Raw genomic sequence first — 57671 nt, 5'->3', positions numbered from 1 at the left:
ACATGCGGGAGGTCCTGCTGGCAGGGGCAGAAAAGGTGAGTCTCAACAGCCAGGCTGTGAAAAACCCCGATCTTCTCCGCGAAGGGGCCGCCCGGTTCGGGCGTCAGTGTATCGTGCTCGGTATGGATGCCCTGGCAGATCAGGCGATGCCCAGCGGGTATCGTGTGGTGATCAACGGGGGGCGGACTCCCACGGAGCTGGATGCTCTGGAATGGGCTCGGCGGGCTGTCTCGCTGGGGGCTGGGGAGATTGTCCTCAACAGTATCGACGCCGATGGGACCCGCCAGGGCTACGAGTGCCGGTTGACCAGGATGATCTCCGAGGCCGTCTCTGTTCCCGTTGTTGCCTCGGGGGGGGCNGGGAAACCCGAGCACCTGCTGGAGGTTTTTCGGGAGGGTGCTGCCGATGCGGCCCTGGTGGCGAGCATGGTCCATTACGGCGACTATACNGTTCCCGGTATCAAGACCTTCCTGGCTGCCCGGGGAATTCCCGTGCGGGAATCAATCGGGTAGCTCCGGGGCGCATGAGGGCCCTGGGGGGACGAGTACCCGGGGGCCAGGTGCCCGGAAGGTTCAGAACCCCAGAGCCCGGAAGCCCTGAACCCTGAAGCCTGAACCTTGAACCTTGAAGCCTGAAGCCTGAAGCCTGAAGCCCCGCCCCCCTCGAAGCCCCCCGAAAAGGGCGCTTGCCTGCCAGGTCCCGGTTCGTTATATTAAGGTATCCCCGGTTCAGATATTCACCAGCTGGTATTTCCACGTCTGGTATCACTTTGGGAGGATTCTGTATGCCAAACTATGATTATCAGTGCCGGAGTTGCGGCCACACCTTCGAGACGTTTCAGTCCATGAGTGCCGATGCCCTGGTAGACTGCCCGTCCTGCGAGAAGCCCGAGTTGCGGCGGCTCATCACGGGAGGAACAGGAGTCATCTTCAAGGGNAGCGGTTTCTACGTAACCGACAGCAAATCGAAGAGCAGCGGGGCGGGTAGTGCCACAGGCAGCACCGCCAGCACGTCCCGGAGCAGCGACTCGTCATCGTCCCCGTCGGAAACAACCGGGAAGTCCGAAANGAAAGCGGAACAGAGCGCCGCCACCTGAGTCGGTTCTCCGGGCTCCCTTGGGCCCTCCGGGCTCTCCCGAGGGCCCGGCGCGGTCCCCTGTCTCTGTGGCAGGCCCCGGGCGCCAGGATGAACTCTCCCTGGAGCAGTGCCAGGGACAGTTGAAGGCGTGGCATCGCCGGTTCCGGAATGAAGGCTTCCCGGCCTGACTGCGCGGTGCCGTTCCGCCTGACCTGTGCTGTCTTTCCTGAGAAGTAATGTCATCTTTCGTGAAGTAAAAGACTATATATTGATTTGTTTTTTCATATTTGGTAGACTGTATTCATGAGTAGCTATTCAGACAGCGGAACGGCGGGATGCTGTTCCGACGAGTCCGTGGACCGCTGTGCAGAGAAGCTCAAGGTTTGTGGACATCCCATGCGCCTGCGCTTGCTCTGCCGGATTGCACGGGGAGAGGAAGCCTGCGTATCGGAGCTCTGGACCTGCCTGGGTCAGCCCCAGCCTGTGGTCTCGCAGCACCTGGCGGCCCTGAAGCAGAAGGGCGTTGTCGAGAGCGAGGTGAGGGGAAACCGCCGCGTGTACCGAATCATCGATCCCTTCATCGAGAACCTGATCTTCGCCCTCCAGGCCGGGATCATCGCTCCGGATAAAACCCCCGGAAGCTGGCGCTCCGACCCGACAGGTTCCGATCAGTCCGGTTCCGACCAGTCCGCTTCCCATCAGTCTGATAACGATACTCCGGATTCTCTCCCGGCCGAACCCGCCCTGGCGAAGAGCTGCTGCTGATACCGTCCGGCCAGGGGATATCGGCCTGACGCAAAGAGCCCCCGTCGTGTACAATAGGCTCCATGAATATTGCTCAGCTTGAACTGGGGGGGGCTCCCTCCCGGGTCTCTCTGGTGGCGCCTGAAGAGGCCCTCCGCTGGTACGCCCCCGGGGGTGAGCCCCGGGCCTTCGAGGCGGTGATCGTCGACGAAAATACAGCCAGGCTCCTTCCCGGGAAATCTCCGGCAGAGCCCGGGGTGCCTCCCCGCCTTGTGGTGCCCGCCGGTGAAGCCTGTAAGGACCTGGCCGTCCTGAACTANCTGCTCCAGGAGTTCGCCCGCCTCGGGTTGCGCCGCGACAGCGTCATCGCCGCCCTGGGTGGCGGCGCTGTNACGGATCTGGCCGCCTTTGCCGCGAGTATCTACCTGCGGGGGATCGAGGTGGTGCTGATTCCCTCGTCGCTCCTTGCCATGGTCGATGCTGCGGTGGGTGGCAAGACGGGGATCGATCTGGAGGGCTACAAGAACATGGTGGGTACCTTTTACCCGGCCCGGGAGGTTCGCCTGGTGCCGGAGCTTCTCCNGACCCTGAGCGAGCGGGAATACCGCAGCGGTCTGGCCGAGGTGATCAAGGCGGCCCTGCTGGATGACCCGGAGCTTCTGAAGATCCTGGAAGATGAGGCTCCGGCGGTGTGNGCGCGCGATGAGTCCCTGCTCTCGGAGATAATCCGCCGGGCCGTGCTGGTGAAGTGCCGGGTGGTGGCCGAGGATTTTACCGAGCNGGGGCGTCGGGCTCACCTGAATCTGGGCCATACCTTTGGCCACGCCCTGGAGGCCTGCCTCGGCCTTGGGGCCTGGACCCACGGAGAGGCCGTGGCCTGGGGAATCGCCCGTGCCATGGACCTGGGTCGAGCCGAGGGGCTGACCGATCCGGCCTGGGCCCGGCGGGTAGAGTCGATTCTTGACCGCTACGGCTATCCCTGGAAAGAACGCCCCGCCAGGGCAGAAAATATCATCGAAGCCATGGCCCAGGACAAGAAACGCCGCCACGATGGGGTATACTTTATTGTGCAGACCGGCCCCTTTACAACGGTGCAGCATCCTGTGCCGTTGGAGCGGGTACGGTCCCTCCTGGAATAGGCCCCGCAAGCCCCCCGGAGATCCCGTTGTGAGCCAGCCCCGCCAGAGGCCGCTCCGGCAGGACCGCTTCCGGGGAGGAGTGGCCGGGGCCTCTCCCAGAGATCATATTCACGAAGAACGGTGTGCACCCGAGGTATGGTGCCCACCACGGAAAGGCAGAAACAACGATGATACGTGAAAGAAAAGCCCTGGTGCGGCTGCTCTCTGTGCTCCTGCTGATGGCGGGGGTCGGTCTTCTCCAGGTAACGGCCCAGGAAGAGCTCCTGCGGGCGTCGGGGGAGATTCTCCGCGGTTCCGTACTGGACGATTCCCGCAACATCTACCGGGTTCGGGTGGAAGAGGGGGCTCTGATCGAGGTGATCGCCGCCAGCACCGAGGTGGATACCTGGATCGATGCGGAATTACCCGACGGAACGGCGCTGAGCAACGATGATTACGACGGGCTGAANGCGGGGTTTCTGCGGGTTATGCCCGCTTCGGGGCACCTGGTGATCAGGGTCTCGGCGGCCTTCCGCGACCACGCGGGGCGGTATACCCTGACCGTGACGGCCCGCCAGAATCCCCGGGAGATTTCCCCGGGAGATATCTCCCGGGGTTCGCTCGAGAAGGGGGGGGCCGGGGGCGATCGATGGTCCAGCCTCTATCGGCTCAGGGGCAGAGGCGGCGATGAGATGACCATCGACCTCCGTTCCGATGATTTTGACGCCTTTCTGGAGGTGGTCGATCAGGAAGGACGAAGCTTCTACGACGATGACGGTGGTGAGGGGCTCAACAGCCGTCTGGTCTACCGGTTTCAGGAGGATGGAACGCTTCTGGTGATCGCCACCAGTTTTGGCGGGAGCAGCACCGGTTCCTACGAGCTGGAGGTTTCATCCCAGCGCAGGACCCTGGTGGCGCGCTACGAAGGAACCCTGCGCGAGGGTGGGCGTCGCGCCTACGACGGGCGCCTCTACAGCGTCTACGAGTACGAGGGGCGTCCCGGCCAGTCCGTTCGTATCGCCCTCGACTCCGATGATTTTGATCCCGTGCTCTACGTGAGCCACCCCGATGGCCGCCCCTTGTCCATGGACGACGACGGAGGGGGCGATGGCAACAGCCTTCTAGATATCGTGTTACCCGCCTCGGGAATATACCGGCTCTTTGTTGTTCCCTTTTACGAGGCCTACGGTCGCTACGAGTTGAGAATCTACGAGTAGGGCCTTTCCGGGGAAGGGCTTCCCCGGAAAGAGGACGCCGGGGCATGGCTTCCCCGGGGAAGCCTTCCCGGCCAAGGACTCCCCCCGATCCCTTCGGGGGGGGGGAGGTCAGATCTCGTCCAGGATCTGCGAGAGTCGCCGGTAGAGGCTGCTCACCTGCTCGATCTGCCCAGGAGGGCAGGACGCCTCCTGAAGTTCGTCGACAAGCTGTTCCAGGCTGGCCAGGCTCTCCGTGACGGCATTGAGAAAGCCCCGGTTGGGCTTGAACCAGTAATGGCTGTCCCGGGAGCAATAGAGCGCGATGAATCCCAGTTGCTGGTTTGACCTCTTCAGCGGGGCCAGGGCCAGAATCTGTTCCAGAAAACGCAGCAACTCCGGTGCCTTGTGGGGCATCTCCAGGGCCGCCTTGTCGGGCCAGGAGGTGCATATCGTCGGTGATGCCGGCAGATAGGGGGCGATCTGCAGGGCCGTAGAGAGCTTGAGCCCCTCCAGGAGGGAGCGCTTCCCCAGTTCTACCCGTACGGGGAGCTTTCCCGCTGTTCCCGCCTGTGAGGAATCGGACCCCGGGCGCCCCAGGGCGATGAGGGTGTCGTAGGGGATGCAGGCTATCTTTTTCTTGCCCTTCCAGGGTTTGAGGGGAATGGTGTGCTCACCCAGCTGGATCTGCCAGGTCGTGTCCCGCCGGGACTGGCTCTTTCCTTCCCCTGGAGGCCCTCCGGGAGCGCTCCCCTCGGAGCGGGCCTTCTTCTTGCGGCCTCCCGAGATCTCCGTACAGAGGCCCCGGTAGAGGTCCTCCGAGATTCCCCGGACCCATTCCTTCCGCAGGGGCGAGACGCTGCGCGCGTAGGTGCGGCTGGTGCGTACAATCTCCCCGGCCACGATAAAGGGAGGGGACTCCCGAAAGAGCCCCGATCCCGGGTGGATCTGGATGCGCTCCGCCGTGAGGCTCTGGTAGACGCCCCGGCCGGTGTGGATGCAGACAAACTGGATAAGTCCCCGGCCGATCGCCATGAGGTAATCCGGCCGGGGACCTCCGGCGAGGACGGGGATGCCCAGGTCGGAGACGATCTCCTTGAGCTGCTGCTGGACGTTGACGATCTCCGCCATCGTACGGGGGTCCAGGTACCGGCTCTGGCAGAAGGCCGTGGGGTTCCGGGCGTCCTGGTACCCCGCGAAGAGACGCAGGTAACTCACGAAGTCCCCGAACTCGTCGCGATACCGGTGGTGAGCCTGGCGGGCTTCTACCTCCTCGCCCGGGGGCATCACGAAGGGTGTGGCCGAGGTGAGAAAAGCTACGGCTGTGATCACCTCCTCCAGGACCTGGGGAAAGCGGTTGATTGCCTCCAGGATGATGCGGGAGTGGCGCGGCAGGAGGGGAAAGACCGCCATCATCCGGCCCGTGGGAGTGAGGTCCCGCTTGTCGTCGAGGGCGTCCAGGAGGCGCAGGGTCTCTATGGCTCCCAGGATGTTCCCCCTGCCGGGAGAGGAGATAAAATCGAAGTTCTCGAAGTCCCTGATCCCCAGCTCGGCCATTCGCAGGACAACCTCGGAGAGGTCGGTCCGGTATATTTCGTCCTCCGGGAAGAGGGGGCGATTGTCGTAGTCCTGCTTGCTGTAGAGGCGGTAGCACCGGCCCGGGCGGGTCCTGCCGGCCCGGCCCTTCCTCTGGTCGGCACCGGCCCGGGCGATGGGGCCTTCGATGAGGGCCGAGGTGTAGGTGCGGGGGTTATAGTGATTTGTCTTGGCCAGGCCGCTGTCGATGACCAGGGTTACGCCGTTGATGGTGATGCTGGTCTCGGCGATGTTGGTGGCCACCACCACCTTGGTTTTTCCCCGGGGGGGTGGCGGAAAGACCGCGTCCTGTTCCTCTTTGGAGAGGCGTCCGTAGAGGGGGAGGATTTGGAGGTCGCCCTGGAAGGGTTGGGAGTAGAGACGGGTTATGCAGTCCTTGATCATCTGCTCTCCCGGCAGGAAGATCAGGATGTCGCCCGTCGTTTCTTCTCCGTCGGCGGCGCGATCTTTCATTACGCGGGCGACGATCTCCGTTATCCGGTGTAACCGGGCCTCGGAGGAGGCCTCCCGGAGGGACCGGGGGGCTTCCCGCTCCTCCCGGAAAGACCGGTCCTGGTGAAGGTCCGCCCGGAGCGCCGGGCCCAGGGGGTCGTCGTAGATCACCTGGACGGGGTACATGGGGGTGTCGATCGACACCACCGGACAGGAGTCAAAATACTCGCTGAAGATGGCCGTATTGATTGTTGCCGACGAGACGATCACGCGGAGATCGTCCCGCAGGGTCAGGGCCCGCTTGAGGAGCCCCAGGACGAAGTCGATGTTGAGGCTCCGCTCGTGGGCCTCGTCCACCATGATCACGCTGTATTCGGAAAGGTGCTGATCTGCCTTGATCTCCTGCAGGAGAATCCCGTCGGTCATAATCTTGATGCGCGTCTCGGGAGTGGTGTGATCGTCGAAGCGCATCTTGTAGCCCACCAGCCCGGGCATGGGGCTCTCCAGCTGACGCGCCACGTAGGCGCTGACCGAGACCGCCGCTATTCGCCGGGGCTGGGTGATCCCGATGACGCCCCGCCCGGCGTAGCCGGCTTCGTGGAGGATCACCGGGAGCTGGGTGGTCTTGCCGCTTCCCGTGGGGCTTTCTACCACTACAACCCGGTGATCCTGAAGCGCTTTCAGGATCCGTTCGCGTTGCTGATAGACGGGCAGATCTCTGGAGTTCATCGCGGGAGAAGTCCGTGGATGATTTCCAGGGCCTGTTCCTCGGTGAGATCCTGGTGGTTCTCCCGGGTTTCCAGGACGCGGAGGTTCACCGTGCCGTCCTGGTGTTCCCTCAGGCCGCAGACGAGGGCCAGGGGGATCTCCTTGCGCTCGGCAAAGGCGAACTGGCGCCCCAGTTTCTGCGCTTCGGGGTAGACCTCGCAGCGGATTCCCCGTGCCCGCAAACGCTGGCCCAGCTCGTGATAGTGGGCTGTCAGGGCCGCATCCTGCATGGTGATGAGCACATCGGCTGCTGCAGTGGTGCCGGGGAGCTGCCCCAGCTCCTCGAGCCCCGCCAGGAGCCGGTCCAGACCGATCGAGGCACCCACGCCGGGCATGGCCTCCTTGCTGTAGAGCGAGACCAGATCGTCGTAACGGCCGCCGGAGCAGACCGACCCGATCCCTTCAGCCCCCTTCAGAAAGGTCTCGAAGACCACCCCCGTGTAGTAGTCGAGCCCCCGGGTGATCGAGGGGTCGAGGATCACCGTCCCCGGGGTGACCAGCGTCTCCAGAGCTGTGCCGATCTCCCTCAGGGTCTGGCTCTCGGGACAGGGCCCCCCTGCGAGCGATTCCAGGGTGGTGAGGATTTCCTGAAAGGAACCGGATGCCCCGATGAAAGCCAGGGTCTTCTCAGCGACCTCCGGCGACGTCAGGGTCTGGAGTGTTTGAAGCGTCTCTTCCTCGCCCACCTTGCGGAGCTTGTCCACGGTGCGGAGAATCTCCACGCTCTGGTCCTGTACCTGGTGGGCCTGGAGAAAGCGGTTGAAGATTCCCCGGTGCGAGATATGAACGGTCACGCCCGGTATCTGCAGGGCCGCGAAGGCCGAGGTGATCATCAGGACGATCTCCAGATCGGCCGAGACGCTGTCGGTGCCCACGATATCGAAGTCGCACTGGGTGAACTCCCGGTAGCGTCCCCGCTGGGTGTTCTCTCCGCGGAAAACCTTGTTGATATGGAAGCGCTTGAAGGGAAGGTTGAGCTCGTTGCGGTGCATGGCCATATAACGGGCAAAGGGAACGGTCAGGTCGAAGCGAAGTGCCACGTCTCGTCCCCCGTGATCGTTGAAGCGGTAAACCTGTTTGTCCGTTTCGCCTCCTCCCTTGCCCAGGAGTACTTCGGCGTATTCCAGCAGGGGAGTGTCGATCGGGACAAAGCCAAAGGAGCGGAAGGAGTCCTCCAGGATCCGTACCAGCTCTTTCCTGCGGATCTCGGCGGGTGGCAGAAAATCCCGGAAGCCCTTCAAAATTCGTGGTGTAATCTCCATAGTGGGAACAGTATAGCTGATGGGGGCGATTCAGTAACCCCATTCCTCTACGCCCCTGCGGTGACACCGGGGGGAGAGGCGTGGTAGAGTCCCGGAGATTATGAACATGGAAGCCTTTATTCTCGGTTGCGGCGGTATGATGCCCTTACCGAACCGGCATCTCACCTCGGTGCTTCTGCGCCGCGAGGGTGAGGTCTTTCTCTTTGATTGCGGCGAAGGCACCCAGGTCAGTCTGCGTGCCCTGAATCTGAAATGGAAGAAAATCAGCGCCATCTTTATCTCCCATACCCACGCGGACCACATCACGGGGCTTCCCGGCATGCTCATGCTCTCGAGCCAGGTGGACCGGCAGGACCCGCTCTTCCTGGTCGGGCCGCCCCGTCTTGCCGAATACGTCGAGGCGAACCGGCGCGCTCTCGAGATGCATATCAACTACGAGATCCGGGTTCAGGAGATTCAGGATCCGTCGATCCCGCAGGATGTCTTTCTTGGTCAGGGCTACCGGGTCCGGTCCTTTCCGCTCAAGCATTCCCGGGTCTGTGTGGGCTACAGTTTTATCGAGGATACCCGGCCGGGGGTTTTTCATCCCGAGCGGGCCGAAGCGGCCCGGGTTCCCCGGGGAGGGCTCTGGGCGCAACTCCAGCGGGGCGAGGCCGTTCAGAACGATCTCGGTGAGACTGTGACGCCCGAGACGGTGCTGGGGCCACCTCGAAGGGGCAGGAAGTTTACCTTCATGACCGATACCCTCCCTGTGGCCTCGGCGATGGAGCATATCGCCGACTCGGACCTGCTCATAAGCGAGGGGATGTTCGACGAGGCGAACCGCGAGAGCGCCACGGCGAAGAAGCACATGACCGCTGCCGACGCAGCGCGTCTGGCCCGGGGAGCGGGAGGGGTGAAACAGATGGGGCTTATCCACTACAGCCCCCGGTTTACCTATCGGGAGCTGAAGGAACTCCAGCGGGAAGCCCGGGAGATCTTTCCCCGGACCTTCCTCACGCGGGATCACATGACCATCAGTATCCCCTACGACGAGGAAACTCCCGAAGGATCGCCGTCCCCGGAGCAACCTGGCCTCAGGAGCGATCCCGATCCTCAAGATCCTTGAGGTATTCCCGGTACTTCTGGGGATCAGGCTGAAATCCCATGATTTTTCCCGGCGTGTCCCTGCTGCGCTTCAGCGCCTCGGCGCATTCAGCCAGAAGCCGTTTTGCCTGGACGAACCGCACCGCCCGGGAGGAGGCTCCGCAGGAGAAGTCCGCTTCGGTGCGCCCCCATTCGAGGCGCTCCCCCCAATAGTAGCGCTGAAAGCGCTCGATCATGGCCAGAGCATCGGCCAGAGTTGTGTTGGGGATCAGCACGGCCGCTCCCCGGGGGCCGTATTCAAAGCAGAGGTCGGTGAGGGCGAAGAAGGAGAGCACCGCTCCGGCGTTTTCCTGGTAGCTCTGGTCCCCCCGGTCCCCCTGGGTGAACTCCAGCAGGACCACCGTGAGGTCCTCTTCGGAAAAGCTGGCCCGTTCCAGTTCCGAAGCGAGGCGCTGTTCCAGCGTTGATTCGGGCTGCAGTCCCGTGGCGGGCGTGTCCTGCCGGGGAGGAGCCTCGGGCTCCTGATCCGGCGGGAACGACGCGGGTTCTTCCGGTTGCGCCGGAGGGCGGGGTTCGGGGTGTGCTGTCGCTGCTGCTGCTGCTGCGGGGGCAGGGGGCGTCTCCGGAGTGGGGGGGGCAGGGCTCCGGGATGAGGCTTTTTTGCCCGCTCGTCCCCGGAGGAAAACACCCAGTGTCACCAGGGTTGTCCCGGCCAGAATGATCAGCGAGTTTCCCAGGGCGCGCTTGAGCACGGGAAAGAGGTCTTCCCGGAAGAGCAGGGGATAGGCTGCGGTGATAACCCGCCCCGGACCTTCGGGCATGGCAAAGCTCCGGGAATAGTGNCGATGGTGGCCCCGGGGCGGCTCGGTGCGGGGGTGTCTGCTCAGGGATTCCCCGAAGTAGGAGCTCCCCGCAGCCCAGAGATAGTCCAGTTCCTCGTCCTGGAGGATGATGCGTATCTCTCCGGGGACTCCTCCACGACGAAAGGCTTCCTCGGTGGAACGGGAAGAAAGATGCTTCGAGAAGAGCCGGGTAGCCTCGGAGAGATCCCCGCTCTGCCAGAGCGATGCCGCCTTTCGGGAGAGCTCGTCGAAGCTCTCCCGGGCCAGATGCTCGCGAGCCTGCCGGAGACCACGGATCTCGAGCCCCGCCGAAAGGGCGACCAGGCAGAGAGCCCCGGCCACCACAGCAGCGTACCCATAGAGGAAGACTCTGTGCCAGGAGCTGTGTTTCATCTCATTAATGAGTATCGGTTACTTTCTTCCAAAATAAAAGCCCCGATCTCTTCCAGTTTTCCGGCAATCGAGGTGCCCCGGGGGGGAGGGCTTTGCCCGCAGGGCACGCCCTGGCGGCGAAGCAGGAGGGGCAGGTGGGCTCTCCCGTGGTATCCCAGGGCCTGGAGGATAACCTGGGCNGGNAGCTGGTCTTCCCTGCCCAGGGCGNGGAGTCGCTGGCGCGCCTGATGAAGTTCCCGCAGGTGCAGTTCCCAGAAGGCCTGGGGATTGAAGGGCTCCTGCGGTACGGGAGAGCNCTCCGGCGGGGGGGCGGCCTCCCGAGAGGNGATCTCCCGGGGGACGATCTCCAGAGCCCGGGCGATCCGTTCCCGGCGGTTGGCCATGGCGGGGGTGGTGAAAAATGGTATCGCCTGGCTGGCCGGGGAGGGAGTGTGGGAGGAGAGGNAGTGGTCGGGGTAGACCCGGCACCCAAAAAAGTGCTCTTCCGGGAAGAGCCGACAGGCCCTGCGGTGGGCCAGGCTGTAGTGATAGGTTCCCCTGGCATAGGTCGTTCCCCGGGGAAACCCTCCGTCGGAACCGATGACNTCTACCCGGGCTGCCCCCAGAGCGGGAGCGAGCAGAACCGCCGCCTCCGTCACCGATTCGGGGGGGCGGGGGAGGAGCCTGAGGGATGCGCCCGCTTGCCGGAGCAGGTGGTGAAGAGGGTGGTTGCCGCAGTACCAGACAAGCCGTTCCCCGGGCACGGCNCGGGTTAATCCGGGAGCGACNCCTGCGTCGGCCAGAAGCCAGGTCTGATCGGGCAGGACCGACCGGAGATGGAGGAGGCTCCAGGCCTGGGGATCCAGAACGACCACCGCCGTGGGGAGGATNCCCCGTTGCAGCAGCGCCGGAAGGGCNGTNTCGGTGGCAATCAGCGGTGCCAGGGGTGGACGGTCCAGCTTCTCGAGCCAGGAGTCCAGGCCCGGTCCGGCAGCGAGAACACTGGCCAGGTTCCCCCTGGTGCGTTCGCGGAGGCGCCCCAGGGGGGTGGGGGGCGAAGCCGGGGAGGAGAAGCGGTAGCTGTTGTGGAGGGTGTGGGAGAGCCACCGCCGGCTGAAGGNGCTGATCGTCGCGCCATCCTGGCCCAGGGCNTGCAGGGTGCGNCGAATCGCCTCAAGGCAGGATCTGAAGTGCNCCCTGTTGCCGGGGGCCTCTGTCCAGGCCTGGAGGGGAATCGTCTGGACCCCATCACGGATCGCAGGGAGGTGCACCGCCTCGAGGGTGGCTGCTGCCTCCCGGGGGGTGAGGGCCAGGAAGAGGCGTCCCGTGAGGATCTCCCGGGAGAGGTCTGTCCCCTCCAGGATCGTCCGCAGGACACCGTGAGAGCGCTCCACAACGATAAGGGTCGTTCCCGGTAGCGCCTCGAGCCCGGCTCTGACCAGAAAACCGCCTCCCAGCCCCAGCATGATCAGCGTCGCCGGAGGGGCCTTTCCCGAAGAGNGGGCGCTGAGGCGCGCCACGATCTTTTCTGCCTCCCTCATGGGGGCGTAGCTCGAGTGCAGGGATCTCTCTCCGTGATCGCCGGTGAGGCGAAAGGAGGTATGGCCATCGCGGGTGGTGAAGGTGGTGAGTTCCCGTGAGGGCTGTGCGTTGCGAACCCCCCGGGCCAGGTCCAGGTGTATCTGCTCCAGGGCGGCGAGGTTCCGGGAGAGGATGGTCATGGGGAAAAGGTCCCGGCGAGTTCCAGGAGGCTTTTCAGGGCCTCGTCGCTCGCTCTGGCCACGCTTTCCCAGGACGAGGTGCCCCGGTACCAGTGGATCGCCTCAACCGGAGCCAGATGGAGAAGCAGCGAGAGCAGTCGTTCCCGGGCGGCCCGGTCCTGCTCCTTCGTCGACCCCTGTTGCCCCGGAGATTGCCGTGGAGGATCCCTCAGTTCCTCCTGCCACCGGAGAAGACAGTGCCGCGCCCCCTCCCGGAGCCGGTGTGGTGGGGGGCGCGGTTCATCGCGGGTGGTGATGACACCCCGGGGGAGGGGTGTCCCGGGGGGGAGCGCGGGCTCGCCGGACCAGACCGGCGAGGGGGAGAGAAAGGACACCGTGCCGCTCCGCCTGTGTTGACCCAAGACCGTTTCCACGGGCTCCCGGTACAGGGCGAGGGTCTCGTTCTGCCATCCCCGGGTCCCGTCCTGCCAGAGGAGGGGGCTGATCTGCCCCGGAGGGCCCAGCCGCTGGAAACGGAGCGTCTCCCCCGGGGAAAGGCGACCCGCCGCCAGAGCCAGGTACCGGTCGTTCCAGTGAGGACGGGCGTGGTTCTGGAGATCGCGGCTGCACAGATCGAGGCCGGCCACAACGAGATGGGCTCGGGGGGCCAGGTGATGCGCCAGGGCCAGGAGGGAGGCTCCCACCGTGGGCTGATCCTGCAGAAAGGGCCAGGAAGCGGCATCGGGAGCGAGTTCCTCGCCCACCCAGCCCGTACGATAGAGAAATGATCCCGGAGCGTTCGCCGGGGAGTGACGGACCGATTGGCAGGGGCTCGCCCGGAGCGGCAGCGCCAGCACCGGCCCGGGCCGCCCCTCAGCGGGAGGGCGGCAGCTTCGGGTATAGCGGGAGGCCCAGAATCCGCCGTCGGTGTGCAGGGTCAGGGCGGGAGAAAGGCCGAACCGGCCGAGGCCGAGCGAGGCCGAGCTCGCCGCGATCACCGCGGTGCTGCCCCCCCGGGCTGGCCGGGGGAAGCGGTGAAGCTGTTCCAGACTCGGGCCAGCCGCAGCCAGGAGCAACCCCTCGCCCTGAAAGTGGAGGGTGCTGCGCCGCTCTTCCCCGAGAGTCCGGCGCAGCGCGTTTGTGAGCCACACCCTGCCGAAGGAGGCCGTGGTAGCGAGCTCTGCCTGGAGCGAGCGGAGAACCGCCAGGACAGACCGCTCCACCTGCTCTACCCACCGGGGAATCGCCCTGGATGCTCCGGGCCAGGAAATAACCTGGATTGCCGTGACCTCCAGGGGCGCGAGGCTGTTCCGTAAAGATCCTTCCAGCCGGGTCAGGGGGATTTCCGGCTCCGCGCCCTCCAGGGATACCCCCCCGGGAGAGGGGCGGAGACCGATCACGCGCAGGCAGGGGTAGCACTCCCGGAGTTCCCTTGAGACGACTCCCGTCCCGTCCCCCAGGAGCAGGGCCGTTCCCCGGGGATGATCCAGGGAGAGCGCTTGGGCAAAGCGCCGAGCCTCCCGTTGGGGATCGTAGCTCGAGTGCAGGAGGATGCCCTCCGCCAGAAGGGTTTCTTCCCCGCTCCGGGCGGGACGATACTCAAGATGCACGGAACTCGGCGGGATCCAGCAGGGTATAGGGCAGGGGTTGTTTCAGGGAGGCCTTGAAGAGCTGCTGCAGGGTATTGCCGATGCTGTGGACCAGAAGATCGGGATCCACCAGGGGATGACCGGGCCCGGCGAGGACAAAGGAGGTCTGCCCCTCGCGGAAGAGGGTGAAGAGATCGGCCGAAAGGACGGCACAGGTATCGAGGAGATCCCGGGAAAGATACTGCTCCTCCAGGTGGGGGCTCCTCTGCTGAATGGCCGCGACCAGAGGGTCCAGCGAGACGCGCAGCGCCATGGGCCCGCCCGTCTCCCCTTCCCGGGCTGCCTCCTGGAGGAGCCGCTCCATCGTCCGGGGCAGGAGGCTGTGATCGAGCACGGAGACCCCCTGGGATGCTGCAAGAGGCCGGTGGCGGCTGTCGAAGAGGAGGTATCCCGCCCGCTCCGTCACCGCCGCCAGAAGCACATCCAGTACCTCCTGGTTCAGTTCCAGCAGGGGGGACTCGCAGATAACAAGAGCCGCCAGGAGCTCCCGGTTGTACAGAAAGGGGAGCAGGGCAATGCGGCGAAACCGTTCGATATCACCCGACGAGAAATAGGGCCTGATCTCCTCGTGGCGTGTCCCCTCCAGCAGGACCGCTCCGCTGTCCAGGCAGAGGTGCCGCAGGACCGGAGCGGGGATACGCAGACGGAACCGGGTTGTCTTTCCCAGCCCCGCCGTCGCCATGGGCGAGAAGGCCTGGCGCGATTGCTCGGGGATCAGGATGGCCCCGCTGGTTATGCGCAGGTGCCGGTGAAGCATCGAGAAGAGATGGGATGGCGTGGTTATGCCGAAATCCTGCTGCAGGTGCAGTTCCTTCAGGAGAGCCCTGACAGCCATGCCCGGGTCGATCTCGCCCCGGCTGTTCCCCGCCGGGGCGGTCGACCAGTCGGCGACCCCGGGATCGGAGAAGACCTCGCCCCCCCGCATGGCCATCGCTCTGGCCAGGGGGGAAGGGGCGTCATCGTCGTGGCTCAGTAACCGATCTGCTAGACCCATACGTAACCTGCCCGAATCGTCAGGTCTCTATTCCAAGCTCTTCGAAGAGGTGCTTGTAGACCTCGAAATGCTCGGACTGGGCGAACTCTTCGATCTTGTCGTCGGGAAGTGCCTCCAGAAGCTGATCCATGTAGCTCAGGACGGAGCGCATCTCCTGCTTCAGGTCCTCGGGAAGATCGGCGATCGAGCTTCGCCGCCCGGGCTGAGCCGCCGCAGGCGCCGGTTCTTCCGGTGCTCCTTCCTCTGCCGTCGGGGGCACCTCGGTTACCGGNGATTCCGGGAGGGGATCGAAGGAGGGCGAGGCCGCGGGAAGGTCCTGACCTTCACTGTGCCCGGTATCCCCGGAGAGATCCTGCTCCACGGCGCTGGCAAAGTCCTCGTAGTTTTCTTCCGAGAAGGACAGGTCATCGGTTGCCCCGCCTGCTTCCTCGGGCTCTTCTCCAGCTTCAGCTTCGTCCTGCTCCCGATCGGCTTGCAGATCGGGAGCCTGCTGCCGGGGTTCTTCCTCGGGGGGAAGGGCGAGCTCGTCGTCACCGATCTCGAGATCGCTCAAGTCGGTGAAATCATCCAGGAGATCATCTCCCTCGATGTGATCCTGCGCAATCTCTTCTTCCGGGACGTCCAGGTCTTCCGGGACGCCCAGGTCTTCCGGTATGGTGGTCAGGGAGGGCTCGTCGGGAGTACCGTCCTGATCTTGCTCCGCTTCCGGCTCCCCCGCGTGTTCCTGCTCTGGCTCGTCCAGGTCGAAGGGGTCTTCGGGAGCGTCCGGACCGGTGTCCATCGTCGAGGTCGGGGCGGAAAAGTCGGGATCTTCCTCGTCGATCTCTATCTCGAACTCCTCGTCCAGGATCAGATCGTCGTCCAGGGTGAAATCCTGCGAACCGTCATCGGGGGAATCGCTGCTCTCCTCGCCGAAGGCCGGGTNGATCTCGATCGCTTCGTCCCCGATCGCCAGCTCGTCCCGGGTCTGGAAGATATCATCCTCCAGGTCTGTCCCGGCGTCTGCACCCGCCCCGGTGTCCAGGATTTCCGCTGCGTCGCCTTCCTCTGCGTCCAGGTCTGCCTCGACGGCCAGCTCTTCGGACTCTTCCTCCAGGGGCGATTCCGCCTCATCCAGGGGCGAATCCTCGTGGGAGAACTCCCCGCCCGTGGCGAGATCATCGGAAAGGTCTCCCTCCAGGAAATCCTCCAGGGACTCCTCCCGGGAATCCTCGGGGAGCTCCGGCGATGAGGTCCCGTCGCCAGGAGCCTCCTCATCGGGAAGATCAGCGCTATCGTCCTCAAACTCCTCGAGCGAGTCCAGATTCAGCTCGATCCGGTCGATCTGATCCTGGGCGTCTTCCTCGGTATCGTCCGTCAGAGAGTCGATATCGGCGAGCTCTTCGTCGATATTCATCTCCGCCAGTTCGTCGATCGCCCTGTCGTCACCGTCGATCACAAAGGGGGCCTCGCGGGATTCTTCCAGTTCTATCCCGTCCACCGATCCGGCCTGGTCCTCCGGCTCGGGGCCAGGGGAGAGCTCGGGGGCGGGGGACGGCCCGGAATCAATGCCGGGCTCCGCGTGATGATCGGTGAGGAAATCTTCGTCCAGCTCCTCGGCCTCTCCCGCCTCCTCGGTGAACTCGGCGGTATTCAGGATATTATCCAGCTCGTCGCCCGTGAGGGCGATCGTCTCATCTTCCTCGTCGCCTTCCTCGAAGAAGCCGGACCCCTTCTGGTCCTGGGGGAATTCTCCCCGGTCTTCTGTGGAGGGGGGCGGCTCTTCCCCGATCACGTCATCCTCGGGGGCCAGGGGCTCGTTCGGGGCAGGGGAAACTTCGGAATGAACTGGCGCACCGGGAGCCCGTGCAGCTGCCGAGGTCTCCCTCAGTACTGACTTGAGTTCTGCCAGCTCCTGCTTTATCGCACTCAACTCGTCCTGGATGCGCTGGAAGGCATCTTGTTCCTGTTGGTCCATTGAGGTTGGTATAGCACTTCCCGGGGGATTTTGCAAATTCCCGGGAAGGGAGTCCTGGTGGGGCTCTTCCTCCTCCCGGAGGAAATCTTCCTCGTCGGGCGTTATGGTGTTCGGTGGCCCGTGGGGAGATATTTCTATCCCCTGTTCCTCGGGGGTGAAGTCGTGGACCTCCTGGCCGGGGAGCTCCTGATCGGAGAGATCCTGGTCCAGCTCGGGCAGATCGAGGTCGCCCGGGCCCGGCTCGTAGAGATCGATATCTTCGAGGCTCAGTTCCTCGATCTCGTCGTCTGCACCGGGCATCATCTGNTCGAAGGAACCGTCTCCGGACTCACCGCCCTCCCCGGCATCGATTCCCAGTGATTCGTCGATCTCCAGGGTCTCGTAGTCGTCGTCCAGGGATTCCGTGATCGAATCGAGATCAAAATCTTCCTCTTCGCCGGTTTCCTCGCCGGAATCCAGAGACTCTTCGAAGGTGTCCAGTGTATCGGTATCTTCCCCATCTCCTCCGCCGTGGTCGCGATCGAACTCGGTGCCGCCAAAGATGTCATCGTCCAGCTCCAGTTCCATTTCCGGGAGCTGGTCCGGGGAATCTTCCGAGGAGGAGCGCCCGTCTGCTTCCAGATCATCCTGGTGCAGCGGGTCCGGGGAAAGGTCAGGATCTGAAAGGGTGTCCAGGTNCGGGAGATTATCAAGATCGTTCAGGTCATTAAGGTCGTCAAGATCATCGAGATCGTCGCCGAGACCGGCAAANGGGTCCCGATCATCGGGAGGGGCGTCTATTCCCAGGTCATCCAGGGAGATCAGGTCGTCCTCGTCGCCGGAATNGTTCCGTCGGGCATCGCCGGGGGCTCCGTCGNCAGAGCGGTCTGCCACCGGAGAGAGATCAGCATCGAAGGTATCGTCCTCATCGAAGGGGGAAGCAAGGTCGTCGAGGTTCGAGAGGTCTCCCAGATCATCGAAATCTCCGGCTTCGGAGGGCTCGTCAAACCCGTCGAGATCCCCCAGATCACCCAGCGATGAGGGATCGAAGGTCTCTTCTTCTGTCTCGAGCACCTCTTCCGGTCCCGCCTTGACCCATACACCGTAGCGATCAAAGTCCTGATCCAGGATATCTTTTTCTTTTTGCTTGCTCATACGTTTCCGCTCCCGGCCGGAGATATTTCCATTCTATCCTATTGTCGGTCTTTCGCGGGGATTATTAAGAGGTAAATTGCGCNCGGGCCTGCAGCACCGCCGAGGTCCGTGGCAGTGTTCGGTCCTGCGCTATTCCTCCGGTTCGGGCTGGTGGATCCCGGGATGCTTTCGATTGATTGTTGATTGACCAGGACGATTGACTAAAGAGAAGGCCCGACCTGTCCGTTTTAAGGAGGAGATGAAAAGTTCCTGGTTCGTTCTTGCCCTCGCCCTGGGTCTGGGCTCCTATCTGCTTCTTGAGCTTATCTTCGGCCAGTCGGGCCTCATCGCCTATGGGGCGATGGAGAAGGCCCGGCACCAGGCGCGTCTGGAGATGGAGGCGATGCAGGAGCAAACGGCCGCGCTGGAGCGCTACATCGGGCTTCTCACCACCGACGCCGAGACGATCCGCCTGGAAGCACGCGATATCGGGTACGTTGGACCCGACGAGGTGGTGTTGCGCGTTGAAGGGCGGGACGCCCGACTCCGGCACCGCTACCAGCCGGGGATCATGCCCTCGCCCCTGCCGCGCATTCGCGATAACAGGCCGCTCTTTCGATCGGTGGGATTCACGGTCTTTCTCCTGATCACCCTGATCGACCTGGTGCGGCTCCCGGGAGAGGCCAGAAGGAGTTCCCGCCGGGAGCGCCAGCGCAGGGACTCCCGGACGGAAACCGATCAGTCCTCTTTCGATGTCAGGGAGCGGCACTCCAGATAATAACGCTTGTCCCGGGCCTCTCCCAGGGAGAAGGCCTTGCGGGGCAGGGTCCCCCGGGCAGCCACGGTAGGGAAGAGCTGGTCCCGGGGAAACTCGGGGAGCAGTAACGCCAGCCCTCCCGCTCGATCGGCAGCCTCGCAGGCTTCGGCGTTGCCGTGGACGTAGTCGATTCCCCGGGCCCCGGTCTCGGCCAGGGCCTGGTCGGCGGCGGCCACGGCCAGGGGGCCCCCGGCAGGAATCTCAAGAAGCACCCCTCCCTCCCGATCGAGAATTCCCACAGACGCCTCCGGTACCCCCCGATGCAGAAAGGCCTCCAGAAAGGCCTGGCGCGTGAAGGTGCGGGCGGTGCCACCGGTGATCTTCTCGAGGGTGGCCACGAGGGCGCTCTTCCCGGCCAGGCCTATCCGGTGAATCGGGTGAAAGGGGAGGCCCGGGTCGTAGACATTCACCAGTTCAACCAGACAGTACCGGAAGGGATCGTCGGGAGCCGCGCCGGCGGCCTTGCGGCTGGTCCAGACTTCCTTTGCCGCAGCAAGACTGTGGTTCCCGTCGCCCGTGGCGAAGAGGAGATTGCCCTCTCTGAGCGCTTCCAGGGGCTGAAGGATCGCCTCTGCCAGGGAATCTTCCAGGGGAATCCTGTAGCCGGCGATGGAGCCCCCCTCCATCATCAGGGGGGTCTCGTAGAGCTTTTCCAGCGATGATTTTGCCCCCTTCAGGGGGGCGAGGAGCGAATCCCCGGGATCGTTGTAGAGAACCAGCACATGGGGAGTTTCCAGCGTGGCTCCCCGGCGAATCTCCGCCCGGGGGGGCAGGCGGTCGGGGATCGTCTCCTCGCTGGCGCGTATGAGAGCTGCTGTTTCGGGGCGGTAATCGTAGGCGTCGAGGTCAACGGCCAGAACAAGCCCGTGACGTACCGTTCCCGAGGGGAGCCTCCGTTCTGCCAGGACGGCCGACGAGGGGACCTCGCGGAGACTTCCGTTCTCCCGCAACTGGTTCATGGCCCTCTGTATCCGGGCTGCCGCCCGGGCGGGGTCTTCCCGGGTCAGGTAGATTTCGGGATGAATGATGTGAAGTGTCGAGGGTGCTTCTCCCACGTACTCTTCTACCGATTTCCAGTAGGCCGGGTCTGATGTGAACTGATCGCAGGCGATAACCGCCCACCGCTGCAGATCAACTGTGTCTGCAGGGATCAGGACCGAAGGAAACCGCAACCCCAGGGAACTCAATCGCTCGTGTATCGTCATGGCTCCCCATGGTAGCGGCTTCAGCGGCGGGAGGCAACGGTCCCGGAGATTCCTTCCCCACGACTTCGCAGGATACCGCCTTCCAGGTGCTGCTTCGCGAGTTCCTGCGGGGGGGCCAGGTAGCTCGCCGGTTTCTGGGTGGCCCGGTTCAGGGCGTTCCCCTCGCTGTCGCGCAGGTCCAGCGAGGTCAGGGGTGTTATGGTGCCGTCGGGGAGCAGCAGATCGGTGGGGGTCTCCCGGTAGAGGGTGTTCTTCACCGTCAGGGGAAGGGGCGCGCCTTCCGGGGCCTTGCCCAGGATCGCCATGAGGCGGTACCCGGCACCACGGGATTCCAGGGCCGGTTCGTGGACCGCCTGGTCCTCCAGGAGGAATCCCCCCGAGTAGGGACGGTGAGGTAACCGGAAGAGTTCTTCCCTCCACTGCGGCGCGTCGGGGGTCCCCTCCAGGGCGGCCCGGTAGGCCCGGGTGGTGATGGCGGTATAGAGGGCGCTCTTCATGCGACCCTCGATTTTTATGGCCGTGACTCCGGCCCGACGGATCTCCTGGAGCGCGTCGAGGAGCATGAGGTCCCGGGCAGAGAAGATTGCCAGGTGGTTTTCTTCCTGCTCTACCGGGTAGTACTCCCCGGGGCGCTGTTCCTCCACCACGGCGTAGTGCCACCGGCAGGAGTGGGCGCAGTCTCCCTGGTTTGCCGATCGTCCTGTCATCTCCTGGGAGAGAAAACACCGTCCCGAGTAGGCCATGCACATCGCCCCGTGGACGAAGACTTCCAGTTCCAGTTCGGGTACGGCATCGGAGATCTCCCTGATCTCGGAGAGGGTGAGTTCCCGGGCCGGGACGATTCTGGAAAAGCCCAGTTTGTGGTAGAGCCGGGCGGCCCCGGCGTTGGTGCAGTTGGCCTGGGTGGAGAGGTGGAGTTCGATCCCCGGCAGGATCGATCTGACCGGTTCCAGAAGACCCGGGTCTGCCACGATCAGGGCGTCCAGGGGGGCTGTGCGCAACTCCTGCAGGACTTCCCTGAGGCGGCCCAGGTCTTTCTGCAGGACGAAGCGGTTCAGGGCGCCGTAGAGACGCCCCCGGGGGAAGTCCCGTTTGAGGTTCTGCAGGGACTGCCGGTTCAGGTCCGGTTCGGCTCCGGCCCGGAGCGAGAATCCGGGCACCCCCAGGTAGACCGCGTCGGCACCGTAGAGAAAGGCCAGTCGCGCCTTCTCCTCCGTTCCTCCGGGAGAGAGTAGCTCCATGGCGTTACCAGCGGGAGGGGGAGGTCGAATGGTATCGCTCCCTGAAGAAGGGCTCCCTGCGATCCCAGAACTCCAGAAAATACTGCTGGATTCCGTCGAAGAAGAACCGTTCCAGGCGGGTGCCGGGGCGTGAGATATACCGGAAGTGCCAGGGTTCGTAGATGTAGCCCGTGACGTCTTCGTACCCCTGGGGGTAGGAGAGGGAGAAGCCGTAGCGCCAGCCCTTTTCGGCGAGCCAGCGACCGGCCGGGTGCTCCGCGAAGGGGCCGGTCACGCTCCCGAAGTCGATCGCCGTTCCCAGCTGGTGCTGGCTGGAGCCGGGCCGCGCGCTGGAGCGTTCGGCCCGTTCCTGCCCGATCCGGTCCACCCAGTACTGGAAGAGCCATTCCTGGTAGGCGTAACTCCGGTAGGTGCTGGAGAGGTCCAGGATCACCCCCTCCCGGGCGGCTTCCTCGACCATCGCCAGCAGGTCGGGCATCAGGATCTTTCTCAGGGAGAGGCCTTCCCGGTTCAGGGTGAGCCGGTCCTGGTATTTTGTGAGGTCCACCAGGTCCCGGGGTACGTAGTCGGCGGGGAGGGGGGTCTCCTTGTCTACCAGGACGAAGAGATCCCGGGGCATCTCCAGGGCCTTGCCCATCAGGCCGAGGAACTCCTGGGGGCTTTCCAGGATCGTTTCGGCGATCCGCGATGATTCCCCGGCGAGAAGTTCCCGGAGGTCCCCCAGGGTGAGGGTAAAGTCCCGGTGGGGGAGAAACGAGTCGGGGAGATCGTCCCAGGCGGTTATGGCCGGTGGTGCTTCTTCGGCTCCCCCGGCCGGCCGGGCTGCGTGGTTCCCGGGGGTGTCCTCCCCGGTCGTGGCTGTTGTGCCCGTTCCCCCAAAATCGGGCAGGCACCCGGCGAGGGTCAGGGCCGCCGGGGCCAGAAGTGCCAGCACCACCGCCAGGGGGGTGCCGCCGGGCCGGGCGACGGTCCGGGGCGGTTCGTTTCTTTTGTGCGGCGGGCTATTGCTCCAGGGTTTTGCCCAGGGCAATTTCCAGGACCTCTTCCAGGGTCTCCACGGGGTGGAAGGTGATGCCTCGCCTGACGTGTTCCGGTATCTCATCTAAATCCCTCTCATTCTGACGGGGGATGATAACCTGTTTGATCCCGTTACGGCGAGCCGCTATGGTCTTTTCTTTCAGCCCCCCGATGGGGAGAACCAGTCCTGCCAGGGAGAGTTCCCCCGTCATGGCCAGGCGGGGCCGCACCGTTGTGTCCAGGGCCAGGGAGAGGAGGGTCGTGGCCATGGTGATTCCCGCCGAGGGGCCGTCCTTGGGGGTTGCCCCTGCGGGAATGTGGATATGAATCTCGTTCTCGTCGAAGAAGCCGGGGTGGACACCGTAACGGACGGCGATGTGCCGGGCCCGGCTGTAGGCAATAGAGGCCGATTCCTGCATGACCTCGCCCATCTGTCCCGTGAGCTTGAAGCCGCTCTTCCCCCGGTTCCGGATCGCCTCGATCATCAGGGTGTCTCCGCCGTAGGGGGTCCAGGCCAGGCCGGGAACCATGCCGGGCTGGGAAACCTTGCGCCGGGCCTCCTCGGGAAAGACCGGCTTGCCCAGGTAGCCCTCCAGATCCCCCGGGCCGATCTCGTAGCTCTCGGGTGCATCCTCCCGGGTAAGCTGTTCCCGGGCGAGCTTCCGGTGAATCTTGTCCAGCATCTGTTCGTAGCGGCGCATCCCCGACTCCCGGGCGTAGTCGTTGGCGATCGCCCGCAGGGCAGCCTTGTTGTATTTCACCGCCTTCTTCCCGAGGCCGGCCCGTTCGGCCGAACGGGGGACCAGGTACTTGCGGGCGATCATGACTTTTTCCTCGTCGATGTAGCCCGAGAGGCGGATCACCTCCATCCGGTCCAGCAAGGGCGAGGGAATGGTATCCAGGGTATTAGCCGTGGTGATAAAGAGAATATTCGACACATCGAAGGGTAGATCCAGGTAATGATCGCGGAAGCTGTTATTCTGTTCCGGGTCCAGCACCTCCAGAAGCGCCGACGAGGGATCGCCCTGGTAGCTGGCGCCGAGCTTGTCGATCTCGTCGATCATGAAGACCGGATCCTTCTCACCCGTAATCTTGAGTCCCTGGAGAACCTTGCCCGGCATGGCTCCCACGTAGGTCCTGCGGTGGCCCTTGATCTCGGCCTCGTCCCTCATGCCCCCCACGGAGAAACGGAAGAACTTTTTCCCCAGGGCCCGGGCCACGGACTTCCCGATCGAGGTCTTGCCCACCCCCGGAGGCCCCGCCAGGCAAATGATGGAGCCCTTGTTGTCTCCCTTGAGCGTCCGCACCGCCAGAAACTCCAGGATTCGCTCCTTCACATCCTCCAGACCGTAATGATCGGCGTCGAGAATCCGTTCCGCCCTGGTGAGGTCCACCTTCCGGGGAGGCGGGGCCGCCCAGGGAAGCTGGATAATCGTCTCCAGATAGTTCCGGGTCAGGGTAAACTCGGCCGAGCTCGGCTCCATAAGCTGGAACTTCTCCAGTTCCTGCTCGACCTGGGAGCGGACCTCCTCGTCCAGGGGCAGCTCTTCCAGAGCCTCCCGGAACCGGGCGTACTCCGAGCTTTTGGAATCGGTGGGCATTCCCAGCTCCTGCTTGATCGCCTTCAGCTCCTCCTTGAGAAAGTACTCCCGCTGGCTCTTCTCGATTTTTTCGTTGATCTGCTTCTGGATGCGTTTCTGGATGCGCAGCAACTCCTGCTCTTTCTTGATGAAGAGCAGAACCTTCTCCAGCCGTTCCCGGACGTTCACCGTGGCAAGCACGTCCTGCTGCTCCTCCCGGTCGATGTTGAGAATGCTCGTGACGAAGTCGGCGATCTTCCCCGGGTGGTCTATGTTGACCATATTCAGGCGCATCTCCTCGGAAAAGAGGGGGTTGTTCTCGCTCACCTGCTTTGTCTCGCTGATAATCGCCCGCGTCAGGGCGCGGACCTCGTCGGTGCCGGACTCTTCCTCCTCCAGGTAGTCCACGGCAGCGACCAGGGGGCGTCCCTCGGCGCTCAGGCTCTTCCTGATCCGGAAGCGCTTCACCGTGGAGACAAAGATGTTCATTCCCCCGTCGGGGAGGTTGATCCGCTTCAGGATCTTCGCGGCCGTTCCCACGGTATGGAGATCCTCGACGCGGGGGTTTTCCTCGTTCTCGTCCAGGGTGAGGACGAGGCCGATGTGCTGGTCGCCTTCCAGGGCCTGACGAACAACCTCCAGGTCCTCGGGAGAGGTGATCATCAGGGGTGTGAAGAGNCCCGGGAAGATGGGCTTCCCGTTGAGGGCNATCATGAGCAACCTGTTGGGCAGGACCTGGTCCGCCGGAAGTATCTGATTCTGTTCTGACATAGCCTCTTTCCTGGTGTTCCGGGTTCATCCCGGGTTTTTTCTACAGAATCACCGNGACCGGAGGATGGGTCGACGCACTACCCGCGCGCGCCCTCTCCCGATCTCTTGTGAATATTTCTGGTGACAGGTATAAGCTATGTAGGATGAATCGTAGCAGTCAACAGGAAGCGCTCATATTGCGCATCGCCCCGGTCGGAGAGAGCCACGGCGCGGTGGATTTCCTCTCTCCCCGGGAGGGGCTCCTGCGGGGCATGGCCTACGGACTCCGCTCGCGCAAGAGCTCGCTCCGGGGGAGGGTCCTCCCCTTNGCCCGGGGNACGATCTATCTCTACCGCGATCCCCGGCGTGATACCGCCAAGATCACCGATTTTGACGGTTCCTTCTACCCCTCCTTTCAGGAGGATCTCACGGCCTATTCCCACGGCAGCCTCTGGGCCGAGGTGGTCTGGAAAACCTTCGCCTCCGGCGGTGAGGGCCAGGAGGTCTTCGACCTGCTGGCCCGGGGGTACGCGCTTCTTGAAAAAGGGGTGCGCCACCGGCAACTGCCCACTCGGGAACTGTCCACCCGGGAGTTGTCCACCCGGGAGTTGTCCACCCGGGAGATTCCCGCAGGAAGACCGGGTCCGGCGAAGTCGAGCGGAGCAGGAACCCCCGCAGAGGCGACAGCTTCGCCCAGGGCGGCGGTACAGCTCCTCTCGATGCTCCTCCTCTGGCGGTATCTGACGTGTCTGGGCGTGCGCCCCCCCCTGGAGATCTGCGCCGCCTCGGACCAGGCGATCGCTCCCGGGGAGGACCGTTTCTACGATCGCCTGGAGGGGACGATCCTGTGCCGGGAACGGGTACAGCCAGGGCAGACGAATGTGCTCCCCCTGCCCTCGGGGACGGCCCGGCTCCTGATGGCCTCGGAACAGGTTTCTCTTGAACGGGCTTCGCAGTTCCCCGTGACCGCCCGTACCCTGGACGCGACCCGTCGCTTCGTCACGGCGGCAGTGCAGGACACCCTCCAGTATCCCCTGAAGACCCTGCAGGCCGCAGCGTCCCTGCTGTGATCGTCCCGCTTCCCTGATCGTCCCGGTCCTCCTGTCGCCTGGCATTCTGGTCGAGGGATCGGGGGAGCCAGGGAGCGACTGATCGACTGACCCGGCCGGGGTGTCAAAGACTCCGATTCATGGTACGGTGGGGTTCATGTTGAGTTACCTCTTGTGTGCGGCCTGCCCGATTTCCTGCAGGGGACCACGTTCCTCATGAAAGGGCTTCTCCCGTGAAATGGCAAAAAGAACCCGTTGATGCCCAGGCGGTGAAGGACCTCTCCCGGCAGTACGGTCTGGACCTTCTCTCGGCGGCGGTCCTGGTGCGGCGGAAGATCACCACCCCCGAGGCGCTCCCCTACTGGCTCGAGGAAGACCTTCGCTATCTCCACGACCCCTTTCATTTTCCCGATATGCCCGAGGCGGTGGAGCGAATCTTCCAGGCCCGCGACGAGGGTGAGCGGGTCCTTGTCTTTGGCGATCGCGACGTGGACGGCATTACCAGCACCGCCGTGATGGTCGAAACCCTTCAGGGGCTGGGGATCGACACCCGCTGGCAGGTTCCCCAGGGCGACGATATCTACGGACTCACCAGCGAGGTGGTCCGCGCCTTTGCCGAGGACCAGGGAACCCTGATCATCACCGTTGACTGTGGCATAACCAGCGTAGAGGAGATCTCCCTGGCCCGAACCTGCGGGATAGATACCATCGTTGTTGACCACCACAACGCCGGAGCCCGGGTCCCCCCGGCGGTGGCGGTGATCAACCCCAAGGTGGGTGAGGACTATCCCTTCCAGGGGCTCTGCGCCTGCGCCGTGGTGGCAAAACTGCGGCAGGCCCTCGCGTTGGGCCAGACCGAGCTCTACGGCCAGCCGGTTACGCTGGTCCAGGCCCGGTTTCTGGGGGCCCAGGCGGGGGTCGAGGTGGAGGTCGCAGCCCTGGAGCACGGCTTTGAGGCCGACCGGGCCAGCGCGGTCTTTCCGCCGGGGGGATCGCGAACGCTGATGGGCTCGCTGGAACGGTTTCTGGTGGGGCGCAGCCTGGTCTGTTTTGACGCGCCCCGGCAGCAACAGCTCCTGAAACAGGCCCTGGGGGGGGGCGTCGATATTTATCTGCTGGACCTGGCCGAGCAGACCCGGCAGCTCTTTCCCGCCCTGGCGGGCAAGACCCTCCTCGAGATGGGCGAGGGGTCCCGGCTCGCCCGCTACGCCCGGGAAGACGCCCGGGAGATGGATATCCTCCTNGCCCTCTACCGGGCTGTGGCGGCGGCGCGGTTTCCCGTGATCAGGGAATCCCTGGAATCGGTGCTCGACCTGGTGGCCGTGGCTACCCTGGCCGACATGATGCCCATGGTGAACGAGAACCGCCCCCTCGTCCGGGCGGGTCTGGAGAAACTCAACAACCATCCCCGGGAAGGCCTGGCGGCGCTCCTGCGGGAACTCTCGCTGGCGCACCGGAAGATCGTGAGTCGCGATATCAGCTGGGCCATCGCGCCCGTGATTAACGCCAGCGGTCGCATGGGAACGCCCTCCCTGGCTGTGGAGATGCTGCTGACCGGGGACGAAGAGGAACGGGATCGCCTGGCCGGGGAGATCCACAAACTGAACCAGAAACGGCGCAAGGTGGGGCAGGACGCCTGGAAGGCCGTGCTGCCCAGAGCCCGGGAGCTGATCCAGGGGGACGAGCCCAANATCATCGTCCTCCACGAACCAACCGTTCACCGGGGGGTAACGGGGATCATCGCCGGACGTTTGAGCAGGCGCTATGACTTGCCGGCGGCGGTCCTGACCTCCGTGGGAGACCACGTGGTGGGAAGCGTTCGCAGCGCCCGGGGGTTCGTTGCAACCTCCTTTCTGGACGAGTTCTCGGATATTCTCGAGAAATGGGGCGGCCACAACCAGGCTGCGGGGTTTCATCTCTTTCAGGACCAGCTTCCCCGGTTCTGGGAGCGCCTGCCCCAGGTCATGGCGGCGGTGACCCTGGAAAACCGCCAGGAGGAAGAGGTTCTGATCGATGCAGAGCTTCCGCCGCGCTACCTGAATCCGGAACTGGAACAGCTGGTGGGACGTTTCGAACCCTACGGCCAGGGGAACCCGGAACTGCGTTTTCTGGCCCGCAAGATGGTGGTAGAGGATATCCAGATCATCGGTAAGGATCAGGACCATCTGCGCCTGCTCCTGGCCGGGGGCGGGTACAAGTGGCCCTCGGTTTACTGGAGCGCTGCCGAACGGGTCCCGAAGGATTTCTCCCGGGGTGACCGCGTCGACGCGGTCTTCGAGCTTTCCCGGAATTACTACAACGGAAACGAGACGATCCAGCTGGTCATCATCGACATGGTTCGCTCCGAGGAGCAGCTTCTGGACGAGCCCGTCGGGGAGGGCTCGGGTGTTGCAGCGGGGAATGCTGGCGGTTGACATATTCCGGTGCTACCGGGCATTATGAAGAGAGTTTGTACCGGGAAGGGGGTGATTGTATCGCCGTTGTAAAGATCGAGGATGGCGAGAACCTGGAAAAAGCCATCAAACGGTTCAAGCGAATGGTAGAAAAAGAAGGCATCATTCGCGAGTGGAAGAAGCGGGAATATTTCGAGAAACCTTCCACCATCAAGAACCGCAAGAAGAAGTCAATGGAGCGGAAGATCCAGAAAAAAATCCGCAAGGCCCAGGCGTCGCGCAGTTACTGAGCGAGCGTTATGGCTTGTTTTGAAGCGCCCCCTGGTGGGCGTTTTTTTTTGCTGTTCCGGGCCGTTCCGGCGGGGGTTCTGGTTCCTCTGGTGGCCCTGGCAGTCCTGGCTGCTGCGGGGTGCAGCTCTGCCGATCCCGAGATCATGCAGCTGGAGTTCTCCCTGGTCGCAACCTGCGCCGATCCCCGGAGCACCCGCCAGGAGCGGCTCATGGTTTTTGCCGATGTCCACGATCCCGATGGCTACGAGGATGTGGCCTGGATGGTGGTGGAGTTCCCCGACCAGGGGTTCGGGTGGGAGCTCTCGGGCGAGGATCTGGAGCACCACCGCCGCAACGACCGTCACTGGTTCGGTTCCCCGGGCCTGGTCTTTCCCGGTCTTTCATCGCTGCCCCGGGGTGCCNTGCGGGTGACCGTGGGGGACTACTCGGGGCGCACTGCCGAGACAGAGCGTGCTCTTCCCTCGGCACCGGCGGCCCCGGGGTGCAGCCGTTTTCCCCGCCTGGAGACCCCTCGGGGGGGCGGAGAAGACCTCCTCCTGGCGCTGCCCTCCGGAGCAGACCGGTACGTCGTCCGGACCGCCCGGGGTGTCCTGGAGATCCAGGGGGACCTTTCTGAACCGGTCTCCCCGGGGTCAGATTTCTGGGATTTCGTGGGTGACCAGGAGTTTTTCCTGCTGGCCCGAACGGGGCCGGCGCTGTGGCTCGAATCCGGCCCCTGGCGCTCTGCCCGGGCTGGAGAGGATTCTCGAGGTCCAGAGGACTAGAAAACCACGATACTAGAGCGCTTCCTCTTTCCTGATCTTTCTTCTCTTTTTGCGACGATGGGAGTAGCGCTGAAGCCGGAGAAGGAGATGGAGAACCCTCCTGCCCAGCCGGAAGGAGCGCAGGAACCGATGGCCTCGACCGGCGCCGTAGTGACGGGCGTAATCCTCGGCCGCGGCATCCAGGGGGAAGTCGAGTCCGCATTGTTCCTTCAGCTGATCCCAGTGGCGGACAATCCAGAGATAGAGGTCCGTGGGGGTCCGGTCGGGAAAGCGGGCCATCAGGTTGTTCTGGGTGATGACCTGCACAATGGGGCAGTACACGTTCTGATACCAGCTTTTTATCGCCTGTTCCAGGGGTATTTCCACAACCTGGCATTCATTCAGGTAATACTTGTGGCCGTGGATGTGCTTCTCCAGCTCGTCGTACCGCCCCGTGGCGCTTACGGTGAAATCGGCACCGGGAAGGAACTCGGGGATATGGAGGCGCCGGAGGAAGTCCTCTTTCTCGTGGTTGATCACGGCCTTTCGGAGATTCTCCCTGGTCATGGTTCCGTGAAGGGGGATCTCGGTCTCCAGGGCCACCACCTCGGCGTCTATCTCGGTGACGCCCTGGGTACGGGCCACGGAGACGCGGTGGTTGCCGTCCCGGACAAAATAGACCCCTCCCACCTCGTAGAGCGAGACCGGGGGCAGCACGATGTCGGTAAGGTGGGCCAGATCAACCCGCTGCCAGCGGCTGCGCAGGTGCTCGTAGCGGGGGAGAAACTGGCTGTTGAAGTCCCGGTATCGCCCCTCGCTCCCCACGATCTGGTCCAGAGGGACCGTTTTCATGCCCTTGTAGGTCTCCCCCCGGGGTCTGAGGGTCTCCCGGACCTCCTGGAGCGAGAGAAGCCCCTCCTGGTCCGAAGAAAAGAGATTGAAGATCTGGCTGAAAAAAGCGTTTTTGCGGGCCCGGTTAAAATCTTCCCTGGCCTCGGCCTCAAGTATTTCGCGCATCGTTTCCGAGATGCTCCCCGTGATTCCCTGATTTCTGGTAGTGGCTCCGGGAGGAACTCTTCCGGTGTCCCCTTCGGTTTCCAGTTTACTACATTTGCAAGATTACTGTATCACCCCGGAGTCACCGAATCCGGGGATTCCCCTTCGCCCGGGCGGGCTGTTCCCGATCCTGCTCCCGATCCTGATCTTCCTCGTAGTCCAGTACGTAGTGATCGTAGACGTTGATGATCGTCGTTTCGTGATACCGCGAAATCCGCTCGGCGTTTATGTCGTAGAGATGGATGTGGCCGTGCAGGAGGTAGCGCGGGCGGAAGCGTCGCATGAACCAGAGGAGGCCGGTAAATCCCTGATGGCAGCGGTCTTCCTCGTCGTGGATTCCCCGGGGCGGGGCGTGGGTCAGGAGGATGTCCAGGAACCGCCCGTGGACCAGGCGGTTCCAGAGCAGACGGGGAACGAGCCGGAGCAGTCGGCAATTCATCTCGAAGTCGGTGAACTGGTGCTCGCCCCGGTTGTAGCGGATGCTCCCTCCCAGCCCCGCGATGAGCAGGCCCTCCAGGCGCATGACCCGGTCCTCCAGGCAGGTCGAACCGTAGTAGTTCTGGGTTTGCGCTGTGATGGAGGTCTGCTCCAGGAGGGAGGCCCCGGATTTTCGAAAGAGGGGCAGGGCCTTCAGGTTGTGGTTGCCGAAGACAAACCCCACGGTCCGGTTCAGGCTCGACGAGAGAAAGCCGAGATACTCCATGGGCAGATCGCCCGCGCTCAGGACCATCTCCACATCGGAGAAGCGGGTTTTTACGGTGGCGCTGTAGACCAGGGGGTCGATATGATCGGCTACGCAGAGAATTTTCACGATGATTTTTTCAAAAACTCCTGGAGATGGTCCTTGTTGTACAGCTCCAGGGGCCGCGATTCGGCAAAATCCATGGCCATGCGCGAGTAGGTGCTGCTGGCGATCACCATGGCCCGGGTGAGCCCCTGGGAGCGCATGGTTTCGTGGATCTCCCGGATGGTGCTCTCGTCGATCACCTCGGCCACGCGAATGAACTGGATCAGCCGGGGGAGTTTCTTGTTGGAGCGCCAGTTGGAGCCGCTCTCAATGACGATCATCTGTACCCCGTTGTCCTGATCCTCTACCCCCTGGATCGTGTAGCCCAGAAGGGTGGCGATCCGTTCNCACATGCCCCGGAACTCGGTCTGGGAGACCGTGAGAAAGTCCTTGATATGGTCGTCCTGACGAAGATCCTGGTACTGGCCGATTTTTTCTGCCACATCCTGGAAGCCCGGTTTCTTTTTGTAAATTATCTCCCAGTGCTCGATGGCCCATTCGATCTTGCGCTGTCGTTCGTAGCAGGAGGCGAGAAAATAATGGGCCCAGAGGAGATCGCCCTCGGAAGGGTTCTTGCCCGTGTTGATCGCCCGTTCGAGTTCGCTGCTCGCCCGCTCCAGGTTGTTCTGCTCCATGTAACAGGTTCCCCGCTCGATCAGCGCCTTGGTCCGGAACTCGGGGGCCTTGGTGGCCCACTCGAAGGACTGGAGTGCTCCCGAGAAATCCTTGCTTTCTTTCTGGATGCGACCGATGTAGTAATAGGCCGGATAGTGATCGGGCTGGTACTTCAGGGCGTTCTGGAGGTATTCCAGGGCGTCGGGAAAGCGCTTTGCCCGGTAGAGGATTAGCCCCAGGTGAAGGTAGGAGAGGCCGTGGCGGGGCTGGAGCTGGATCGCCTTGCGGAAGTAGTTGATCGATTTTGTGGCCTTGCCCCGTTCCTCGAAGAGGACGCCCGCCTGATAGTAGTTGTCGGCGTTTTCGGGGTCCTTCTGGATGAGCAGCAGGTATTCCTTGAGGGCTTCCTCGGGCTGGTTGAATCGCTGGAAGAGTTCCGCTGTCTGCTTGCGAAAGGGGACCTCCGGGACAAACCCGCCGAACTGACCGATCTGGTTGACCGTCCGGAACTCCATCAGGGCCAGCTCCGGTTTTGAGTCCATCAGGTAGGCCCTGCCGAGGAGATAGTGAGCCTCGGGGTTCCGGGGGTCTTTGGCCAGGTGCTGTTTTGCGGCCTTTACCGCNGCTGCTGCCTTGTTCTGCTTGAGAAGTTGTTCCACACGGGCTATCTTCTTGGGGGCGACCAGGTTTCGGACGATAAAGAAAGAGATGAACCCGATGAGCGCACCCAGAACAGTGATGANTATTACAACACCCATTGACGGGTATTATGAATATCTGCGGAAGAATAGGCAAGCCACCTGGTTCGTGCCGGTTGCTTCTGTCCCGATTTTCCCCCTTCTGGTGGCGTTTCTCCTCTTTTTTGGTTCCGCCCCGGNGGTTTCTGCCGATCCGTCGGGGGAGGGGGGGCTCTGGGAGCGGGCTGTGGAAAAGGTCCAGTTCCGGAATTACCACGAGGCGATTCCCCTGCTGGAGGTTCTGGTGGAGCGCGAACCGGGNAATGGTCAGGCCTTCAGNCTCCTGGCATCGGTCTGGGAGATGGCCGGCGATCCCGGGACGGCCGAGACGCTCCTGCGGCAGGGGATGGACGACTCGCGGTTCGATCGTGAAATTCGGGGTCGCATCGCCTTCGACCTGGCGCTCCTGCTGGGACGGCAGGACCATCAGGAGGCCTCGGTTGCCATGTATTCTGCAGCGATCGAGCGGAATGCGACCCTGGTTGCGGCGTATCTGAACCGGGCGAACTCCCGGGTNGGGTTGGGTGAGTACGATCTGGCCATACGCGACTACGAGCGCTATCTGGCCCTGCGGCCTTCCGACCCCCAGCGGGGTGAGATCCGGGAGATGATCGCGCTTTTGCGGGAGACGATCCGGGCAGAGGAGGTGCGGCGTGAGGAGGAGGAACGGCGGGCCCGGGAAGAGGCCGAGGCGCGGCGTATCGCCGAGGAGGAGCGTCGCGAACGGGAAGAGCGGGAGCGTCAGCAGGCTGCTGCCCGTCGTCAGGAGATGATGGACGCCGTTCTGGAGTCCCTGGGTTCGTCCCGCGAGGAGGCCCGAACCTTCGAGGTNGATCGCGAGGATATTCGAGATTTTGATGACGACCTGGATATTCTTGATTAGGGGTGTAGCTGATGCTCCTGATTCGTGGTGCCCGAAATCCACTGTGTGTTTTGGTGNGTATTTTGTTNTGTGTTTTGCTGTGCATTTTACTGTGTGAGCGAGACGGGGTTGAACCTGTGGGAGGGGGATAATTGCAATGACTGAGGAAACACGAAAAAAGGTNCTCCTCTTCGGGGGGCTCGGCCTGCTGGCGCTCCTGCTCGGTGGGGGGGCGGCCTATTTTTTTGCCGGGCCTTCACGGGCGGATGCGCCTTCTGCGCCGGTTGCCGAGGAGCGGCCGGAACCGGTTGAGGTTGATCCGGCCGAGCGGCGCCGGGCCAACAAACTGGCCCTGGCCGAGGACTATCTGGAGAATCAGGAGTTCAGTCGGGCCCTGAATCTCATCGACGAGGTTCTGATCGACGACGTGGATAACCCGACCGCTCGGGACCTGAAGGCCCGGGCTCTTCGGGAGCAGCGGGCTGCCCGGGAGGAACAGGAGCGTCGCGAGGCGGCTCGGGCCGCTTCGGAGGCGCGGGACGACAGGCCCTCGGCGGAAGACCAGCGCGCCCGTGAGCTGGCGGCCCAGGAAGCAGAGGCCGAGGCCCGGAGGGCCGAGGCCGAGGCTCGTCGCGAGGAGGCCCGTCTCGCTGTGCAGCAGCAGCTGGCCGAACAGCGGGCCGCCGAGGAGCGCCGTCGCCGCGAGGAGGAGGAACGCCGCCGGGCTGAGGAACAGGCGGAACTCGAGCGACTTGGTGCCGAGGAGCGCCAGAAAACCGAGGAGATTCAGGAATTGCTCGCCCGCGTCCCCGATTTGCTCCGGACCAGGGAGTACGCCCGCCTCCGGGGAAAGATGGATCGGGTGCTCGAGATACCCCTGGCCGATTCCCGCCGGGAAAATCGCCTCCACGCCCAGGCGCTGGCCGCGCTGGCGCGCAGTTACGCCGACGAGGACATTACCAGCTCGCGCAACCGCCAGGAGGCGCTCCGTCTTGCCTCGGAGGCCCTNGATCGCAGCCGGGATGTCTGGGACGCCTATTTTGTGCAGGGCCAGGTCTACTTCGAGACCGAACGGTTNAGCGACGCGATCGATGCTTTTTCGTCGGCGGCCCGGATCAATCCCGAGAGCGCAGCGGTTCTGTATGAACTGGCCCGGGCCCAGTATCGGGCACGGGAGTTCCAGGCNGCGCGTGCCTCCTACGAGGCCTGTGTGCGGATCGACCCCGAATACGGAAACGCCTATCATAACCTGGGGGTCACCAACCTGCAGCTGCGCGATACCGCCCGTGCCCTGGAGGCCTTTCGGTTTGCCATTGAGGTGCGGCCCGATGACCACGCCTCCTGGTACCGTCTGGGCAATATCCTTCTCGACCGGGGGGACCTGGAGGGAGCCAGCGAGGCCTTCGAGGAAGCGGTGGCGCACCACGACGGGGACATGCGCTATTTTTCCCGCCTGGCCACAGCGCTCTACCGGGGGGGCGACCTGGCGGGAGCCGAGACCCATTTCTCCCGGGCCCGGGAGATACAGCCCGAAAACGCGCTGAACAATTACAACCTGGCGCTGGTTCTGAGCGAGCGTGGGCGCTACGGCGATGCGCTTCCCTACATCCGCCAGGCGATCAGGGCCGACGGCCGACCCCCGGAATACCATTTTACCCTGGGGCAGATCGAGGAGGGGTTGGGTAACTTCGAGGAGGCGATCGCCGCCCACGCCACGGCGGTGCAGCGTGACTCCGGGTATACCCGGGCCCTGGCCGAGATGGGGCGTCTCCTGAACATTCTGGGTGCGCACGATCAGGCTCTGGAGGTCCTGCTTCAGGCGCACCGGCAGGAACCGGAGGGCTTCCAGGTTAATACCAACCTGGGTCGGGTCTATCTGGATCGTGACCTCTTCGATCGGGCTGTTCAGCACTTTCGTGCGGCGCTGGCGTCTCGTCCCAACGAGGCCTCGGCGCACTACAACCTNGCCCTGGCCTATCTGGGGGCCGAAGACTATTCCCGAGCCGAGCGGGCGCTCAAGGATGTGGTAAAGATTAATGCCCGCTACTGGGCCGCCTACCATCGGCTGGGGGAGATTCACGTGGCTCGGGAAGAGTCGGAAAAGGCGCGGGATGTCCTGCAACAGCTTCTGGCCTCCCATCCCGAGTACGAGGGGCGGGACGCCGTGGAGCGGATCCTCTCGTCTCTCTAGGCGGGCCTTCCCGGGGAACTTCCCCGGACGCCCGGTCCGGACTGACCGGGCCGGGGGCTTTGCGCTCCCTCCATTCGGGCGTATACTGGCGACATGAGTGCTTTGGAGACCCCGGGGAGCCCCNCGCCCCCGGACCTGACGGGATATTTCCTGATCGCCGAGACCGATTTGCAGGATCCGAACTTTTTCCGTGCCGTGGTCCTTCTGGTAGACCATAACGAGGAGGGAGCCTTCGGCCTGGTAATCAACCGGGAGAGCGAGGTCGTCACGGGGGATGTCCTGGATAACCTGGAACGCTCCCCGGCGGGGAACCTGAAGGTCTACGTGGGCGGGCCGGTTCAGCAGAACTACATCTTCGTTCTCCACTCGGGCATTCCCCGGCGCTATCACAGCGACCACGCCCTTGAACCCTGCCAGGGGGTCTTCTTCGAACCCTCTTTTCAGCACATTCTTGACTACATGGCCTCCGAAGACTATCTGGCCCTTTCCGAGGGAGAGCGGCCCCAGGTTCGGGTCTTTGCGGGGTACTCCGGCTGGGGGCCGGGGCAGCTCGAAGCAGAACTGGAGGACGATTCCTGGTTCATCCATCCCGCATCGGCGGACCTGGCCTTCCAGGCCCACGCCACGGAGGGCTGGAAGAAGGTTCTGAGCCAGAAGGGGAGCTTCTACCGCATCGTCGCCCAGACNGGGTTTAAACCGTCCCTCAATTAGCACGCGCCAGTTTACAGGCCCCAATCAGAAAGGACCAATCAGAAATGGCCAATCACCCCGGTCCTCTTCCCCTCCCGGGGTTCCCGCTCCGATCCCTGCGGGGGAGCGACTCCTCCGGAGCGAGACGCTCCCGGAGAGCGCAGACAAGACCGCCCAGTTCCTCCAGGGTAGAGCAGGAGAGCATCTGCCGGGCGCGTTCCCCGGCCTCAGCGAGGGAGATCGCCTGGAGAATCCGGGAGACCCGGAGGAGTGAGGCTGCATCTACGCTGAAGCGGGTGATGCCGATCCCCAGATAGAAGACGAGCATGGCAGGGTCCTCGGCCGTGGCACCGCAGACCGAGATGGGGCGTCCCGCAGCGAGTACCTCTCCGGTGAGGCGCTCGAGGGCGCGGAGAACACCGGGGTGGACCGAGCGGTACAGCGGGGCTACGCGATGGTTCGCCCGGTCGGCGGCGAGCATGTACATGATCAGATCATTGGTTCCGATGGAGAAAAAATCCGCTTCCCTCGCCAGATCCCGGGCGATCTCGATCGTTGCGGGGAGTTCCACCATCACGCCCAGCTGTGGAGCGCTGTGGCAGGGGATTCCCTCGTCCTGAAGCGCCGCCACAGACCGGGATACCTCTTCCCGGGCAGCCCTGAACTCGTCCAGGGAGGCGATCATGGGAAACTGGATGCTGATCTCGGCTCCCTGCCCCGCCCTGAGCATGGCCCGAAGCTGATCCCGGAAGAGATCCTGGTGATCCAGAAGAAACCGGATGCCCCGATACCCCAGGAAGGGGTTGTCTTCGCGTCCCATCTGGCTGCTCAGGAGTTTGTCGCCTCCCAGATCGAGGGTTCGGAACCCCACGGGGAGCCCCGGAATTGATTCGACCACCCTGAGGTACACGCTATACTGCTCCTCCTCCGTGGGAAACCCGTTGCGGATCAGGAAGGGGAACTCGCTGCGGTAGAGTCCGATCCCCTGTGCCCCCAGGGCGCAGGCGCTGCGGGCGTCCTTGACGAGGTTTGCGTTGGCCAGAAGGGTCANGGGCGTGCCGTCGGCGCTTGTCAGGGGTGAGGGGACCTTCTCCTGTTCCTCCTCCGATCGTCGGGATCTGTCCAGAAGGGGCCGCACCCGCCGGCGATAGGTCTCCAGGACTTCCCTGCCCGGGGCCACGATCACCTTCCCGTCCTCGGCGTCCACCACCACCTGGGCCCCCGAAGGAATGGAGAAAAGCCGGGGATCACCGGTGCCTACCACGGGGAGGCGGAGCGACTGGGCCAGGATAGCCACGTGGCTGGTCGCTCCCCCGCCGGAGAAGACCACGCCCTCCACGTTCTGCAGATGGAGCTTGACCAGTTCCGAGGGGAAGAGCTCCTGGACCGCCACAACGTGTCCCCGGTAGTCGCCGTCCTTGTCCTCCAGCGCCTGGAGATTTCGCATGATCCGGTTCCCCAGGTCCTGCACGTCCTGGGCTTTTTCCTGGAATCTCGGGTCGGGGATTTCGGCGAAGCGGCGCGAGAAATCGGCGACCACCGATTCTACCGCTTCCCGGGGATCGCTGCCGTCCAGGGTGAGGTCCACCATGCGCCCCACAAAGCTCTCGTCCCGGAGCATCAGCAGGTGGGAACTGAAGATCATCAGGGCCACATCGGAGAGGGACTGGTCCACCCGGTGCTGGAGTTCCTGGAGCTGGCGCGCGCTGAGTTCTATGGCGTCCTCGATGGAGCGCTGCACCGGCAGGGTCCGGTCGATGACGCGGCCGTCCAGGTATTCCAGGATGCCCAGGGCGATGCCCCTGGACGCGCTGGTTCCCTGGAGAAGTCCCGAGGTGAAGGGGGCTGCCTTTGAAGGTACGCCCCGGGATGGTTCCTCGTGGAGCTCGTAGAGGGCGGCGACGTTCTCCAGGGTCGACGCCAGGTGCGAGGCCAGCGTTCTCAGGGCCCGGAGCGCCCGGGGGTCTATCGAGTCGGCCTCGCGGTACTGGAGGGTCAGCACCCCGATACCCAGATCGTTTCGCCTGATAGGTACCCCGAGGAAGGCGGGGTACTCATCCTCTCCCAGGTCGGGGATCGCCTTGTTCATCACCGAGGAAGCGGCGTCCCGTTCCAGGACGGGGCTGTTGTTCAGAAAGGCCTGACCCGTGAGCCCCTCGCCCCGATTGAGGCGGACCTTGCCAAGGAGGAGGGGGTTCAGCCCCCGGGTTGCCCGCAGCACCAGCAGGTCCTGTTCTACATCGTAGAGATAGACCGAACAGACCTCGGCGCCGAGGTGGTCCGCCACGGTGTTNACCAGGTCCTGGAGAAACTCCTCCACCGTGGTTCGACGGCCCAAAAGTTCTGCCAGGTCGTTTACTGCGTGTATCAGGGCGAGGCCGTTGAATTCTTTCACCCCCCTATAATAGACGCATTCTGCGCGATAAAAAAGATTTTTTCCCGCCGGAAGACTGGAAAAGGCATTTCGTCAGGACTATAATCTATATCAGTGCAGTCACAGAGGTGACGAGATAACAGGAGGAATCTACAATGAAGAAAAGTATTGCGTTTTTGACGGTCGCCCTGGCTCTGGCTCTGGTTATCGGGTGTGGCTCCGCTCCCGCTCCCACGCCCGAACAGGCTCCCCCGGGACTCCCCAGCTTCTACCTGAACCCCCCCCAGGCGGACGATGCGATCTACGGTGTTGGTTCGGCCAAGATGTCTTCCCTGGACACCTCCCGGCGCATGGCTGTCTCCCGGGCCCGTGAAGATATCGCCTTCCAGATGAACGCCGCCATCCAGGCTGCGATCGTGGACTACGCCCAGGAAGCGGGTATGGACGGNAACNNTCAGGTCATCAGCTTTGTCGAGACGATCTCCCGGCAGGTGACGGAGACNACNCTCCAGGGTGCGCGGACCGACCAGGTCGAGCAGGGCCCCGACGGGACGATCTACGCTCTGGTGAGCTACCCCCTGAGCGGATTCGCCCAGGCCGCAGGCGAGGCCTTCCGGCGTAACGAGGACGCTGCCTTTGCAGAGTTCAAGGCTGATCAGGCTCTCCAGGCGCTGGACGCGCAGTTGCAGAACAATCCTCCCGCAGCGGGATCCCAGCGCTAGGCTGATCCCCCGGGATGAACAACGGGGCGTTCGGGCCGGCCCTTCCGGCCGGACGCATCACCAGTGGGGGCCGCCACCGGGTAACGGGGGCGGCCTTTTTTTAAGTGCGCCCGGCAGGGNGCACCCACCCTCGGGTCAGTCCAGCGGGTCATCCGCTCCTCGAGTCACCCCCAGAAGATGAACAACAGGATGAATAAGAAAGATCTCCGATGCAGTATCTCGAGAGCGGTCCGTGAACTCGATCCCCNGGTGCGCGCTGCTGCGGGGGAGCAGATTATCGGGCAGATTCTGAAGCTTTCGGCCTGGGGCCGAGCTGATTCTGTCTTTGCCTACTCGGCCATGGACGACGAGGTGGATCTCTCGGAGCTCCTTGTCACCGCCGGGGCTCAGGGGAAAAAGGTCTTCCTTCCCCGGATAGAGGAGGGGCAGAGGGAAATGTGCTTTTTTGAAGCCTCCCCGGGGGATCGTCCTTCCTCGCCGGTACCTCTGGAGCGGCATCGTCTGGGCTTTTTGCAACCCCAGGGCAGGGGTGGGGTNGAAGGGGTTCCCCGCCCCGGGTCGGTGGTGATCGTCCCGGGACGGGCCTTCGACCTCCGGGGAAGGCGCCTGGGCAGGGGTGGCGGCTATTACGACCGCTGGCTCGCCGGACTCGACCCCGGAGTGTTCNTGCTGGGGGTAGCCTTCGGGTGTCAGATCGTACCCGCCGTGCCCTGCGACCCCTGGGACGTGGCTCTTCCCAGGGTTCTGAATGACTCCCTGACTACCGCTTNCGGNCCCTAGCGACGCTCAGGTCGGGGAATCCCCGGCCAGGGGAAAGCATATCTCGGTCTGCAACTCTTCCTGGGGGGTCTCGTCGGGGCAGTTCAGGTAGAGTTCGTACATCCAGGGGGTCACGGCGAGCCCCTTCTCCTCGATGTGCGCCATCAGCGGTTGATAGGTCTTCTCCAGGGTGGTGTAGGGGCCGGTATGGACAGCCGAGAGAACCCTCCCCCCGGGAAGGCGACCCGCCCGGACCCGGCCCTCATCGGGAAGGACCTGTCCCACGGGAAANCCCNCCTCAACGTCCAGGGCTTCCATGTCCTGATTGTGATACAACACAAAGGGAGGGCCCTGCATGGCCGCTTCCCGGCGCTGAAGGTATTCCATGAGTTCTCCATAAATCTCGGTGAGGGTGTCGGGCAGCTTTTGTAGTGATACGGTCGTCCTGATCGAAACTGTTATCTCTTCCTGTCGTTCCTTGATTTCCATCGCCTTCCTCCTGGGGTTCATGATTTTGCCATGATGTGTCACGGCAGATAGCGCATGGTATCAGAGGAAAGACGACACCCCTGTGTCCTGGTTATTCCGGATCGACCCGGTATATCCCCGGCTCTGATCCCGGCCTCCCCGGTGGGGAGGGCAGGATCAGGAGCCATGCTACTCCTCCGGGTCTGGTGAGCCCGGGGCGGGCGAGTCCGGGCCGGGCAGGAGAAGCAGCTCCAGGCGTCGGTCCATGTCNATGTAGCGTCGGGCAGTCTCCTGGATATCCTCGGCCGAGAGCGAGTCGATCAGCTCCGGAAGATCCAGAAGCGCCTCGAAGTCCCGGCCCTGTTCCCAGGAGAAGAGGAGCGAACCCAGCCAGTAGCTGTTTTCCCGCTGGTTTCGGCGGTATCGTTCCCGCTGCTGCGCCTTGATCCGCTGGAGGGCGCTCTCCGAAGCCGGTTCGTCCAGCACCTCCTGGAGGACCTCCAACGTTCGGGCGATCAGATCCTGGCTTCTGCCGGGGTCCATCCCGAAGCTGATCTGCAGGAAGGCCTGGGGATCGGGTAGCCGCTGACGCCAGGTGGTGGCCCGGACACCGTAGGTGCCCCCCTCCTCCTCGCGGATAACCTCGCGCAGTCGCAGGTTGAGCAGATCTCCCACGCTGTTCCAGCGGTGGTTCTCCCTCTGGGACCAGGAATAATNGCTGTGAAAGAGAATCGCCACCTGGGCGATCTCTTCCGTCCCCGCTCTGACCGTCTCCCGGAGGAGGTCATCCGGGAGGGAGAAGGCCCGGGAAGGAAAATCCCGATCTTCCTCGCGCGGGGGCTGTCGGGGGTCATCGGGGGGGGCGATCCCCCCCAGGTAGCGCGCCGCCAGCCGGGCCGTCTCGTCGGGATCCAGGGAACCGGTGAAGAAGAGGGCGATCTCCCGGGTATCGCTGAACCACCGGCTGTGGGCGCTTGTTATCTCCTCCAGGGTAACCGCCTCGATCTCTTCTATCGAGAGAGGAGCTTTCCGGGGATCCCCTGCGCTGGAGAGCTCCTGAAATCGCCGCTGGAATATTCCCTGGGGNGAGGCGTCGCGGCCTCGCAGGGCCTGAATGTGCTGCTGTCGTACCGTCTCCAGCGCATCCTGGTCAAAACGGGGACTCGTCAGACTCAGGTATATCAGTTGAAAGAGCGTCTCCAGATCCTCCTGCCGGGTCGATCCCGAGAGGCGCTCCGACGTGAGCCCTATATCGGTGGATATTCGTACTGACCGTCCTGCCAGGGCCCGTTCCAGGGCCGAGGCCGAAAGCTCTCCAAGACCGCTCTCGCCGGCCACGGCCGTNGCAAGACGCGCGGCGCTCAGGAAGGGGTCAGATATCTTCTGGAGTCCTCCGGGGCTGTGAGCCGCGAAGAGAATTTCATCGCTCCGGTAATCGCTGGGCCGGATGAAGAGGCGGATACCGTTAGAGAGGAGATATTCCTCCGTTTCNACCCGGGGATGGCTCCGTTTTTCCACGATCTCTCCTGCCCGGGGGGGAGCCGAGGGAAGAAGGCTCGGCTGGTCCTCCTCATCGGGGGGCGTCAGGGGTCGGGTCCGGGCCTCGTCGATGATCTCCCTCAGCTCCTCCCGGGAAGGTATGGCCCCCCCACCGGGGAGTCGACCCTGACCGTCATCGCGCAGACTGGCCAGCACAACCAGCTCGGGACTCTCCAGAACGCGTGAGACCACGGCCGACACCTCCTCCAGGGATATCTCCGGCAGAAGCGTGTGGTAAAGCCGGTGCTCGAAGGCGATCCCCGGGACGGGCTCCTGGCGGGTCCGGTGACGAACCACCTCGTCTGCCAGGGACGACGATTCCCGCGTATCGGCATTGATCAGGGCGTTGTCGATGGCCTGAATCATCCGCGCCCTGGCCCGGTTCAACTCGGCCTGGTTGATTCCGAACCTTCGTACCCGTTCCAGTTTCGTCACAAGTACGTCCAGGGCTTCCCGTACCAGATCGTCCCGGGCAACGGCCTGGGCCACGGCGATCTGCGTATCGTGAAGAAAGGAACTCGNGCCGGTTCCCCCGCTCGAGAGAGGCGATCCGGGGGATCGAGCCTCCTCGCGGAGCCGTTCGTTCATGACAGAGAAAAAGAGNCTCTCCACCAGGGCCTGCCGGTAATCCCCCACCGTCACCAGCGGTTCATGAGGTGCCAGGGCGTAGAGCGAGAGGCGGTTCACCGTTGCCTCGGGATCGGAGGCGATGCTGATGCGTGTCCCCTCTCCCGAGGGGCCGGGATAGCGGGTTCGTTCCAGGGGGGTGTCGGGAGCCGGAATCGCTCCGAGGTANCGTCGGGTGAGCTCTTCCAGCTCTTCCAGGGGCAGATCCCCCACCACGATAAGGGCCATATTATCAGGGCGGTACCAGCGCTCGAAAAAATCCACCAGTCGCTCCCTGGGGGCCGTGCGTACCACCTCCATGTCGCCGATGGGAAGCCGCCGGGCGTAGCGCGATCCCTGGAAGATCACGGGAATGTGGGTGTCCATGATGCGAGCCCCGGCACCTCTGCCCCGGCGCCACTCCTCCACGATCACACCCCGTTCCCGGTCGATCGCATCGTCGTCGAAGGTGAGCGCCGATGCCCACTCCTGCATGACCCGAAACCCCTGGTGAAGGGCCTCTGTATCCCCGCCGGGGAGTTCCAGCTTGTAGACCGTTTCGTCAAAACTGGTGTAGGCGTTGATATCGGGGCCGAACCGCCTGCCCAGACTCTCCAGGTACGCCACGAGCTCCCCCTCGGGGAAGGACTCGGTGCCGTTGAAGGCCATATGTTCCACGAAGTGGGCCAGTCCCCGCTGATCCTCCTCTTCCAGAATACTGCCTGCATCCACCACAAGGCGCAGCACCACCGTCTCTTCCGGCCAGGAATGGGATTTGAGAAAAAACTCGAGGCCGTTTTCCAGGGTTCCCCGGCGTATGTCCCGGGAGAAGGGGAGGGGCTCCTCCAGCGAGAGCTCCCCCGGGGCCTCTTCTGTTTCGAGGGTTCTCTCCGTCTCGAGCAGCGTCTCGAGTGGCGTCTCGAGTGGCGTCTCTGCCTCGAGCACATCCTCCGCCTCGAGCGCCGTCTCTGCCGGGGGAGGGGAGGGCGTTTCACCTCGACCCCGGGCCGCCAGGGGGGCCAGGCCGAGGGCCATTCCCAGGAGCAGGGCGAGCCCCGGGACTGCCCCTTTCCGGGGAAGAAAACATCTGTTCAACCAGACCAGAACCGTTGGGAAGAAGCTGCTCCTGTACGTCATGAATCCGCCTTTCATGGGACTGAGAATACAGCTGCCCGGTGATCATCGTCCACCGGCGGGCTCCCGGAGCGGAGAAAAAGGGTGGGGGCTGCCCTTGAAAAGGTTGACTTAAATNCTATGGTATATTACCCTGTATCCATACATGATTAGGGAGTGTTGTTCGTGTGGTCGCAAAAAACGCGGTACGCCCTGAGGGCCATGATTCATCTCTCTCTCCAGGGGGATCGCCGGGTTCCGGCGGGTGATATTTCCCGGCGGTGCGGGGTACCCCGGAAGTATCTGGAGACGATCATGGCCGATCTGCGCCGGGGAGGGTTGGTGGAAAGCTCCCGGGGAAAGACCGGGGGATACCGGGNTCGCAAGGATCCGTCAACGATCGTTTTGGCCGATATCCTGGAGTTGATGGAGCCGGAGCTGCTCCGAATTTCCCCGTGGGAGCCCGAGGGAGGGGCCGAAGAACCCTTCCTGGAACGGTTTCAGAGGGCCTTCATAGAGAAGGCCCGGGGAGCAACCCTGGCCGAGGCGATTCTGCAGTGGCAGACCCTCCGGAACGCCTCGGACTACTCCATNTGACTGGCTCTGGTTANACCCGAGCCNGCGGGTGCTCCCGGGCAGGCATGATGATTCCGGGTGTNCAGGAAGCCCCGGGTGGAGAGGGGGCGGGGCCTTCGAGTCACGGGGATCGCGAAGAGAGGAATTTCANGGAGGTCAAAGATGGGGGNATCGCGACAGAGGGCGCGGGAGANGGCACAAAGGGAGAAAATGCAGATATGGAAAAGATGAGTACCATGACCGTGATTGATACGATCGGGAACACTCCTCTGGTGGAGCTCAGGAGAATGGCACAGGGGCTTCNCGGGAAGGTCCTGGTGAAGCTGGAAAACCGGAATCCCCTGGGGTCCGTAAAGGACAGAATCGGCCGGGCCATGATCGAGGCAGCCGAGGAGTCGGGGGCGCTCTCCGGGGGGGCCACCATCGTGGAGGCCACCAGCGGGAACACCGGGATCGCNCTGGCCTACGTGGGGGCCGCCAAGGGGTACAAGGTCATCCTGGCCATGCCCGAGACGATGAGCATCGAGCGGCGGCGACTGCTGGTTGCTTTGGGAGCCCGGCTGGAACTCACCGACGGGTCCCGGGGNATGAAAGGTGCGCTCGAGCGCGCNCGGGAGATCGTGGAGGCCACNCCCGGGGCGGTGATGATGTCGCAGTTTTCCAACGCCGCCAACCCCGCCGTGCACGAGAGAACCACCGGCCCGGAGATCTGGCNCGATACCCGGGGAGAGGTGGATATCTTCGTGGCGGGCGTGGGCACAGGNGGAACGATCACCGGCACGGGGCGGGCTCTGCGGGCACGGAAACCCGAGGTTCAGCTTGTAGCGGTAGAACCGGCGGGATCACCGGTGCTCTCCGGGGGCGAGGCGGGGCCGCATATGATCCAGGGAATTGGGGCCGGTTTTGTCCCCGAGATNCTCGACACGTCCCTGCTGGACAGAGTTATGCAGGTGACGGCCGAGGAATCNGGTGAGGCGGCCCGGCGGCTTGCCCGGGAAGAGGGGATCTTCTCGGGGATATCGGCGGGGGCNAATGTCCANGCGGCGCTGACGCTCGCCGCCGATCCGGCCCAGGAGGGGAAAACGATCGTTACCGTGGTGTGCGATACGGGAGAACGTTATTTGAGCACCTGGCTCTACGAGGAGACAATTACATGAGTTACCGCTTTGAGACACTGGCCCTGCACGCAGGGCAGGAGAAAGACCCGGCTGCACCCAGCCGAGGAGTCGCCGTTCACCGCACCACGGCGTATAACTTCCGCGACAGCGAACACGCGGCCAACCTCTTCTCGCTGAAAGAGCTGGGCTATATCTACACGCGCCTCCAGAACCCCACCCAGAACATCCTGGAAGAGCGGGTATCGGCCCTCGAGGGGGGCGCCGCAGCCCTGGCCCTCGCCTCGGGGACCAGCGCGATCTACTACGCCATCATCAACGTAGCCCGCGCGGGTGACGAGATCGTCTCGTCACGCTACCTCTACGGCGGAACCTACACCATGTTCACGGAAATTCTCCCCCAGTTCGGGATCACCGTTCGTCTGGTGGACCCCCTGAACCTGGAAGAGCTGGAAGGAGCGATCACGCCACGAACACGAGCGGTCTTTCTGGAGTCGATCGGGAACCCCACCCTGGTGGTCCCCGATTTTGAGGCGATCGGCGAGATCGCTCACCGCCATCGGGTCCCCCTGATTGTGGATTCCACCTTCACCACACCCTACCTGCTGAGACCCCTGGACCACGGAGCTGATATCGTGGTCCACAGCCTCACCAAGTGGATAGGCGGTCACGGCACGGGAATAGGAGGTGTTGTGGTTGACAAGGGCACCTTCGACTGGAAAGACCCCAAGTTTGTGAACCTCGTGGAGCCCGACGGAGGCTATCACGGTCTGCGCTACGCCTACGATCTGGGAGACCTCTCGCCGCTGGCCTACATCCTCAGGATGCGCCTGGTTCCCCTGCGGAACCTGGGGGCCGCCATCAGCCCCGATAACGCCTGGATGTTTCTGCAGGGTCTGGAAACGCTCCCCCTGCGCATGGAGCGGCACAGCGCCAACGCAGAAAGGGTAGCCCGATTTCTCGCTGAACACCCCCAGGTCGAGTGGGTCTGGTACCCCGGACTCGAGGGAACGGCCGGCCACGATCACGCCCGGCGCTATCTCCCGCGCGGCTTCGGCGGAATGGTTACCTTCGGCATCTCCGGAGGGCGCGCTGCGGGCGAGCGTTTTATCGACGGCCTCTCGCTCTTCAGCCACGTGGCCAACGTGGGGGACGCCAAAAGTCTGGCGATCCACCCCGCCGGNACAACCCACAGCCAGTTGAACCAAGAGCAGCAGGAGCGCTCCGGGGTTCGTCCCGAGCTGGTGCGCCTCTCCATCGGGATCGAGCACCCCGAAGATATCCTGGAGGACCTGGAACGGGGCTTTGCCGCTGCCCGGGGGTAATTCTCCCGGGGGGTGCCCCCGGGTTGCTACCGGCCCGTCCCGGAGGAAGGGCCGGCAGGCGAGGCGTTGACGAAGACAAAGTTCTCCCGCCGAAGCGGCTCTTCCCCGTCGAAACGGTAGGCGCAGAGAAGCCCCTCCCGGGCGATGCTGTAGTCCAGGCACGCCACCAGGGGAGCCAGAGGCTCGGGGGTTCCCCTGAGCCAGTAATGGCCCATAAAGAGGGGCTTGTCTCCCCGGTACCCGGGAATCCGCTCCAGCAGGGAGGGGTCCACGGGGAGAAAGCCCAGCTCCTGATCTGCCGGAGGCATGGCAAGGTCGGCCATGGTAGCGGGCGCCGCCTCGGGAGAGAGCCACCAGCGCACGCGGGTTTTTNTGCGGGCCACCCCCTCCTTGTCGCGGTAGAACGCCCCCTGGGGAAGGGGAACTTCCACACCCTTCAGCAGTATCTCCACGGCTCTGCTCTCGGGGTTCTCGCCGAAGGCGCTCAGGAAGAGGGTTCTGTCGTCGCGGAGTGCCAGGGGGTTGCGTCCGATCTCGTCCAGGGCGCGTTCTTCCCAGGCCGCGTGGACCACCCGGAAGAGGGGATCCTCCAGGTAGAGCGGAAGCTGGCGTAGCCAGAGGAGCGCCTCGCGCAGTCGCCTTTCCGCTCTGGTTGGCCGGTGGTCACCGTCGAGAACTCCCCTGTCGCCCTCGGGGCTTTCGGGGTCGATGCCGAATTGCTCCAGGGTGGCCCGATGCTGTGCCCGATGAACAGCCGTGTGCTGCCGGAGCCAGCCTCCTGNACCATCGGGAGTGTGCCAGGCCAGGGCGTTGTATTCGTGGTTACCCAGCACTGCCCGGGCAGCCCCGCCTTCGACCATGGCCCGTACCAGATCCAGGGTCTCGGGGATAGCCGGTCCCCGGTCCAGAAAGTCCCCCACAAAGACCACCTGCCGTCGCCCCCCGGGGAACCGCCAGGTCCCCCCGCGATAGCGGTACCCCAGGACCCGGAGAAGTTCTTCCAGAGGACAAAAATGTCCGTGAATATCACCAATGATGTCGTACACCCTTGCAATTGCATCGAAGTTGGTTGAAAATTTCAAGGTGGTCGAAAAAAATGAATTCTTAAACACCATTTCATCTCCGGCGGGCCTGGTGGACCACCGGGGGTGCCTGGTCGCCGTGAACGGACCCTTCGCCCGCCGNTTCGGGGCTGTCGCCGAGGGAGCTCCCCTGGTTCTTGCCCTCTCGGCGGGCGGGGAGGAGCGGTGCGGCTGGCTCCCCTCGGGCGANTGGGACCAGGACAGGGCCGATCTGGAAGGGGGAGGGCTCTGTCCGTCCCTGAAAGTCCGGTTTGTCGCGCTGGATGGGGGGCAGTGGCTCTTTGTGTGCCCCGGCCGGGGCGGGGAGGGCGAGGATCAGCAGAACCTGCGGGGGTGTTCCTCCAGGATAATCCAGGCTTTTCTGCGGAGTGCCGATGAGGCCTCCTTCGTGGTGGACGAGAAGGGAACCNTCCTGGCCTGGAACGATCTGGCCAGGGAATACGCCCTCTCGGGTGAGCGCCTGGGTGCGGGCGGAGCTGTGGGCGAGGAACTNCGGGTGACTCAGTACGGGCGTCCCCTGGATGCGGCAGGCCTTGTGGAACAAGCGCTCCGGACGGGCGAGGACCTTCGTTTCGGAGCGGGGATAACCCTCGTTACTTCCCGGGGCGCCTCGGTNCAGGTGGAGCTCCGGGTGTACCCCTTTCCCCGGGCCCGGGGAGCTCTCGCGGAAGGGCCCGGGGGGCAGCGTCTTGCTCAGAGTCAGGGCGAGTCCTGTCTGGCCGAGGAGTTCCAGGGAGCCCTGATCGCGGTGGTCAATACCGAGGANCGGCTCCGGATCCGCCGGGATCTCGCCCAGGTGCAGCACGCCCAGAATATCCTCCGCGCCGCCCGGGGGCTCGCTCACNACCTGACCAACGCCTGTACTACCCTCTTTGGTCATCTGGAGATCATCCGCTGGAACACCGACGAGGACGTGACCGCTCTNACGGCGGCTGTCAGAAAGGTTCAGCGCCTGGCCCACCGGTTCGGCGAGTTTTCTTCCGATTCGGCAGCGCGGNTGCTGCCCGACCTGGGAGAAATCGGGCAGGAGGGGGCGGATCGGGTGGAAGAGACGATTCTGAATGTGGTGGATCTGGCCCTGAGCGGTACCTCGATCCGCGCCACCTTCGACATTCAGGGGCCCTTGGCCCCGGTGGTGCTCCCCCCGGACCTTCTGGGGCAGGCTCTCTTTAACGTGATAACCAACGCCGTGGAGGCCATGCCCGAGGGAGGCGTCCTCCACGTGAAGGCCTCCCTCTCCAGAGCGGGCTCTTCTCCCGGAGGGNCCCCCTTCGTGGTGATCATTGTGCAGGACGAGGGCCACGGCATGGACTCCCGGACAGCCCGGGACGCGCTCCAGCATTACTTCTCCACCAAGGAGGGCGGCTCGGGAATGGGGTTGCCCGTGGCAGTGTCGCTGGTAGAGGCCTGCGGGGGCAGGTTTTCTCTCTCGGCGGACCCCGGTTTTGGCACCACCGTGACCCTGAAGATTCCCCTGCAGGGAACAGATCTGGTGCCCGGGGAGGCAGACCGGGGAGAGACCCACCAGAGCGGGGGACACCGGAGCCTGACAGGTCTCTCGGTGCTTCTGGTGGAAGACGATCTTCTGGTCCGTCGTTCGATTGAACGGAGTCTGCGTGTTCTGGGCTGTTCCGTGACGGCCGTGGAGAACGGGGAACGGGCGCTCCTGCTGTGCCACGATCGGGGAGGCGATCTGAAGAGGCAACTTCCCTTCGATCTGCTCATGACCGATCTCTCCATGCCGGGCCGTGTCAACGGGATCGAGCTCCTGCGCCGGTTCCGCGAGCTCTACCCGACCCTGCCGGCGCTCTTGAGTTCCGGAGTCCTGCACGATTATCCCGGTTCGTCCTACCACGAGGCTGGGTTCCAGGCGGTGCTCCGCAAGCCCTTTGGTCTGGATCAGTTACGCCAGGCGGTGCAGGAGGCGATCTCCTCCTCCCTGGATCCCCCTGCGGCGATGGCCTGAGGGGGAGGGCAAGAACGGAGGCGGGTTGGTGCTGGTGCGGTGATGGGAAAAAAGTGCGGGCCTGCAAAAACCTCCCGAAAGGGCGTTGCCACCTCGGGAAACAGACCCTATAGTACGGGGCGAGTATGGCACGAATAATTGGGATAACCGGCGGGTCCGGGTCCGGCAAGACGACGATTGTACGTAAGATCTCCGAGATCGTGGGGGATTTCACCTTTATTCCGCAGGATAACTATTATCGCTCCGCCGAGTATGTGAGTAATACCAACATCACGGCCTTCAACTTCGATCATCCCTCGGCCTTTGATACGGATCTGCTGGTGGAACAGCTCGGGCTGCTGCGTCAGGGCCAGGAGATCGCCATGCCGCAGTACGACTTTGTCAAGCATCGGCGAAAGGAAGAGACCGTTCGGGTCAAGCCGGGGAAGCTCGTGATCCTCGAGGGAATCATGCTTTTTTTTGAGCCGCGCATCCGGGAGCTGATTGACCTGAAAATCTTCGTNGATACCCCCGATGACATTCGCTTTATCCGCCGGCTCACCCGGGACATCGAGGAGCGGGGCCGTACGGTCTCATCGGTTATCGATCAGTATCTGGAGGCGGTCCGGCCGGGCCACTACGAGTTTATCGAACCCAGCAAGGTCTACGCTGACCTGATCGTTCCCGAGGGGGGAGAGAACAAGAAAGCCCTGGAAGTGCTGGTCTCCTTCATGCAGGGGATCCTGGCCTGACCCGCACCGACCCCGGGGTGGTCCGGGTCAGCCCGGGTTTTCTTTCATGATCAGGGCCGCAACAAAGTAGGCCAGGAAGCCGCTGCCACTGACCAGGACCAGCAAGATCGTGATCAGGCGCACCAGAGTTGAGTCAACACCGAAATATTCGGCGATCCCTCCGCAGACGCCCAGAAGTTTCCGGTCCCGGCGACTGCGGTAGAGCTTTTTCCCCTCGGGAACTCGATAATCGGACATAGTTCGTTCATTCTAGCGGTGCTGTCCGGGCTGTGCAACCTGCCATCGTGTTCTGTCGGGTCTCGGGCCTCTGGGCCTCTGGGCGATATCGGGCTTTCCGGTCCGGGGATATCTCAGGCCCGGGGGGCTGGGGACGAGTCCGGGCCAGGAAGAGGAGCGGGAAAGCGTCGCGGTAAATTGACCTCCCCTCGGAAGATACGGTATCGTCCCTGTCATGGGCCAACGAAAGACAACTCCTGAAAACCGGGAGCGCATCCTCAGGATCGCCGCTCAGCTGATCCGGGAGAAGGGGATCGAGCACACCACCCTGGCGCACATCGCCGAGGCGGCAAATATCAGCAAGGGAACTCTCTACTACTATTACGCCACCAAGGGTGATCTCATCTTCGACATTGCCGACCGGCACATGAACAATATGACCAGCCGGGTTTTCCGCTGGCTCGAGTCCAGCGGCTCCGGCCAGTCTCCGCGGATGGTTTTCCGGCTCGTTCTGGACACGGTCATGCACTCCCGAAGCCGGGGCCATACCCACGTCTATCTCCTGCAGGAGGCGCTCACCCAGAACCCCTCCCTGAAAGCCCGTTTTGTCGAGGAATACCACCGCTGGCGCGGAATCATAGAAGAGGGGCTGACCCGCATCTACGGTGACCAGCGGGAATACACCGTCATGGCCCAGGTTCTCCTGACAACCCTGGACGGCCTGGTCCTGCAACGGCTTGTGGGGAGCGACTCCGTTCCCATCGACGATATCGCCTCGTTTTTTGAACAGGCAGGGGCCCTGTACCAGGGGCTGCCCCGCGATGAATCTGATTCTCTTTCCTGAGAAGCTCCAGAGGTACTCCCTTCCCCGGGACGATTATCGCTACGGTCACATCACGACGGTGCTCCGGGCACGGCCCGGCGCCACCCTGCGGGTGGGGGTCGTCGATGGTGCCCTGGGAGAAGCCACTCTGGTCTCTCTGGATCAGGAGGGGCTCTCCCTCTCGGTGGACTGGAGGGACGGCACCGCTGCCCTGCGCCCGCCCGAACCGGTAACCCTGCTCCTGGGGCATCCGCGCCCGCCCGTATTGAAGCGTCTGCTCCGGGATCTCACGACCCTCGGGGTAGCAGAGATCCGCGTTTTTTCGAGCGCCCTCAGTGAGGGGGCCTACCAGACGAGTTCTCTCTGGAAAAATCCCGAGAGCTACCTTCTTGAGGGNCTCTCCCAGGGAGAGCAGACCGCGTTGCCCCGGCTCTCCCGCTACGCTTCCCTGAAGCAGGTCCTGAGCGAGGACGGTCTGGTGCCTCCACCCGGGGAGGGGCGGTATTTTGGAACCCTGGAACTCCCGGGGGCGCTTTCTGCCCGGGAGTTTCTCAGTCGGGCCGGGGATTTCCGGGCCCTGCGGTTCTGTGTGGGGCCCGAGCGGGGCTTCCTGCCACGGGAGGAAAGGCTCTTGCAGGATCACGGGTATCGGCCCATGACGCTGGGGCCCAGAAAGCTGCGGACCGAGACAGCGGCGATCCTCTTTGCCGGGCTCGCCGGGGCAGCCGGGCTCGCCGGAGAAGCCCGAACCTCCCCGGAGTGACGGGGCGGCTGTTGTGCCGCCGGGGTGCGGTCACGGGGAGATGAACGTGGTNCAGATCGGGTTGATCGTGTTACCATAGACGGAAAGGCTCCGGGTATGGAGCGATCTGCGGCGGAGGAGGAGACGGTGAGAATTCTCGCGGTGGACGATTCGGTCTCGATGCGGCATATGCTGGCGATGATTCTTGCCGACGAAGGCCACGACGTTGTGATAGCCTCCGATGGCGCCGATGCCCTGAACCGCCTGGACTGCGCCTTCGACCTGATCATCACCGATATCAATATGGCCGGTATGGACGGGCTCGAGCTTGTGCGAAGAATACGGGCTGGCGATGTGTGCCCCTACCTTCCCATCATCATTCTCACCACCGAGGGTGGGGCGGATAAAAAACGCGAAGGCCTGCGTGCCGGGGCAACGGCGTGGATCACAAAGCCCTTCAGCCGGGATCTCCTTATCGGCACCATCGCGAAGGTGGTTCATGGCAATGCTCACTAGGAGAGAGCCCCCGGTCTCGCTGGACCCGGAGGCGGGAACCGCGTACACTCCCTGATATGATTGATTCTGATCCGGCGTCCATCGTGCAGGCCCGTGNGGTCCATCTCACGGGTATCAAGGGGACCGGNGTCGCTGCGCTCGCCGAAATTCTGGTCGGCGAGGGTGTNGCTGTCTCGGGGAGTGACGGTCCCGATACGTTTTATACGGANGAACTCCTGGCGAAGATCGGGGTAATCCCCCGGGTAGGGTTTCAGGCAGACCATATTCCCCCCGGGGCGGAGGCCCTCGTCTATTCTGCTGCCTACGGACCGGATAATCCCGAGCGCCTGGAGGCCCGACGNCGGGGTCTGCCCCAGTTCAGCTACGCCGAAGCCCTGGGGGCGCTTTCCCGGGGGCGGATCAGTCTCGGGGTGAGCGGTGTTCACGGAAAAACCTCCACCACGGCCATGCTGGGGGCGATGGTGGCTGGTACGACGGTACCCGCTACGGTTGTNGTGGGCAGCGCCGTGCCAGCCTTCGGNGGCTCCGCAACCCTGCGCCAGGGTCAGCGCATGCTCATAGCCGAGACCTGCGAGTACCGGCGGCATTTTCTCTCCTTTGCTCCCGATGTGGCGATCATCACCAGTGTCGAGGCNGACCACCAGGATTATTTCCCCGGTCTGGAAGATATTCTCGCTGCCTTTGAAGAGTACGCCCTGAGCATCTCNTCGGGGGGGGNGCTGGTCTACTGCGCCGATGATCCCGGAGCNTGTGAGGTGGCTCGGCGGGTTTCGGCCCGGCGGAAGGACCTCCGGCTTCTTCCCTATGGCTTCTCGGCCCGGGGGCGCTGGCGGTGCACGCTTCTGGAGCCGGGAGAGGGGGTTCAGCGCTTCGCCCTGGGCGAGGATCATTCCGGGGATTCGGCCCCGGAGGATTCCCGGGGGGGGAACCCCTGGGAGCTGGCCCTTCCCGGTGCACACATGGTGGCCAACGCTACGGGAGCGATCTGCGGTCTGGAAGCGTTGTTGGGGCTGGGTAATCTTTCCCNGGAAGAGATCGCTTCCATGGAGCCCGCCTGGCGGGGTGGACTCGCCAGTTTTCAGGGGACCCGGCGTCGGAGCGAGGTGGTGGCCCGCCTGGGGGGGGTGACGATCATCGATGACTACGCCCATCATCCCACGGCTATCCGGGCGACCCTGGAGGGGCTTCGCAATTTCTATCCCTCGTCGAGGCTGGTGGTGGTTTTCATGTCCCATACCTACTCTCGTACCGCAGCGCTGCTCGAATCCTTTGCCCGGGCCTTCTCCGCCGCTGATCAGGTNATTCTGAACGACATTTACGCCTCGGCCCGGGAGAAAAACGAGACGGGGATCACGGGAGAGAGCTTTTTCCGGGAGGTTTCCCGATGGCATCCCCGGGTNGCCTACGAGCCCGATTTTGAGGGGGCCGCCCGGTATCTCCTGGGGACACTCTCCCCCGGAGACGTGCTGGTTACCATGGGTGCCGGTGACAACTTCCGGATCGGGCGGCGGGTGGCGGAACTGCTCGCCGAGCGGGAGCCTTCGGGGCAGACCAGGATCGGGAACGAGGGAAATGAGGAGGTGGGCCTATGAAAAGCATGACGGGCTACGCAACGGTTGAACGACACAGCCCGGAACGATCCTGTTCTGTGGAGGTGCGCAGCGTAAANAACCGGTATCTTGAGGTGTACACTTCCCTGCCTGCCTATCTTTCCTCTCTGGAACCGGACATAAAAGCCCGGGTGAGTGCCGTCGCTGCCAGGGGGAAGNTCGAGGTTGCGGTGCGGCTGCAGGAGCATCGCCAGAATCTTCGGGTTCGTGTCGATCCCCGGGCCGTCGAGGCTGCCAGAGCTGCCCTGGAGGAGATCCGGGAGTGCGGNGGCATCTCCAGCGAACCCTCCTACGCCGACATCCTCGCCTTTGAGGGGGTCGTGGAGACGGAACGCTCCTTTGACCAGGANGAGGCGTCCCGGGAGGTTATGGCGGTGCTGGAAGAGGCCCTGGCGCAGTGGAACGAGACCCGGTGCACCGAGGGGCGGGCCACGGCGGACGATATGGCCAGGCATCTGGAACGGGTGTCGCGGTGCGCCGAAATCTTTGGAAATCACGCCGGTGAGGTGGAGCAGATAATCTTTCAGACCGTGCGCGACAAGTTCCGCGATGTCCTGGGGGACGAGGCCGAAGAACAGCGTATATACGCCGAGACGGCGGCTCTGATCCTGCGGCATTCCACCAGCGAGGAAGTGTCCCGGCTTCAGAGTCATATCAGGACCTTCGGGGATCTCCTGAACGGTCAGGGCCCCCGGGGAAAACGGCTGGACTTTATCTGCCAGGAGATGAACCGCGAGATCAATACCACGGGGAGCAAGACGATTCTCTCGGCGGTTCAGGCCGCTGTTGTGGAAGCAAAGGACGCTGTAGAGGCCTTGCGGGAACAGGTTCGCAACGTCGAGTGAGGGTTCGCTGAAGAGAGGCGAAGCAAAAAGAGCATCAAAACAGGAAAAGGAGAGAAGGGGAAGATGAAGCCACTTCGAATTGCAATATCGGGAAAAAGCGGGTGCGGAAACACCACGGTGAGTCGTCTTCTGGCAGAGACCCTGGGGGTAGAACTCGTGAACTACACCTTTCATACCATGGCGGAGGAGGAGGGGGTCTCCTTCGAGGAAATGTGCCGCCGGGCAGAGTCGGACGACTCCTGGGACAGNCTCCTCGATCAGCGCCAGGTGGAGAAGGCCCGGGCGGCGAGTTGTGTCCTCGCCTCGCGTCTCGCCATATGGCTTTTGCAGGAGGCCGATCTTAAAGTGTATCTTCAGGCGAGCCCCGAGGTTCGGGCTGCCCGGATTCACCAGCGCGAGGGGGGGACTCTCGATGAGGTTCAGGCTGCTACCCGGGAGCGGGATCGGCGGGATCACGCCCGGTACGTACGGCTCTACAACATAGACGTGGACTCCTGGAATTTTGCCGATCTTGTGGTGGACACCGAGCGGTACAGGCCCGAGGAGATCGTTCCCCTGATCGTNCAGGCCGTGAAGGACCGGGGTTGATGCATATCCGTCAGGATTTTGTCACCCTGAGACCNCGCTCACGGGGGTTTCACATCATCACCTCCGAGGTGGAACGGGGGGNCTCGGGTCTCTCCACTTTCCGCCAGGGGATCGCTCAGGTGATGATCCTTCATACCAGCGCGGGCCTGACCCTGAACGAGAACGCCGATCCCGACGTTCGAAGCGATTTCTCGGGGATTTTTGACCGGCTGGTTCCCGAGGGNCACCCCTCGTATGTTCATACTCTGGAAGGTCCCGATGATATGCCGGCCCACGCAAAGTCTTCTCTGGTCGGTTCCAGCGTGACGATCCCCGTACGGGACGGGATGTTTCTTCTGGGNACCTGGCAGGGGATATATCTCTGCGAGTTTCGTGATCACGGAGGGCCCCGCCGTCTGGTGGTTACGGTTCTGGGCGAATAGTCGCAAACCGATCAATGCAAACGTTGTTCCCGCCGATAATAGGTACTACCTTTTAAGNAGGGTGTCTCCGGCTTCGACGGGTGTCGGAGCCGGCATCCGGGGCAAAGGGTGAACCTGAGGCGGGTGGTTAGTAGAGTCAGATGAAAGTAGTTCAGAAAGTTCTTGTCAGTCTCCTTCTCGCCACGCTTCTCTTTACGGGTTTTGCCGTGGCGGCCTACTCNGGCCTCTTTGACCTTCTGGACACACGTTTCTATAACCATCGGGTCCGCGACAACGCCCGGCTNCTGCTTGAAGAGGCTCGTTTTGTTGCTCAGGAATATCAGGAGGAGCTCCGTGACGCTGCGGCGGCTTTTGCAGCTCTTCCGTCGGTTCAAAATGTCTTTCGCGTAAACCAGAGCAGGGAAGACACCGAGGCCCGGACAGAGGCGGTGGGGCTTCTCTTTGACACNTATCCCGAGTTCGACTTTATCAGGATCATAGATAGTGACAGGGGAGCGCTCTGGTTCAGCACGCTCCAGGAAGATCTGCGAAGCCGCAGCGATACCCGGCTGGAATACCGGGCCTCGGAGGAGCTGGATCCTCCCCTGAGAGTTCCCGACCCTGGCGACGAACGACCAGGAGTCGAGTGGCTTTCTGATCCTCCCGCTCTGCGGGTTCTCGTGCCCGTGATGGACTCCTTTCGTACTCCCCGGGGGATTTTAATCGCCTGGGCGAGTACGGCGGGTCTGTACAGTCGGCTTCAGTCCGAAGGAATCATTCCTCCCTCTGCCCGGGTTCGGCTCTCTCCGGCGGGGAATCTTGTGATGAACGCCCGGCGCCATTTCAATCAGGAGGATCTTGNCGCCCTCGACCAGGCCCTCGACGATGATGAGGTCCTTCCTCTTCTNCGGAGTCATCTGGGCGAGAGTTATGNTCTGGAACGGATCGATGCCATTCCTTCCTTACCCCCCCTGGTCCTTCTCCTGAACGAGAACGATCTCTCCATGGACCGGCCCTTGCAGATGATTCTGCTGGGGGCGGTCTTCATGGCNGCCTTTCTGATCTCCTANCTGATTCTGAACCTCCGCCAGGACCCCGGCGTGGTTGTGGCCGAACGNTTCCGGCGCTTTCAGCGGGCTGTGGTTCGGGATTATCTCCGGGAGGGGAGNNCCGTGGATCCCGAACTCTGGAAACGGGAGCTCGATAGCCGGCGTCAGCAGATAGAGGCGGAGCTGCGCCGGGGGACGCGAAAGCTGAAGGAGGAGGAACGGGTCCGGGTCGAACAGGATCTTGAACGGAACTGGGCGGAGTTGTACCAGCTGATGGGGTCCAGATCTGCAGGGGGAGCGGTTCAGATCGAACAGCTCAGTCTGCGACAGATCGAGGANATTATCGAGAGGACTCTGGCTCGCCACAGTTTTGGCTCCCCTCCGGGGCCTGCTGAGGGTGTTCCCGGGGGTGCCCGAAAGTCAGCTGCAGGGGCGGGGGCGTCTGCTCCGGTGGCGAAGGGCCCTGCAACGCCCGAACCGGCAGGAGAACCTCTGGACGAGCTGGCATCCGGGGAAGAGCTCGAGGCCCTGGAGGAGCTGGACGAGCTCGAGCCCGAAAGCGAGGCTGAGGCGCTGGA

General features: G+C 63.5%; 43 protein-coding genes (1 of these 43 only partly in view). 25 read left to right on the top strand and 18 right to left on the bottom strand.

What is annotated here, in order from left to right; all coding sequences use genetic code 11:
- From hisF to B071_RS0109330, 4 genes are all read left to right on the top strand, one after another.
- Nucleotides 1-512, top strand: partial view of an imidazole glycerol phosphate synthase subunit HisF gene (gene hisF, locus B071_RS0109345; protein WP_498365805.1) — the 3' portion only. Its footprint begins 376 nt before the window's first position; 512 of the gene's 888 nt are visible here — the last part of the coding sequence; its start codon lies off the left edge, out of view; its stop codon occupies nt 510-512.
- 272 nt (nt 513-784) lie between these two features.
- The gene (locus tag B071_RS19170; protein WP_083914774.1) at nt 785-1096 is read left to right on the top strand and encodes an FmdB family zinc ribbon protein; all 312 of its coding nucleotides are present in this window, start codon (nt 785-787) and stop codon (nt 1094-1096) included.
- Nucleotides 1097-1380: 284 nt separating this feature from the next.
- On the top strand, nt 1381-1842 hold the full coding sequence (locus B071_RS20205; protein WP_083914772.1) for an ArsR/SmtB family transcription factor: 462 nt from the start codon (nt 1381-1383) through the stop codon (nt 1840-1842).
- A gap of 62 nt (nt 1843-1904) precedes the next feature.
- The gene (locus B071_RS0109330) at nt 1905-2960 is read left to right on the top strand and encodes a 3-dehydroquinate synthase (RefSeq protein WP_018526834.1); all 1056 of its coding nucleotides are present in this window, start codon (nt 1905-1907) and stop codon (nt 2958-2960) included.
- Nucleotides 2961-4264: 1304 nt separating this feature from the next.
- Here the strand turns inward: B071_RS0109330 and B071_RS0109320 are convergent.
- Both B071_RS0109320 and hisS read right to left on the bottom strand, forming a co-directional pair.
- Nucleotides 4265-6889, bottom strand: a complete 2625-nt coding sequence (locus B071_RS0109320) for a helicase-related protein (RefSeq protein ID WP_018526832.1) — start codon at nt 6887-6889, stop codon at nt 4265-4267.
- Entirely contained in the window at nt 6886-8190 is a 1305-nt protein-coding gene (gene hisS / locus B071_RS16895) for a histidine--tRNA ligase (RefSeq protein ID WP_040587964.1), read from the bottom strand. The genes B071_RS0109320 and hisS overlap by 4 nt, the downstream gene beginning before the upstream one ends.
- Before the next feature lie 100 nt (nt 8191-8290).
- Between hisS and B071_RS0109310 the strand changes: the two genes are divergently transcribed.
- A complete protein-coding gene (locus B071_RS0109310) occupies nt 8291-9298 on the top strand; it encodes a ribonuclease Z (protein WP_018526830.1) in 1008 nt (335 codons plus the stop codon).
- A 1209-nt stretch (nt 9299-10507) separates the two neighbouring features.
- Here the strand turns inward: B071_RS0109310 and B071_RS0109300 are convergent.
- From B071_RS0109300 to B071_RS20620, 4 genes are all read right to left on the bottom strand, one after another.
- Complete coding sequence (locus B071_RS0109300) at nt 10508-11956, bottom strand: 6-hydroxymethylpterin diphosphokinase MptE-like protein (protein ID WP_438829677.1); 1449 nt, start codon at nt 11954-11956, stop codon at nt 10508-10510.
- Between the two features lie 251 nt (nt 11957-12207).
- Nucleotides 12208-13800: a hypothetical protein gene (locus B071_RS0109295; RefSeq protein WP_018526827.1), complete on the bottom strand. Its 1593-nt coding sequence runs from the start codon at nt 13798-13800 to the stop codon at nt 12208-12210.
- Nucleotides 13790-14833 (bottom strand): hypothetical protein, encoded by a 1044-nt coding sequence (locus B071_RS0109290; RefSeq protein WP_157703113.1) that lies wholly within the window; start codon nt 14831-14833, stop codon nt 13790-13792. Before B071_RS0109290 ends, B071_RS0109295 begins: the two co-directional genes overlap by 11 nt.
- A 19-nt stretch (nt 14834-14852) precedes the next feature.
- Nucleotides 14853-17924: a hypothetical protein gene (locus B071_RS20620; protein ID WP_018526825.1), complete on the bottom strand. Its 3072-nt coding sequence runs from the start codon at nt 17922-17924 to the stop codon at nt 14853-14855.
- A gap of 238 nt (nt 17925-18162) precedes the next feature.
- Here B071_RS20620 and B071_RS0109280 point away from each other — a divergent pair, with 238 nt between their 5' ends.
- Nucleotides 18163-18681 carry an FtsB family cell division protein gene (locus tag B071_RS0109280; RefSeq protein ID WP_018526824.1) on the top strand — a complete coding sequence of 173 codons (519 nt, stop codon included), beginning with the start codon at nt 18163-18165 and terminating at the stop codon, nt 18679-18681.
- On the opposite strand, the gene B071_RS0109275 is transcribed toward B071_RS0109280, so the two are convergent.
- Genes B071_RS0109275 through lon form a run of 4 tightly spaced genes read right to left on the bottom strand, consistent with a single transcriptional unit; the run spans nt 18642 to nt 24477 of the window.
- Nucleotides 18642-19925 (bottom strand): DUF1015 domain-containing protein, encoded by a 1284-nt coding sequence (locus B071_RS0109275; protein WP_051075281.1) that lies wholly within the window; start codon nt 19923-19925, stop codon nt 18642-18644. The two genes, B071_RS0109280 and B071_RS0109275, sit on opposite strands and share 40 nt — an antisense overlap.
- Nucleotides 19926-19945: 20 nt before the next feature.
- On the bottom strand, nt 19946-21166 hold the full coding sequence (locus B071_RS16890) for a peptidase U32 family protein (RefSeq protein ID WP_018526822.1): 1221 nt from the start codon (nt 21164-21166) through the stop codon (nt 19946-19948).
- A 4-nt stretch (nt 21167-21170) separates the two neighbouring features.
- On the bottom strand, nt 21171-22196 hold the full coding sequence (locus tag B071_RS18505; protein WP_018526821.1) for a M15 family metallopeptidase: 1026 nt from the start codon (nt 22194-22196) through the stop codon (nt 21171-21173).
- Nucleotides 22168-24477, bottom strand: a complete 2310-nt coding sequence (gene lon / locus B071_RS0109260; RefSeq protein WP_498365807.1) for an endopeptidase La — start codon at nt 24475-24477, stop codon at nt 22168-22170. Before lon ends, B071_RS18505 begins: the two co-directional genes overlap by 29 nt.
- A 200-nt stretch (nt 24478-24677) precedes the next feature.
- On the opposite strand from lon, the gene recO reads away from it, so the two are divergent.
- The 3 genes from recO to rpsU all read left to right on the top strand — a co-directional run bounded on the left by recO (nt 24678) and on the right by rpsU (nt 28245).
- Entirely contained in the window at nt 24678-25583 is a 906-nt protein-coding gene (recO, locus tag B071_RS18500) for a DNA repair protein RecO (RefSeq protein ID WP_083914770.1), read from the top strand.
- Between the two features lie 155 nt (nt 25584-25738).
- Nucleotides 25739-27976, top strand: a complete 2238-nt coding sequence (gene recJ / locus B071_RS16875) for a single-stranded-DNA-specific exonuclease RecJ (RefSeq protein ID WP_083914768.1) — start codon at nt 25739-25741, stop codon at nt 27974-27976.
- Nucleotides 27977-28035: 59 nt separating this feature from the next.
- Nucleotides 28036-28245 (top strand): 30S ribosomal protein S21, encoded by a 210-nt coding sequence (rpsU, locus tag B071_RS0109245; RefSeq protein ID WP_026245120.1) that lies wholly within the window; start codon nt 28036-28038, stop codon nt 28243-28245.
- A 777-nt stretch (nt 28246-29022) separates the two neighbouring features.
- Here rpsU and B071_RS16870 read toward each other — a convergent pair.
- The 3 genes from B071_RS16870 to B071_RS0109225 all read right to left on the bottom strand — a co-directional run bounded on the left by B071_RS16870 (nt 29023) and on the right by B071_RS0109225 (nt 32205).
- Complete coding sequence (locus tag B071_RS16870) at nt 29023-30006, bottom strand: hypothetical protein (protein ID WP_018526815.1); 984 nt, start codon at nt 30004-30006, stop codon at nt 29023-29025.
- Nucleotides 30007-30127: 121 nt separating this feature from the next.
- Entirely contained in the window at nt 30128-30856 is a 729-nt protein-coding gene (locus tag B071_RS0109230; RefSeq protein ID WP_018526814.1) for a metallophosphoesterase, read from the bottom strand.
- The gene (locus B071_RS0109225; protein WP_018526813.1) at nt 30853-32205 is read right to left on the bottom strand and encodes a tetratricopeptide repeat protein; all 1353 of its coding nucleotides are present in this window, start codon (nt 32203-32205) and stop codon (nt 30853-30855) included. Before B071_RS0109225 ends, B071_RS0109230 begins: the two co-directional genes overlap by 4 nt.
- Before the next feature lie 998 nt (nt 32206-33203).
- Between B071_RS0109225 and B071_RS0109215 the strand changes: the two genes are divergently transcribed.
- Together B071_RS0109215 and B071_RS0109210 are read left to right on the top strand one after the other, a co-directional pair.
- A complete protein-coding gene (locus B071_RS0109215; protein ID WP_018526811.1) occupies nt 33204-35237 on the top strand; it encodes a tetratricopeptide repeat protein in 2034 nt (677 codons plus the stop codon).
- Between the two features lie 93 nt (nt 35238-35330).
- A complete protein-coding gene (locus tag B071_RS0109210) occupies nt 35331-35948 on the top strand; it encodes a YqgE/AlgH family protein (RefSeq protein WP_245534072.1) in 618 nt (205 codons plus the stop codon).
- A gap of 52 nt (nt 35949-36000) precedes the next feature.
- On the opposite strand, the gene ptsP is transcribed toward B071_RS0109210, so the two are convergent.
- Entirely contained in the window at nt 36001-38247 is a 2247-nt protein-coding gene (ptsP, locus tag B071_RS16865; RefSeq protein ID WP_438829676.1) for a phosphoenolpyruvate--protein phosphotransferase, read from the bottom strand.
- A 953-nt stretch (nt 38248-39200) separates the two neighbouring features.
- Between ptsP and B071_RS18495 the strand changes: the two genes are divergently transcribed.
- Nucleotides 39201-39803 (top strand): 5-formyltetrahydrofolate cyclo-ligase, encoded by a 603-nt coding sequence (locus B071_RS18495; protein WP_083914762.1) that lies wholly within the window; start codon nt 39201-39203, stop codon nt 39801-39803.
- A gap of 6 nt (nt 39804-39809) precedes the next feature.
- On the opposite strand, the gene B071_RS0109190 is transcribed toward B071_RS18495, so the two are convergent.
- On the bottom strand, nt 39810-40271 hold the full coding sequence (locus B071_RS0109190; RefSeq protein WP_018526806.1) for a GyrI-like domain-containing protein: 462 nt from the start codon (nt 40269-40271) through the stop codon (nt 39810-39812).
- Nucleotides 40272-40439: 168 nt separating this feature from the next.
- On the bottom strand, nt 40440-43430 hold the full coding sequence (locus B071_RS0109185; RefSeq protein ID WP_438829675.1) for a M16 family metallopeptidase: 2991 nt from the start codon (nt 43428-43430) through the stop codon (nt 40440-40442).
- Nucleotides 43431-43685: 255 nt separating this feature from the next.
- Between B071_RS0109185 and B071_RS18490 the strand changes: the two genes are divergently transcribed.
- The 3 genes from B071_RS18490 to B071_RS0109170 all read left to right on the top strand — a co-directional run bounded on the left by B071_RS18490 (nt 43686) and on the right by B071_RS0109170 (nt 46524).
- A complete protein-coding gene (locus B071_RS18490) occupies nt 43686-44105 on the top strand; it encodes an RrF2 family transcriptional regulator (RefSeq protein WP_438829671.1) in 420 nt (139 codons plus the stop codon).
- Between the two features lie 44 nt (nt 44106-44149).
- Nucleotides 44150-45241 carry a cysteine synthase A gene (cysK, locus tag B071_RS0109175; RefSeq protein ID WP_018526803.1) on the top strand — a complete coding sequence of 364 codons (1092 nt, stop codon included), beginning with the start codon at nt 44150-44152 and terminating at the stop codon, nt 45239-45241.
- Nucleotides 45238-46524 carry an O-acetylhomoserine aminocarboxypropyltransferase/cysteine synthase family protein gene (locus B071_RS0109170; protein WP_018526802.1) on the top strand — a complete coding sequence of 429 codons (1287 nt, stop codon included), beginning with the start codon at nt 45238-45240 and terminating at the stop codon, nt 46522-46524. The genes cysK and B071_RS0109170 overlap by 4 nt, the downstream gene beginning before the upstream one ends.
- Nucleotides 46525-46550: 26 nt before the next feature.
- Here B071_RS0109170 and B071_RS0109165 read toward each other — a convergent pair whose 3' ends face one another.
- Nucleotides 46551-47639, bottom strand: a complete 1089-nt coding sequence (locus B071_RS0109165) for a metallophosphoesterase (RefSeq protein WP_083914756.1) — start codon at nt 47637-47639, stop codon at nt 46551-46553.
- Here B071_RS0109165 and B071_RS0109160 point away from each other — a divergent pair.
- The gene (locus tag B071_RS0109160; RefSeq protein WP_094354955.1) at nt 47557-49572 is read left to right on the top strand and encodes an ATP-binding response regulator; all 2016 of its coding nucleotides are present in this window, start codon (nt 47557-47559) and stop codon (nt 49570-49572) included. The two genes, B071_RS0109165 and B071_RS0109160, sit on opposite strands and share 83 nt — an antisense overlap.
- A gap of 125 nt (nt 49573-49697) precedes the next feature.
- On the top strand, nt 49698-50303 hold the full coding sequence (gene udk, locus B071_RS0109155; RefSeq protein WP_018526799.1) for a uridine kinase: 606 nt from the start codon (nt 49698-49700) through the stop codon (nt 50301-50303).
- A 27-nt stretch (nt 50304-50330) separates the two neighbouring features.
- Here the strand turns inward: udk and B071_RS0109150 are convergent, their stop codons facing one another.
- A complete protein-coding gene (locus B071_RS0109150) occupies nt 50331-50540 on the bottom strand; it encodes a PspC domain-containing protein (protein ID WP_018526798.1) in 210 nt (69 codons plus the stop codon).
- A gap of 214 nt (nt 50541-50754) precedes the next feature.
- Here B071_RS0109150 and B071_RS16850 point away from each other — a divergent pair, with 214 nt between their 5' ends.
- The 8 genes from B071_RS16850 to B071_RS20615 form a co-directional block, all read left to right on the top strand.
- The gene (locus tag B071_RS16850) at nt 50755-51363 is read left to right on the top strand and encodes a TetR/AcrR family transcriptional regulator (RefSeq protein ID WP_018526797.1); all 609 of its coding nucleotides are present in this window, start codon (nt 50755-50757) and stop codon (nt 51361-51363) included.
- Nucleotides 51341-52105: a 16S rRNA (uracil(1498)-N(3))-methyltransferase gene (locus B071_RS0109140; RefSeq protein ID WP_018526796.1), complete on the top strand. Its 765-nt coding sequence runs from the start codon at nt 51341-51343 to the stop codon at nt 52103-52105. The genes B071_RS16850 and B071_RS0109140 overlap by 23 nt, the downstream gene beginning before the upstream one ends.
- 96 nt (nt 52106-52201) lie before the next feature.
- Entirely contained in the window at nt 52202-52600 is a 399-nt protein-coding gene (locus tag B071_RS0109135) for a response regulator (protein WP_040587962.1), read from the top strand.
- Between the two features lie 56 nt (nt 52601-52656).
- Nucleotides 52657-54192, top strand: a complete 1536-nt coding sequence (murC, locus tag B071_RS16845; RefSeq protein ID WP_018526794.1) for a UDP-N-acetylmuramate--L-alanine ligase — start codon at nt 52657-52659, stop codon at nt 54190-54192.
- Nucleotides 54189-55055: a YicC/YloC family endoribonuclease gene (locus B071_RS0109125; RefSeq protein WP_018526793.1), complete on the top strand. Its 867-nt coding sequence runs from the start codon at nt 54189-54191 to the stop codon at nt 55053-55055. Before murC ends, B071_RS0109125 begins: the two co-directional genes overlap by 4 nt.
- Nucleotides 55056-55118: 63 nt before the next feature.
- A complete protein-coding gene (cmk, locus tag B071_RS0109120; RefSeq protein WP_018526792.1) occupies nt 55119-55643 on the top strand; it encodes a (d)CMP kinase in 525 nt (174 codons plus the stop codon).
- Nucleotides 55643-56065: a secondary thiamine-phosphate synthase enzyme YjbQ gene (locus B071_RS0109115; protein WP_018526791.1), complete on the top strand. Its 423-nt coding sequence runs from the start codon at nt 55643-55645 to the stop codon at nt 56063-56065. Before cmk ends, B071_RS0109115 begins: the two co-directional genes overlap by 1 nt.
- 140 nt (nt 56066-56205) lie before the next feature.
- Nucleotides 56206-57671 (top strand): hypothetical protein (locus B071_RS20615; RefSeq protein WP_018526790.1); only part of this gene is annotated, 1466 nt, incomplete at its 3' end.

The organism is Alkalispirochaeta alkalica DSM 8900 (assembly GCF_000373545.1).
GTDB classification, from domain to species: Bacteria; Spirochaetota; Spirochaetia; order DSM-27196; family Alkalispirochaetaceae; genus Alkalispirochaeta; species Alkalispirochaeta alkalica.
This window is presented reverse-complemented; position numbering and strand designations above follow the sequence as displayed.

Coding starts and splice junctions, on each gene's coding strand:
- B071_RS20205 (WP_083914772.1), top strand. CDS start 1,381: ATGAGTAGCTATTCAGACAGCGGAACGGCGGGATGCTGTTCCGACGAG.
- B071_RS0109320 (WP_018526832.1), bottom strand. CDS start 6,889: ATGAACTCCAGAGATCTGCCCGTCTATCAGCAACGCGAACGGATCCTG.
- hisS (WP_040587964.1), bottom strand. CDS start 8,190: ATGGAGATTACACCACGAATTTTGAAGGGCTTCCGGGATTTTCTGCCA.
- B071_RS0109310 (WP_018526830.1), top strand. CDS start 8,291: ATGAACATGGAAGCCTTTATTCTCGGTTGCGGCGGTATGATGCCCTTA.
- B071_RS0109290 (WP_157703113.1), bottom strand. CDS start 14,833: ATGGGTCTAGCAGATCGGTTACTGAGCCACGACGATGACGCCCCTTCC.
- B071_RS0109280 (WP_018526824.1), top strand. CDS start 18,163: ATGAAAAGTTCCTGGTTCGTTCTTGCCCTCGCCCTGGGTCTGGGCTCC.
- B071_RS0109275 (WP_051075281.1), bottom strand. CDS start 19,925: ATGACGATACACGAGCGATTGAGTTCCCTGGGGTTGCGGTTTCCTTCG.
- B071_RS16890 (WP_018526822.1), bottom strand. CDS start 21,166: ATGGAGCTACTCTCTCCCGGAGGAACGGAGGAGAAGGCGCGACTGGCC.
- B071_RS16870 (WP_018526815.1), bottom strand. CDS start 30,006: ATGCGCGAAATACTTGAGGCCGAGGCCAGGGAAGATTTTAACCGGGCC.
- B071_RS0109150 (WP_018526798.1), bottom strand. CDS start 50,540: ATGTCCGATTATCGAGTTCCCGAGGGGAAAAAGCTCTACCGCAGTCGC.
- B071_RS16850 (WP_018526797.1), top strand. CDS start 50,755: ATGGGCCAACGAAAGACAACTCCTGAAAACCGGGAGCGCATCCTCAGG.
- B071_RS0109135 (WP_040587962.1), top strand. CDS start 52,202: ATGGAGCGATCTGCGGCGGAGGAGGAGACGGTGAGAATTCTCGCGGTG.